Annotated in this window: 60 protein-coding genes, 1 tRNA gene and 1 pseudogene (1 of these 62 running past the window's edge); 36 read left to right on the top strand and 26 right to left on the bottom strand. The window is 41.4% G+C overall.

The window, feature by feature from the left end; all coding sequences use genetic code 11:
- Positions 1-484, top strand: a 484-nt coding sequence (locus ACWIUE_RS08360; RefSeq protein ID WP_454136273.1) for a hypothetical protein, incomplete at its 5' end; no start/stop codon positions are given.
- On the opposite strand, the gene ACWIUE_RS08365 is transcribed toward ACWIUE_RS08360, so the two are convergent.
- Positions 481-1,050, bottom strand: coding sequence for an anthranilate synthase component II (locus ACWIUE_RS08365; protein WP_454136274.1), 570 nt, complete (start codon positions 1,048-1,050; stop codon positions 481-483). The two genes, ACWIUE_RS08360 and ACWIUE_RS08365, sit on opposite strands and share 4 nt — an antisense overlap.
- Before the next feature lie 19 nt (positions 1,051-1,069).
- Between ACWIUE_RS08365 and ACWIUE_RS08370 the strand changes: the two genes are divergently transcribed.
- A complete protein-coding gene (locus ACWIUE_RS08370) occupies positions 1,070-1,261 on the top strand; it encodes a hypothetical protein (RefSeq protein WP_454136275.1) in 192 nt (63 codons plus the stop codon).
- Here ACWIUE_RS08370 and trpA read toward each other — a convergent pair.
- The 3 genes from trpA to ACWIUE_RS08385 are packed head-to-tail and all read right to left on the bottom strand — an operon-like array spanning position 1,221 to position 3,387.
- Positions 1,221-2,012: a tryptophan synthase subunit alpha gene (gene trpA / locus ACWIUE_RS08375; RefSeq protein ID WP_454136276.1), complete on the bottom strand. Its 792-nt coding sequence runs from the start codon at positions 2,010-2,012 to the stop codon at positions 1,221-1,223. The two genes, ACWIUE_RS08370 and trpA, sit on opposite strands and share 41 nt — an antisense overlap.
- Positions 2,005-3,198 carry a tryptophan synthase subunit beta gene (gene trpB, locus ACWIUE_RS08380; RefSeq protein ID WP_454136277.1) on the bottom strand — a complete coding sequence of 398 codons (1,194 nt, stop codon included), beginning with the start codon at positions 3,196-3,198 and terminating at the stop codon, positions 2,005-2,007. The genes trpA and trpB overlap by 8 nt, the downstream gene beginning before the upstream one ends.
- Before the next feature lie 48 nt (positions 3,199-3,246).
- Complete coding sequence (locus tag ACWIUE_RS08385; protein ID WP_454136278.1) at positions 3,247-3,387, bottom strand: hypothetical protein; 141 nt, start codon at positions 3,385-3,387, stop codon at positions 3,247-3,249.
- A gap of 180 nt (positions 3,388-3,567) precedes the next feature.
- Here ACWIUE_RS08385 and ACWIUE_RS08390 point away from each other — a divergent pair, with 180 nt between their 5' ends.
- Positions 3,568-4,767, top strand: coding sequence for a DUF2157 domain-containing protein (locus ACWIUE_RS08390; RefSeq protein ID WP_454136279.1), 1,200 nt, complete (start codon positions 3,568-3,570; stop codon positions 4,765-4,767).
- Positions 4,764-5,309: a GDYXXLXY domain-containing protein gene (locus tag ACWIUE_RS08395; protein WP_454136280.1), complete on the top strand. Its 546-nt coding sequence runs from the start codon at positions 4,764-4,766 to the stop codon at positions 5,307-5,309. Before ACWIUE_RS08390 ends, ACWIUE_RS08395 begins: the two co-directional genes overlap by 4 nt.
- Positions 5,310-5,356: 47 nt before the next feature.
- Here ACWIUE_RS08395 and ACWIUE_RS08400 read toward each other — a convergent pair.
- The 3 genes from ACWIUE_RS08400 to ACWIUE_RS08410 all read right to left on the bottom strand — a co-directional run bounded on the left by ACWIUE_RS08400 (position 5,357) and on the right by ACWIUE_RS08410 (position 6,809).
- Positions 5,357-5,433: transfer RNA gene (locus tag ACWIUE_RS08400), tRNA-Ile, on the bottom strand.
- A 101-nt stretch (positions 5,434-5,534) separates the two neighbouring features.
- Entirely contained in the window at positions 5,535-5,669 is a 135-nt protein-coding gene (locus ACWIUE_RS08405) for a hypothetical protein (RefSeq protein ID WP_454136281.1), read from the bottom strand.
- 42 nt (positions 5,670-5,711) lie between these two features.
- The gene (locus ACWIUE_RS08410; RefSeq protein WP_454136282.1) at positions 5,712-6,809 is read right to left on the bottom strand and encodes an FtsW/RodA/SpoVE family cell cycle protein; all 1,098 of its coding nucleotides are present in this window, start codon (positions 6,807-6,809) and stop codon (positions 5,712-5,714) included.
- A 58-nt stretch (positions 6,810-6,867) separates the two neighbouring features.
- Here ACWIUE_RS08410 and ACWIUE_RS08415 point away from each other — a divergent pair, with 58 nt between their 5' ends.
- From ACWIUE_RS08415 to ACWIUE_RS08460, 10 genes are read left to right on the top strand one after another with little or no spacing between them, the layout of a single operon-like run.
- Complete coding sequence (locus ACWIUE_RS08415; RefSeq protein ID WP_454136283.1) at positions 6,868-8,751, top strand: pseudouridine synthase; 1,884 nt, start codon at positions 6,868-6,870, stop codon at positions 8,749-8,751.
- Positions 8,708-9,898 (top strand): fibronectin type III domain-containing protein, encoded by a 1,191-nt coding sequence (locus ACWIUE_RS08420; RefSeq protein WP_454136284.1) that lies wholly within the window; start codon positions 8,708-8,710, stop codon positions 9,896-9,898. Before ACWIUE_RS08415 ends, ACWIUE_RS08420 begins: the two co-directional genes overlap by 44 nt.
- Positions 9,899-9,907: 9 nt before the next feature.
- Positions 9,908-13,621: a tRNA (guanosine(46)-N7)-methyltransferase TrmB gene (trmB, locus tag ACWIUE_RS08425; protein ID WP_454136285.1), complete on the top strand. Its 3,714-nt coding sequence runs from the start codon at positions 9,908-9,910 to the stop codon at positions 13,619-13,621.
- The gene (locus ACWIUE_RS08430) at positions 13,614-14,282 is read left to right on the top strand and encodes a cell division ATP-binding protein FtsE (RefSeq protein WP_454136286.1); all 669 of its coding nucleotides are present in this window, start codon (positions 13,614-13,616) and stop codon (positions 14,280-14,282) included. Before trmB ends, ACWIUE_RS08430 begins: the two co-directional genes overlap by 8 nt.
- Entirely contained in the window at positions 14,269-15,081 is an 813-nt protein-coding gene (locus ACWIUE_RS08435) for a cell division protein FtsX (protein WP_454136287.1), read from the top strand. Before ACWIUE_RS08430 ends, ACWIUE_RS08435 begins: the two co-directional genes overlap by 14 nt.
- Position 15,082: 1 nt before the next feature.
- Positions 15,083-16,327 carry a murein hydrolase activator EnvC family protein gene (locus ACWIUE_RS08440; RefSeq protein ID WP_454136288.1) on the top strand — a complete coding sequence of 415 codons (1,245 nt, stop codon included), beginning with the start codon at positions 15,083-15,085 and terminating at the stop codon, positions 16,325-16,327.
- 54 nt (positions 16,328-16,381) lie between these two features.
- Positions 16,382-16,756 (top strand): flagellar protein FlaG, encoded by a 375-nt coding sequence (locus ACWIUE_RS08445; RefSeq protein WP_454136289.1) that lies wholly within the window; start codon positions 16,382-16,384, stop codon positions 16,754-16,756.
- 3 nt (positions 16,757-16,759) lie between these two features.
- Complete coding sequence (gene fliD / locus ACWIUE_RS08450; protein WP_454136290.1) at positions 16,760-18,742, top strand: flagellar filament capping protein FliD; 1,983 nt, start codon at positions 16,760-16,762, stop codon at positions 18,740-18,742.
- 21 nt (positions 18,743-18,763) lie between these two features.
- Complete coding sequence (fliS, locus tag ACWIUE_RS08455; RefSeq protein WP_454136291.1) at positions 18,764-19,144, top strand: flagellar export chaperone FliS; 381 nt, start codon at positions 18,764-18,766, stop codon at positions 19,142-19,144.
- Positions 19,107-19,493, top strand: a complete 387-nt coding sequence (locus tag ACWIUE_RS08460) for a hypothetical protein (protein WP_454136292.1) — start codon at positions 19,107-19,109, stop codon at positions 19,491-19,493. Before fliS ends, ACWIUE_RS08460 begins: the two co-directional genes overlap by 38 nt.
- A 32-nt stretch (positions 19,494-19,525) precedes the next feature.
- Here ACWIUE_RS08460 and ACWIUE_RS08465 read toward each other — a convergent pair whose 3' ends face one another.
- Positions 19,526-19,729 carry a hypothetical protein gene (locus ACWIUE_RS08465; protein ID WP_454136293.1) on the bottom strand — a complete coding sequence of 68 codons (204 nt, stop codon included), beginning with the start codon at positions 19,727-19,729 and terminating at the stop codon, positions 19,526-19,528.
- Between the two features lie 92 nt (positions 19,730-19,821).
- On the opposite strand from ACWIUE_RS08465, the gene ACWIUE_RS08470 reads away from it, so the two are divergent.
- The 10 genes and pseudogenes from ACWIUE_RS08470 to ACWIUE_RS08515 all read left to right on the top strand — a co-directional run bounded on the left by ACWIUE_RS08470 (position 19,822) and on the right by ACWIUE_RS08515 (position 31,861).
- Positions 19,822-21,495 carry a S1 RNA-binding domain-containing protein gene (locus tag ACWIUE_RS08470; protein ID WP_454136294.1) on the top strand — a complete coding sequence of 558 codons (1,674 nt, stop codon included), beginning with the start codon at positions 19,822-19,824 and terminating at the stop codon, positions 21,493-21,495.
- The gene (locus ACWIUE_RS08475; protein ID WP_454136295.1) at positions 21,492-21,992 is read left to right on the top strand and encodes a hypothetical protein; all 501 of its coding nucleotides are present in this window, start codon (positions 21,492-21,494) and stop codon (positions 21,990-21,992) included. Before ACWIUE_RS08470 ends, ACWIUE_RS08475 begins: the two co-directional genes overlap by 4 nt.
- Before the next feature lie 3 nt (positions 21,993-21,995).
- On the top strand, positions 21,996-23,585 hold the full coding sequence (gene serA, locus ACWIUE_RS08480; RefSeq protein WP_454136296.1) for a phosphoglycerate dehydrogenase: 1,590 nt from the start codon (positions 21,996-21,998) through the stop codon (positions 23,583-23,585).
- Positions 23,586-23,595: 10 nt separating this feature from the next.
- A complete protein-coding gene (locus ACWIUE_RS08485; protein WP_454136297.1) occupies positions 23,596-24,690 on the top strand; it encodes a bifunctional 5,10-methylenetetrahydrofolate dehydrogenase/5,10-methenyltetrahydrofolate cyclohydrolase in 1,095 nt (364 codons plus the stop codon).
- Positions 24,677-25,531: pseudogene (gene lepB, locus ACWIUE_RS08490) on the top strand (signal peptidase I); the annotation flags it as partial. The gene ACWIUE_RS08485 and the pseudogene lepB, both read left to right, overlap by 14 nt.
- A 531-nt stretch (positions 25,532-26,062) precedes the next feature.
- Positions 26,063-26,683 carry a site-2 protease family protein gene (locus ACWIUE_RS08495; protein WP_454136389.1) on the top strand — a complete coding sequence of 207 codons (621 nt, stop codon included), beginning with the start codon at positions 26,063-26,065 and terminating at the stop codon, positions 26,681-26,683.
- Between the two features lie 11 nt (positions 26,684-26,694).
- Entirely contained in the window at positions 26,695-27,123 is a 429-nt protein-coding gene (gene rpiB / locus ACWIUE_RS08500) for a ribose 5-phosphate isomerase B (protein ID WP_454136298.1), read from the top strand.
- A 549-nt stretch (positions 27,124-27,672) separates the two neighbouring features.
- On the top strand, positions 27,673-28,647 hold the full coding sequence (trpS, locus tag ACWIUE_RS08505) for a tryptophan--tRNA ligase (RefSeq protein ID WP_454136390.1): 975 nt from the start codon (positions 27,673-27,675) through the stop codon (positions 28,645-28,647).
- A 428-nt stretch (positions 28,648-29,075) separates the two neighbouring features.
- Positions 29,076-30,491 (top strand): aspartate ammonia-lyase, encoded by a 1,416-nt coding sequence (locus ACWIUE_RS08510; protein WP_454136299.1) that lies wholly within the window; start codon positions 29,076-29,078, stop codon positions 30,489-30,491.
- A gap of 17 nt (positions 30,492-30,508) precedes the next feature.
- The gene (locus ACWIUE_RS08515; protein ID WP_454136301.1) at positions 30,509-31,861 is read left to right on the top strand and encodes an anaerobic C4-dicarboxylate transporter; all 1,353 of its coding nucleotides are present in this window, start codon (positions 30,509-30,511) and stop codon (positions 31,859-31,861) included.
- A gap of 128 nt (positions 31,862-31,989) precedes the next feature.
- Here the strand turns inward: ACWIUE_RS08515 and ACWIUE_RS08520 are convergent, their stop codons facing one another.
- The 11 genes from ACWIUE_RS08520 to ACWIUE_RS08570 all read right to left on the bottom strand — a co-directional run bounded on the left by ACWIUE_RS08520 (position 31,990) and on the right by ACWIUE_RS08570 (position 42,458).
- Entirely contained in the window at positions 31,990-32,130 is a 141-nt protein-coding gene (locus ACWIUE_RS08520; protein WP_454136302.1) for a hypothetical protein, read from the bottom strand.
- Between the two features lie 255 nt (positions 32,131-32,385).
- Positions 32,386-34,263, bottom strand: a complete 1,878-nt coding sequence (gene rpoD / locus ACWIUE_RS08525) for an RNA polymerase sigma factor RpoD (RefSeq protein WP_454136391.1) — start codon at positions 34,261-34,263, stop codon at positions 32,386-32,388.
- Between the two features lie 580 nt (positions 34,264-34,843).
- Positions 34,844-35,746 carry a carbon-nitrogen hydrolase family protein gene (locus tag ACWIUE_RS08530; RefSeq protein ID WP_454136303.1) on the bottom strand — a complete coding sequence of 301 codons (903 nt, stop codon included), beginning with the start codon at positions 35,744-35,746 and terminating at the stop codon, positions 34,844-34,846.
- A complete protein-coding gene (gene xseB / locus ACWIUE_RS08535) occupies positions 35,743-35,949 on the bottom strand; it encodes an exodeoxyribonuclease VII small subunit (protein ID WP_454136304.1) in 207 nt (68 codons plus the stop codon). The genes ACWIUE_RS08530 and xseB overlap by 4 nt, the downstream gene beginning before the upstream one ends.
- 4 nt (positions 35,950-35,953) lie before the next feature.
- Positions 35,954-37,408, bottom strand: coding sequence for an IMP dehydrogenase (gene guaB, locus ACWIUE_RS08540; RefSeq protein WP_454136305.1), 1,455 nt, complete (start codon positions 37,406-37,408; stop codon positions 35,954-35,956).
- A 191-nt stretch (positions 37,409-37,599) separates the two neighbouring features.
- Positions 37,600-37,773 (bottom strand): hypothetical protein, encoded by a 174-nt coding sequence (locus tag ACWIUE_RS08545; protein ID WP_454136306.1) that lies wholly within the window; start codon positions 37,771-37,773, stop codon positions 37,600-37,602.
- A gap of 56 nt (positions 37,774-37,829) precedes the next feature.
- Complete coding sequence (locus tag ACWIUE_RS08550) at positions 37,830-38,396, bottom strand: hypothetical protein (RefSeq protein WP_454136307.1); 567 nt, start codon at positions 38,394-38,396, stop codon at positions 37,830-37,832.
- A gap of 63 nt (positions 38,397-38,459) precedes the next feature.
- Entirely contained in the window at positions 38,460-38,864 is a 405-nt protein-coding gene (locus ACWIUE_RS08555; RefSeq protein ID WP_454136308.1) for a hypothetical protein, read from the bottom strand.
- 104 nt (positions 38,865-38,968) lie between these two features.
- The gene (locus ACWIUE_RS08560) at positions 38,969-39,595 is read right to left on the bottom strand and encodes a hypothetical protein (protein ID WP_454136309.1); all 627 of its coding nucleotides are present in this window, start codon (positions 39,593-39,595) and stop codon (positions 38,969-38,971) included.
- A gap of 2 nt (positions 39,596-39,597) precedes the next feature.
- Positions 39,598-41,010, bottom strand: a complete 1,413-nt coding sequence (gene gatA / locus ACWIUE_RS08565; RefSeq protein WP_454136310.1) for an Asp-tRNA(Asn)/Glu-tRNA(Gln) amidotransferase subunit GatA — start codon at positions 41,008-41,010, stop codon at positions 39,598-39,600.
- Positions 41,011-41,144: 134 nt separating this feature from the next.
- Positions 41,145-42,458, bottom strand: a complete 1,314-nt coding sequence (locus ACWIUE_RS08570) for an MATE family efflux transporter (protein WP_454136311.1) — start codon at positions 42,456-42,458, stop codon at positions 41,145-41,147.
- A gap of 12 nt (positions 42,459-42,470) precedes the next feature.
- Between ACWIUE_RS08570 and ACWIUE_RS08575 the strand changes: the two genes are divergently transcribed.
- The 5 genes from ACWIUE_RS08575 (at position 42,471) to ACWIUE_RS08595 (ending at position 45,769) form a co-directional block, all read left to right on the top strand.
- A complete protein-coding gene (locus ACWIUE_RS08575) occupies positions 42,471-42,626 on the top strand; it encodes a hypothetical protein (protein WP_454136312.1) in 156 nt (51 codons plus the stop codon).
- Between the two features lie 68 nt (positions 42,627-42,694).
- The gene (modA, locus tag ACWIUE_RS08580) at positions 42,695-43,423 is read left to right on the top strand and encodes a molybdate ABC transporter substrate-binding protein (protein ID WP_454136313.1); all 729 of its coding nucleotides are present in this window, start codon (positions 42,695-42,697) and stop codon (positions 43,421-43,423) included.
- Between the two features lie 152 nt (positions 43,424-43,575).
- Positions 43,576-43,971: a TOBE domain-containing protein gene (locus ACWIUE_RS08585; protein ID WP_454136314.1), complete on the top strand. Its 396-nt coding sequence runs from the start codon at positions 43,576-43,578 to the stop codon at positions 43,969-43,971.
- A gap of 62 nt (positions 43,972-44,033) precedes the next feature.
- Positions 44,034-45,362: an ATPase/DNA packaging protein gene (locus tag ACWIUE_RS08590; protein ID WP_454136315.1), complete on the top strand. Its 1,329-nt coding sequence runs from the start codon at positions 44,034-44,036 to the stop codon at positions 45,360-45,362.
- Complete coding sequence (locus tag ACWIUE_RS08595) at positions 45,359-45,769, top strand: hypothetical protein (protein ID WP_454136316.1); 411 nt, start codon at positions 45,359-45,361, stop codon at positions 45,767-45,769. The genes ACWIUE_RS08590 and ACWIUE_RS08595 overlap by 4 nt, the downstream gene beginning before the upstream one ends.
- A gap of 22 nt (positions 45,770-45,791) precedes the next feature.
- On the opposite strand, the gene ACWIUE_RS08600 is transcribed toward ACWIUE_RS08595, so the two are convergent.
- Positions 45,792-46,346, bottom strand: a complete 555-nt coding sequence (locus ACWIUE_RS08600) for a tetratricopeptide repeat protein (protein WP_454136317.1) — start codon at positions 46,344-46,346, stop codon at positions 45,792-45,794.
- Entirely contained in the window at positions 46,318-46,716 is a 399-nt protein-coding gene (locus ACWIUE_RS08605) for a hypothetical protein (RefSeq protein ID WP_454136318.1), read from the bottom strand. The genes ACWIUE_RS08600 and ACWIUE_RS08605 overlap by 29 nt, the downstream gene beginning before the upstream one ends.
- Positions 46,717-46,816: 100 nt before the next feature.
- Between ACWIUE_RS08605 and modB the strand changes: the two genes are divergently transcribed.
- From modB to bioB, 6 genes are all read left to right on the top strand, one after another.
- Entirely contained in the window at positions 46,817-47,485 is a 669-nt protein-coding gene (gene modB / locus ACWIUE_RS08610) for a molybdate ABC transporter permease subunit (protein ID WP_454136319.1), read from the top strand.
- Positions 47,482-48,351: an ABC transporter ATP-binding protein gene (locus ACWIUE_RS08615; RefSeq protein WP_454136320.1), complete on the top strand. Its 870-nt coding sequence runs from the start codon at positions 47,482-47,484 to the stop codon at positions 48,349-48,351. Before modB ends, ACWIUE_RS08615 begins: the two co-directional genes overlap by 4 nt.
- Before the next feature lie 133 nt (positions 48,352-48,484).
- Complete coding sequence (gene topA, locus ACWIUE_RS08620; protein ID WP_454136321.1) at positions 48,485-50,857, top strand: type I DNA topoisomerase; 2,373 nt, start codon at positions 48,485-48,487, stop codon at positions 50,855-50,857.
- Between the two features lie 59 nt (positions 50,858-50,916).
- Complete coding sequence (locus ACWIUE_RS08625; RefSeq protein WP_454136322.1) at positions 50,917-51,594, top strand: hypothetical protein; 678 nt, start codon at positions 50,917-50,919, stop codon at positions 51,592-51,594.
- A 56-nt stretch (positions 51,595-51,650) separates the two neighbouring features.
- Positions 51,651-53,300: a hypothetical protein gene (locus ACWIUE_RS08630; RefSeq protein ID WP_454136323.1), complete on the top strand. Its 1,650-nt coding sequence runs from the start codon at positions 51,651-51,653 to the stop codon at positions 53,298-53,300.
- 78 nt (positions 53,301-53,378) lie between these two features.
- Positions 53,379-54,242: a biotin synthase BioB gene (bioB, locus tag ACWIUE_RS08635; RefSeq protein ID WP_454136324.1), complete on the top strand. Its 864-nt coding sequence runs from the start codon at positions 53,379-53,381 to the stop codon at positions 54,240-54,242.
- 260 nt (positions 54,243-54,502) lie between these two features.
- Here bioB and ACWIUE_RS08640 read toward each other — a convergent pair whose 3' ends face one another.
- Entirely contained in the window at positions 54,503-54,892 is a 390-nt protein-coding gene (locus ACWIUE_RS08640; protein ID WP_454136325.1) for an ankyrin repeat domain-containing protein, read from the bottom strand.
- Between the two features lie 15 nt (positions 54,893-54,907).
- Complete coding sequence (locus tag ACWIUE_RS08645; RefSeq protein ID WP_454136326.1) at positions 54,908-55,096, bottom strand: hypothetical protein; 189 nt, start codon at positions 55,094-55,096, stop codon at positions 54,908-54,910.
- Between the two features lie 100 nt (positions 55,097-55,196).
- Here ACWIUE_RS08645 and ACWIUE_RS08650 point away from each other — a divergent pair, with 100 nt between their 5' ends.
- Entirely contained in the window at positions 55,197-55,334 is a 138-nt protein-coding gene (locus ACWIUE_RS08650; protein WP_454136327.1) for a hypothetical protein, read from the top strand.
- A gap of 213 nt (positions 55,335-55,547) precedes the next feature.
- On the opposite strand, the gene ACWIUE_RS08655 is transcribed toward ACWIUE_RS08650, so the two are convergent.
- The 3 genes in view from ACWIUE_RS08655 to ACWIUE_RS08665 are tightly spaced (at most 14 nt apart) and all read right to left on the bottom strand, a layout consistent with a single transcriptional unit that may run on beyond the window.
- Positions 55,548-55,982 (bottom strand): hypothetical protein, encoded by a 435-nt coding sequence (locus ACWIUE_RS08655; RefSeq protein ID WP_454136328.1) that lies wholly within the window; start codon positions 55,980-55,982, stop codon positions 55,548-55,550.
- Positions 55,979-57,028 carry a type IV pilus twitching motility protein PilT gene (locus tag ACWIUE_RS08660; protein ID WP_454136329.1) on the bottom strand — a complete coding sequence of 350 codons (1,050 nt, stop codon included), beginning with the start codon at positions 57,026-57,028 and terminating at the stop codon, positions 55,979-55,981. The genes ACWIUE_RS08655 and ACWIUE_RS08660 overlap by 4 nt, the downstream gene beginning before the upstream one ends.
- 14 nt (positions 57,029-57,042) lie before the next feature.
- Positions 57,043-57,671: the 3' portion of a hypothetical protein gene (locus ACWIUE_RS08665; RefSeq protein ID WP_454136330.1), read on the bottom strand. Its footprint extends 493 nt past the window's final position; only the last 629 of its 1,122 coding nucleotides appear in the window; its start codon lies beyond the right edge, outside the window; it ends in the stop codon at positions 57,043-57,045.

Here is a 57,671-nt window from a genome sequence, read left to right on the forward strand (position 1 = left end):
CGCTTCGCATTTGCGGGATAATCCGCAAGGCGCGGATATTTATTTTGATGGGATAGGGAGCGATATTAGGATTTATGGCGCGGATGCGGTGTTTTACGCATTTGGATTTCAAACGCATTTAGAGATTTTGCATAATGTGACTGCAAATTTACGCACAAATGCGCCAAGTAGCGCAAATATCTTATATCTCATCAATGAAGGCACACCAAAGGCGGGGGATTTGGTAATTTTAAGCAATAAAAGCGCGGTAGATTCTGCGATTATTTCGGTAGATTCTGCGATGGTTTCGGTAGATTCTGCGAAATTTGGGGTAGATTCTGCGCCAAAGGGCGAGTTGATTTTTAAAAGCGGATTTCCCACAATCCCACACATCACGCTAATTTCGCTGATGAAATATGTAAGCGCGAAATATTTTGGCGCAAATGCCACAAATGCGAATTTTTTTAGACTGCCACGCGAAACTTATATCTTTAAAATGCGCTAAATTGCTCTCAAAATATTTTCCACCATCGCCTTGCCCTGCGGTGTTAGAATAGATTCAGGGTGGAATTGCACGCCAAAAAGGGCGAATTTTTTATGCTCGATTGCCATAATCTCGCCGTCCGCAGTTTTTGCGATGATTTTTAGCTCGTGTGGCAGTGATTCTGCGATGGCAAGGGAGTGATACCGCGCCACGCTGATTTTTGGCGCAAATCCTGCGAAAAGTCGCGAGTTTGTATCCACCGCAACTTGCGAGGTTTTGCCGTGCATTATGCTTTTGGCGTAGCTGACTTTTGCCCCAAATGCAAGGGCGATTGCCTGATGCCCCAAGCACACGCCAAAAATGGGGATTTTCCCTGCAAACTCTCGCACCACATCCACGCAAATCCCCGCATTCTCCGGCTTTCCCGGACCGGGCGATAGAACGATAAGATTTGGATTTAGTGCTTCAATCTCGCCTAAATTCAGCTCATCATTTCGCACCACACGGATTTTTTGTTGCAAAATCCCACCCAAAAGTTGATAGAGATTATACGCGAAGCTGTCGTAATTATCGATTAGCAAAGTCATTTTACGCCCTTTTAAATTTTTGGAAATTATAGCATATCGTGTAAAATTCGCAGAATCTGCGGGATTTTTGGGGGAGATTCTGCGATTTTATTGCATTTCGCAGAATCTTTTTAGCATTTCGCAGAATCTTTGCGTAAATTTTAGCGATTTTACAGAATCTTTGCGTAAATTTAGCACTTCGCAGAATCTAGCGCGCCACGCACTTCTTTGACAAACGCGCCGACTTTTTGCACGCAATCTTTTTCACTCTCGCATAGCTTCACAATCGCGCTACCGATGATTATCGCATCGGCAAACTCCGCTATTTCACGCGCTTTTTGCGCATTTGATATGCCAAATCCCACCGCCACAGGAATATCGCTACGAATCTGCTTTATTTGCGCCACCATTTCGCGCACACCTCCGCCCACATTCGCGCGAATCCCTGTAACCCCAAGCGAACTCACACAATAGATAAAGCCCCTTGCCTCGCGCACGATTCGCGCCATCCTATCCGCAGAATCCACGCTCGTAGGCGCGATAAAAGAAATCAAATCCACGCCATTTGCCCTGCATTCGCCCTCAAACTCGCCCCTTTCCTCAAAAGGCACATCAGGCAAAATCAGCGCACACATTCCCAAATCCCGCATTTGCGCGATAAATCGCTCTTTGCCATAAGAAAACACGACATTTGCATAAGTCATAAAGGACAGATTCGCGCTCACACGCTCCCGCACGCGCCTTAAAGATTCAAAGATTGTATCTGTGTTTATGCCATTTTTTAGCGCGATTTCATTTGCATTTGCGATGACTGCGCCCTCCGCTGTGGGGTCAGAGAATGGAATCCCAATTTCAATCAAATCCACGCCATTTCGCGCCATAACTTCGATGAGCTTTTCACTCGCTTCAATGCTAGGATAACCATACGCGATAAACGCCACAAAGCCCTTGCGCCTCGCAAAAATCTCACTAATATTACTCATATACTTCCTCCCCCAAGTTTTCATTTTGGTATCGTGCAATCGCCGCGCAGTCCTTATCTCCGCGCCCTGAAAGCGTAACTATCACTAGCGAATCTTTTGGCAAAGTTGGTGCGACTTTTCGCAGATAGGCAATCGCGTGGGCAGATTCAATCGCGGGGATTATCCCCTCCACGCGCGATAGATACTCAAACGCACTCACCGCTTCATCATCGGTAACCGCCTCGTATTTGGCGCGATTGGTGCTGTGTAAAAATGCGTGCTCTGGTCCCACGCCCGGATAATCCAACCCCGCGCTTATGCTATATACAGGCGCGATTTGTCCAAACTCATCTTGGCAAAAGAGCGATTTCATTCCGTGAAAGATTCCCGCTCTGCCCGTGCTAATGGTGGCTGCTGTTTGCTTTGTCTCAATGCCACGCCCTGCGGCTTCCACACCCACTAACGCGACTTCTTTGTCCCCCAAAAAGTGATAAAAGCTCCCTATCGCATTGCTTCCACCGCCCACACACGCAATCACCATACTTGGCAGTCGCGATTGTAACGCTAAAATCTGCTCTTTACTCTCGCGTGAAATCACCGATTGAAAGTCGCGCACAATCGTGGGAAACGGGTGTGGTCCCATAACGCTCCCTAGCACATAGTGCGTATCATCGATTCGCGTAGTCCATTCTTTAAGCGTTTCATTTACGGCGTCTTTAAGCGTGGCAGTCCCGCTTTTCACAGGATTGACTTTCGCGCCCAAAAGGCGCATACGATAGACATTTAACGCTTGACGGATACAATCCTCCGCACCCATAAAAATCTCGCATTCCAACCCCAAAAGTGCCGCTGCCGTAGCCGTAGCCACGCCGTGCTGTCCCGCGCCTGTCTCAGCGATTATGCGCGTCTTGCCCATTTTTTGCGCGAGTAGGGCTTGTCCAAGCACATTGTTAATCTTGTGTGAGCCTGTGTGGTTTAAATCCTCGCGTTTGAGATAGATTTTCACACCCAAATCCGCGCTGAGTTTTTTAGCGTGATAGAGCGGAGATGGGCGATTCGCATAGCCATTAAAAAGTTCGGTTAGCTCGGCATTAAAGCCCTTATCGCTTTTATAAAAATTATACGCCCTCTCTAACTCTATAACGCAATTCATCAGCGTTTCAGGGATAAACTGCCCACCAAACGCTCCAAAATATGCTTTGTTCATTTAAGTTCCTTTTTGTCGCAGAATCTGTGTTGATTTTACAATGCGATTTTATCGAAAATGTGCTTTTAGATTCTGCGAATTTGTGTGTTTTTTTGAGAAATTCGCAGAATCTGCAAAATTTTGCCTTTTGCCCGTGTGAGTCGCAGAATCTACGCTATTTTTTGTGATTTTTGGATTTCCTGGCTCCAATCACTCTAAAACGCCATCCACAGGCTACAAAAACTCATCATTGCCAAAAATTACCATTTATAAACTCCGCATTTTTTGAGTGCGGATTGTAGTGTAAAATTTACAAATAGCAAGTTTGTGATAAATTTTAGATACCATTTCATTTTCACATTTTTTACACACAATTTTTAAAGGCAAAAAATGATTTCATACAAACAAAAATTCTTAAAAGATGAGTTAGAAAACCTCACAAATGACGGCTTTTTAAGCGAATCGCAAAAAGAGAAAATTTTCGCACATTATGGATTTGCAAAATCGCCACAAAAGGCGACTTCATCGCTTCTTTTTGTGCTATCTGCCGTGCTTTTTGCGCTATCATTACTCACACTTATTGGCTATAATTGGGAGCAAATACCCGCATTTATCCGCACGGCGTTGCTTTTAGGCGCACTTTTAGCCACGCAAATCGCGCTATATTTTGCGCAAAACAAAATTTATAGCATTTCGCTAGGCATTTTTAGCAATTTTGTGCTACTAGCAAATCTGGCACTTTTATCGCAAATCTACCATTTGGGCGATGATTCGGCTATGGCGTTTTTGGGCGTGGCGTTTGTGAGTTTGCTAATGAGTTTCGCGCTAAAAAGCGGTGCGATTTTTTATCAAAGCTATATTTTTGCGGCTATTGCCTTTGGAATCAACGCTACTGATGATATTTTAACGCATTCTTTTGGGATTTTTATCATCTTTGGATTCGCACTTCAAATCTTTAATGGCTCAAAAATATTGGCGTTTTTTAACTTTTTCACGCTGTTGTTTTATCTAGATTTTGGGCTTTTTGGCTTTGATTTGCCACTAAATCTTTTTATTCTCTTTTGCGTTTCTTTTAGTCTTGTATTTTTGGCGTTTAATGCGATGGATTACAAAATTTACGCGCTTTTTGTTTTAGTGTGTGCGCTTTTGTGGCGCGTCAATGTTTTTGCAAGTGCGCAAGATTATATGGCGTTTCGCTTCGTATCTTTTTGGCAGATTTTAATTATGGTGGCGTTTTTGCTCCCTACATTGCTAAATTTCGCCTTTAAACGATATTTTTTAGGCATTTTAGGGACGCTATTTTGGCTTGAATCATTTCGTATTGTAACCATATTTGTTACCGATTCTGTGGATTTTGCTTCGTATATATTTTTCGCGCAGGTTTTTTACTCATTTTTGTCGCTAATTTTTGGCATTTATTTGATAAAAAATGATTACAAAATTTTGGGGATTCTCACAATTTTTGCGCTAATCATTATCCGCTACATTAACCTACTTGGCGATTATATCGGGGCAAGTATTATTTTTGCGATTTTTGGAGCGGTGGTGCTTTTTGTCGCGCGAAAAAAGCAAAAGGCGGTGCAAAAATGAAAAATAAACTTTTGATTTTTGCCTTTGTCGCGCAGTTTTTGCTAATCGGCGGTGTGTTTGTGAATGCGTATTTGCCCGTGCTTTTGGGCGTGGAAGTCAAAGTCCGTGCGTTTGGATATGACCCGCGCGATATTTTGGCGGGAAATTTCGTGCGATTAGATTATGGTTTGCGATTAAGCAATGATGAATCTATCGCAATGCCAAGAAAAGGTATCAAAGAAATCTATGTCTCGCTTAGCGATAGCAACAATGATGGCATTTTTGAGTTTGGCAAAAAATCACTACAAAAGCCAAAAGACGGGCTTTTCATCAAAACAAAGCAAGCTTACAAATATAGCAGTGAGCTAAAAATCGGCGCGGAAAAATATTTCGCCCCCAAAGATAGAGCATTAGAAATCGAGCGCAAATTGCGCGAAATACCACGAAATAGCGATGAACTAAGCCAATCAAGTGGCAGTTTTATCGCAATCGCCACACTAAAAATCTACAATGGCAAAGTGCGAATAGTTGATTTGGAAATCATAAGTGGCAAAATAAAATGATTTTTGCGCGAGATTTTGCGGATTTGAGGTGAGTTTTTAAAAGATTTTGGTGGACCTTGCAGGACTTGAACCTGCGACCTATCGGTTATGAGCCGATAGCTCTAACCAACTGAGCTAAAGGTCCTAAAATAAATTTTGCGCTAGATTCTGCGAACTTCGCCGAAATTTGCAAAAATACAGAATTCCACAAAATCGCAGAATCTAAATTCCGCAAAATCGCAGAATCTAAACTCCACAAATCCGCAGAATCTGCCACATTTTCGCAGAATCTAAACTCTGCAAAATCGTAGAATCTGCATTTTCGCAAGAATTCAAACTCCGCAACTCCGCAAACTCCACAAATTCCGCAGAATCTCGCAATAAAAAATCTAAAAGAGTCCAAAAAAACGCAAAATTATATCGCTAAATCTTAAAATTATACTTAAATGCGATTAGATTCTGCAAAATCGCAAATAAAATCCCAAATGTCAAAAAACTACTCCCCCCATAGCTAAAAAACGGCAGGGGAATCCCCACCACAGGGGCGAGTTTCATCACCATTAGCATATTTACGCTAATGTGAATAAATATCAAAAATCCCACCCCCGCGCACAAAACCTGCAAAATTTTATCTTTTCGATATTGATGACTTAATGAAAATAGTTGCAAAATCAGCAGTGAGTAGCAAAAAAGCAGTGCCATCCCGCCCACAAATCCGTATCTTTCGCAAAAATACGCGAAGATAAAGTCACTCTCCGGCACGGGCAAAAATCGCAGTTGATATTGCGTGGCATTCTCACTATCCTTGCCAAGCAGTCCGCCACTGCCGATTGCGATTATGCTTTGATTGACTTGATGTGTGTTTGCACTCTGTGCGGTGGGATTTATGAGCGATTCAATTCGTTGCAGTTGATAATCTTTTAGCGTGACATAGATTATCGGCGAGGATAGGATGAGAATGCAAATGCCCGCAAGCAGGATTTTTTTATGCACTCCCACCAAAAAAAGAATGCTATATCCGCAAATGAAAATCAAAATCGAAGTGCCTAAATCCGGCTGAATTTTCACCAAAATCACAGGCAGTAAAATAAAAAATGAGTGCTTCAAAAAGTCTCTTAGTCCGTATCCGTCCTCTGGCGGGGGATTGTTGTGGATATTGTATGCGAGCATTAAGAAAAGTCCCACTTTCACCATTTCGCTTGGTTGCAAACTCATCCCGATAAATGGGATTTCTAACCACCTTTTTGCCCCGCCTTTGTCGATGCCGATGATTTCCACTGATAAAACTAGCGCGATACTCGCCCAATAAAACGCAGGGATTACCCAAAGCATCCTCCGCAAGGGCAAAAGAAAGATTATTGCGCTAACAATCAGCGTAAATGCGATATAAAGCAACTGCTTTGTGGTGGAGACGCGCTCGATTTCGTAAATGAGAATGATTGACATTAGCACGATTGGCGCGCTTGTGAGTAAAATCATATAATCAAAATGCGAAAATGCCTTTTTGTTGAGATTTAACATAAAATTTGCCCTTTTTGTAAATAAAATGGCAAAATTATATAAAAATTTTTGGAGAAAAATGCGACTTGATATATTTTTAAGTAAAAATTTGGGGGTTTCTCGCTCGCAAGTGGCGCAACTGATTGCAAAAAAGCTAGTCACCATAAATGGCAAAATCGCCAAAAAAAGCGGGATTTTGGTAGAGCAGAGCGATAAAATTGAGATTTTGCAAATCGCAGAATCTGCGAATTTTATGCAAAATTCTCCCACTCTCGCCCCAAAAAGCGACATTTTTATCGAGCGAATTTATGAGGATGATGATATTTTGGTGCTAAATAAACCGCCGTTTTTGGCGACACACGGCGCGCCAAGTTTGCGTGAGGAAAGCTTGGTAGAGTGGCTACAAGCACGGCAAATTCAGCTTTCAACTTTGAGCGGAGAGAAGCGCGAGGGCATCGTCCATCGCTTGGATAAGCAAACAAGTGGCGCGATGGTTGTGGCGAAAAATAACAGCGCGCACGCATTTTTAAGCGAGCAGTTAGCGCAAAAGTCGATGGGGAGGCTTTATTTGGCGCTCATCGATTTGCCTTTGAAGGAAAGCGTGGAGGTGGAGTGCTATTTGGGGCGAAATCCAAAAAATCGCTTGAAGTTTTCAAAAGTCGCAAATTTGCCTTGTGGCGCGAAAAGTTTGGATTTTGCGCTAGATTCTGCGATTTGTGCGAAAATCGTAGAATCTAAAAATTCCCCCTCCCTTGCGGAGGGGCAAATCTATTCGTCATTGCGAGATTTGCCAAAGGCAAATCGTGGCAATCCATTAGATTCTGCGAATTTAGATTCTGCGACTCGCACGGGAATTTTTGCGAATACTTCGTCATTGCGAGGCGAATCGCAAGATTCGCCGAAGCAATTCGCAGAATTTGCGAGCGAAGCGAAGCAACCATCCAAACAAATTTGTCATACTGAGCGAAGCGAAAAATCTCTTTTGAGATTCTGCGATTCTGCGATTTTGTCGCCTAATTTCATTTCAAAATCTCTTATTTTTTCGCAAAAGGGCTGCACCCCCCGCCCCGCTCCCCCTACGCGCCAAAAGCTGCCGCTTTTCGCTTTTAGGGGGAGTGCCTCGCATTCTCCGCTTCTAGCAAAAAATCGGCACTCGCACTACTGCTCGTTTGAATCCGATTTTTTGCACCACGAAGCGGGCGAGATTAAGGGTGCTTCGCACGATGATTTTACAGATTCTGCATTCGCAGAATCTACCCACCCCCTAACCCCCTCCGCAAGGGAGGGGGAAGTTTTGGATTGCCACGATTTTGCTTCGCAAAATCTCGCAATGACGGAAAAAAATACGCTAGATTCTGCGAATCGCATAAATATCGCAGAATCTAATTCACAAAATACCCACCCCCTAACCCCCTCCGCAAGGGAGGGGGGACAAATTGCAGATTCTGCGAATCGCACAAAAATCGCAGAATCGCAATCAAACAATCGAAGTAATGGCGGTGTTGCTTCGCTTCGTTTTCACGCGAAATGCGCGAAAACAGGGCATAAAAGTCATTCGCGCGAAGTTTCGTATCAAAACAACGCAAATGAATACCCAAAGGCGAATTTTCCCAAAAAATCCGCGCGTTACGCAAAATCGCATTTTTACAAACTCGCCACTTCGCTTGATGGCAAAAAGGAACTCATTTTGGCGCGACTTTTCACAGGCAGGACGCACCAAATCCGCGCACATTTGGAGTGCCTAAACCGCCACATTTTAGGCGATGAACTCTACGGATATAAGGGCAAAATCTCGCGAGTTATGCTGCATTCATATTTGCTGTATCTAACGCATCCAAAAAATGGTAAAATGCGTTTTCAAGCAAATATTTTTGATGATATGTGCGAGATTTTGGCAAAAAATTTTGATATGGAGAAGATTGATGAGATATTACGCAAGTTGCCTGTGTGCTTTGATTTGTAGCGTTTTTTTTAGTGCGTGTGGGGGGATAATCGCCACGCTTGAAGGCGAAGATTCTGCACTGCCTACGATAAAAAACATAAAAACCATAAGCGATGTCGGCGCAATCGCCTTTGAGTGGGAGATTATAAGCGATGAGAGGGTTAGCGGAATTGTGATTTATAAAGAAAAAAATGGCGAGTTTAGCGAAATCGCACATTTGGAAAACCCGCAAACCACGCATTTCGTGGATGAAAATCTAACGCCAGAGACGCTTTATCGCTATAAATTTAAGAGCATTAGTAGGACGCATTTTTCCGCGCCTAGCGAGATTGTAGAGGTTAAGACTTCGTATATTGACGCTGTGGAGCGCGTTTTCGCTTCAAATGACTATCCACGGCAAATCAAACTCATCTTTTCGCCTCATTCAAATCCATCGATTGCCTATTATCTCATCCAGCGCGAGGTTGAGGGGAAGTTTAAGACTATTGCGCTTGTAAATCATCGCTTGTTGCCGGAGTATTTTGATAAAAATTTAGAGAGTGGGGCGAGTTATAAATACCGCATTATCGCCGTAAATCACGCGAAAAATCCATCTCGCCCAAGTCAAATAATAACCGCAAAAACAAAATCTCCCCCGCCACCACCGCAAAATCTCAATGCCACGCAGAATCTTTTGCAAAAAATCACCCTTTCGTGGGAAGCGCAAAGCGGGGCAAAATCCTATAACATATATCGTGCAAACAAGGAAAGCGGGAGATTTTCACGAATCGCCACTACGAAAAGCACCTCACACACGGATAATATCAGCGAAAATGGCGCGAGTTATTTTTATAAGATTGAGAGCGTAGATAATGATGATTTGAAAAGCACGAAAAGTCCCGCAGTCGCAGGGAAAACAAAATCACCGCCACCTGCACCGCAAATCTCGCAGGGGTTTGTGGATAATAATGTAGCGAAAATCGCGTGGAATGCGGTGGATGGAGCGAAGCACTATGTGGTTTATCGTATCGATTCTAGCAGTGGTAAGCAAGAGCGATTTAAGGCGACGCAGAATAATTTTGATGATAGAGACGCGAGTAGTGGGGAGTTTAGCTATTTTGTGGTGGCGGTGGATGGCGATAATTTGGAGAGTGCGCCATCAAATAAAATCATTTTGTCGATAAAGTAGGGCGCGAAAATGCCGCATTTTTTCGCAACGCATTTAGATTCTGCGAATTTGCCTGTGAAATCGGGGATTTTTAATTTTATCTTTGAAGCGCAGAATCTAAAAGATGGAAGCGTGATAATTTTGGTGGAAGTGGTGGATTCTACCACTCACACGCAAATCGCAGAATCTGCCCCTGCTTTGTCATTGCGAGGCGAATCGGAAGATTCGCCGAAGCAATCCAAAAAAAATAATCCGTGCGAAGCACCAAAATCTCGCCCGCTTCGTGGTGCAAAAAATCGGGAGCAAGGTTGCAGTAGTGCAACCGCCGATTTTTTGCTAGAAGCGGAGAAAGCGAGAGCCCTCCCCCTAAAAGCGAAAAAGCGGAGCTTTTTGGCGAGTAGGGGGAGCGGGGAGGGGGGTGCAGCCCTTTTTGCGAAAGAAACAAACGAATCTAATGAAAAAAACGGCGAAAATATCGCAGAATCTAATGAAAATATCGCAGATTCTGCGTTTCAAAACAACTTCGCCACGCAAAAAATTTTGCTAACAAAACTGCAAAAAATTGGCAAAATTCTTGTGAAGTTTAATAAGCATTTTAGCGTCCCATCAAAAGAGTTGATAAAGTGCGTGCTGTGGGAGTATGCGAGGGTAACGAACGCAAAAATTTTAACCCACAATTTGGGGAGCAATTCGTCTTTGGGTGCATCTTTCGCACTTTTAAAATTTTTTGGGCGTTCGCAGACCGCTAGTCTAGTCTCACACCCAAAAAATTTTAAAAATACAAAACTTCCACCGCAAAATACTAGAATTGTTTTAAATACAAACAATTCAAAGGATTTGTCATTGCGAGTGAGCGAAGCGAGCGTGGCAATCCATAATTTTTGCGATAGCAAAAATGATAAAAATAATTTGTGCGAAGCACCCGAATCTCGCCCGCTTCGTGGTGCAAAAAATCGGGAGCAAGGTTGCAGTAGTGCAACCGCCGATTTTTTGCTAGAAGCGGAAAAGCGAGGCACTCCCCCTAAAAGCGAAAAAGCGGCTGCTTTTTGGGAACACAATTTAAATGAAGTCGGGGGGAGCGGGAGCGGGGTGCAGCCCTTTTTGCGAAAAGAAATAAGTGAATCAAATGCTGAAAATAGCGAAAATATCGCAGATTCTGCGAATCAAACAAAAATCACAGAATCTAACACAATTTTGCAGAATCTTAACGCAGAATCTACCCACCCCCTAACCCCCTCCGCAAGGGAGGGGGAACAAAATGCAGATTCTGCGTTTTTGCTCTCGTGGCGGGAGATTTGCGCACTTTTATCACAAGGCAAAGAGCAGAGCAAAAGTGCAATGCTTGAAATCGGATTTGGCAGTGGGCGAAATATCCTAAATCTCGCGCGAACAAACCCGCACAGCGCGATTATCGGACTTGAAATCTACCGCCCCGCAATCGCCCAAGTGCTTCGCCAAATACAACTTTTGGGATTGCAAAATCTATTTGTCGCAAACCTCGATGCGCGCGTGCTTTGCGAGATTATCCCGCGAAAATCGCTCGATAGAATTTTCCTACATTTCCCCGTGCCGTGGGATAAAAATCCGCAAAGGCGCGTTTTGAGTGCGCAATTCTTGCAAAATGCGCTCGGTGCGCTAAAAAATGGCGGATTTTTTGAGTTGCTTACCGATAGCGCGGAGTATTTTGACTTTGCAAAGGATTTGGCGAAAGACTATCACTTTGAGGCGCAGGAAAATGCGGGAAATGCGGTAGTTAGCAAGTATGAGGCGAGGTGGAGAAGGCAGGGGAAGGTGATTTATAAACTTAAAATTTTTAGCGATGGCAATTCGTCTTTGGGTAATCATTCCGCAGATTTGGCAAATCGCCTTAAAGCGCACAGGACGCAAAGTCCGCTATCCTTGTGTCGATTCACCAAAAACTACGAAAGCACTACCGCAATTCGCAGAATTTGCGAGCGAAGCGAAGCAACCAATACTAGAATTGTTTTAAATGTAGAATCTAGTGCAAAAAATACAAAAAACGCAGAATCTAAAAATTCCCCCTCCCTTGCGGAGGGGGTTGGTGGGTGGTTAGATTCTGCAAATGCAGAATCTGATAAAAAAAATAGCGAAAATCTCTCAGAATCTGCCAGCATTTCGTCATTGCGAGATTCTGCGAATGCAGAATCGTGGCAATCCAAATCAATTTGTCATACTGAGCGAAGCGAAGTATCTCATTTTAGATTCTGCGATTCTGCGATTTTGTCGCCTAATTTTATTTTAAAATCCCTTTCTTTTTCGCAAAAGGGCTGCACCCCCCGCCCCGCTCCCCCTACGCGCCAAAAGCTGCCGCTTTTCGCTTTTAGGGGGAGGGCTCTCGCTTTATCCGCTTCTAGCAAAAAATCGGCGGGTGGCACTACTGCACCCTTTGAATCCGATTTTTTGCACCACGAAGCGGGCGAGATTAAGGGTGCTTCGCACGGATTAGATTTAATTGTGGATGGTTGCTTCACTGCGTTCGCAAATTCTGCGAATTGCCACGATTTGCCTTTGGCAAATCTCGCAATGACGGAAAAAACACAGAATCTAGATTCTGCGAATCGTGCAAAAATCACAGAATCTTGCACGAAAATCGCAGAATTTAATGCAATTTCGCAGAATCTAATCGCAGAATCTAATGCGAAAATTACCCACCCCCTAACCCCCTCCGCAAGGGAGGGGGAATTTTTGTGCGAATCCACGCGCATTTTGGAGGGGGAACAAAACGCAGATTCTGCGAATGAAACGAAAATTGCAGAATCTACTTCACTTCGTTATTGCGAGGCACGAAGTGCCGAAGCAATCCAAAAAAATAATAATATAGATTGCCACGATTCTGCTACGCAGAATCTTGCAATGACGGACAACAGCGCAGATTCTGCGAATGCAGAATCTAATAATAATCTGTGCGAAGCACCCAAAACTCGCCCGCTTCGTGGTGCAAAAAATCGGGAGCAAGGTTGCAGTAGTGCAACCGCCGATTTTTTGCTAGAAGCGGATAAGCGAGGCACTCCCCCTAAAAGCGAAAAAGCGGCTGCTTTTTGGCGCGTAGGGGGAGCGGGGCGGGGGGTGCAGCCCTTTTTACGAGAAAAAACTAGCGAATTTAATCCAAAAAACGGCGTAGATTCTGCGAATCAAGCAAAAATCGCAGAATCTACACTAAAAACGCAGAATCTAAATAGAGATTCTTCGCTCACTTTGTTCGCTCAGAATGACAGAACAATGGATTGCCACGATTTGACTTCGTCAAATCTCGCAATGACGGATAACAGCGCAGATTCTGCGAATCACACTTCAAATTGTCATACTGAGCGTAGCGAAGTATCTCAAAAAAACAAAAGAGATTCTTCGCTCATTTCATTCGCTCAGAATGACAAAACAATAGATTGCCACGATTCTGCTACGCAGAATCTCGCAATGACAGGAAAAACACAGAAAATCGCACATTCTGCGAATCAAAGCACAATCACGCACCCCCACAAAATCCACGCGCTTTTGGGGAAAAAGTTTCGCACGGAGGAATATTTTTTGCATATAAAAAGTGCATATAAAATCGATAGGCAAAGTGGCGGAATGGTGCTTTTTGTGGTGTTTGGAGCGTATTATGCGCCAAGTAATGCGTATTTTTTGATTAGCGAAAATCATATCGAGGCACTAAGCGATATCATCCCGACACGCGCAAATATCGAGGCGATAAATCTACTTATGGAGCATTTGGGTGATTAGTGCGAAAAATCTGCATTTGGGTTATGGTAAGGATTTAATCATCAAAAATGCCACATTTGAGGTTAAAAAAGAGGATTTTGTATTTATCACAGGCGTTAGTGGAAGCGGGAAAAGCACGCTTTTGCGCTCAATGTATGGGAATTTGCCTGTTAGAAGCGGTGCTTTAAGTGTGTGTGGATTTAATTTGCATAATGCAAAAAAGCGCGATATTGCGAGTTTGCGCCGAAAAATCGGCATTATTTTTCAGGATTACAAACTCATCAAAGAATGGAGCGTGGCAAAAAATATTATGCTTTCAATGGAGATTGCAAATCATCCGCCCACGCGCGCAAAGCGCATCGAGCAAATGGAGCATTTATTAGCGCACGTGAAATTAGAGCATAAAATCAAAAAATACCCCCTTGAATTAAGCGGAGGCGAACAGCAAAGAGTGGCGTTAGCACGGGCGATGGCGACTACGCCAAAGATTATTTTTGCTGATGAACCAACCGGAAATTTGGATGATTATAGTAGCAATATTATTTGGCGACTTTTAGAGGGCGCAAATGAGCAACTTCACGCCACAATAGTCGTTGTCACGCATAGAATGCCTGATGAGATAAATGCGCAAAAATTTCGGCGATTGCATATTGAAAATGGAGCGGTTTATGAGAATATTTAGGCAATATCTATCGCTTCTAATTCCGCTCATTGCGCTTTTAATTGGGATTGAAAGCATTATTTTGGCGTCCCGTGCGCTAAATTATTATGAGCATTTGGTGGGGAAAAACTATGCCATTGTGATTGTGAGTAATAAAGAGTTGAAATTAAGCGATATAAAATCGCGCATAAATGAAGCGCACTCGCTTTTCGCGCTAGAATCGCAAAGCATTTTAGAAGATATCACAAAAAATTTCAAAGACAAAACAAAGGAAAATCTCCAAAATTCACTGCCATTTTTTTACTCGCTGAAACTATCAACCTTCCCAAATCAAAGCAAAATCACGCAAATTGAAAATGCGCTAAAAAACATAAATGGCATTTATCGCGTAGAATCTTTTAGCAAAACGCACAATCAAACCTACCGCCTGCTCGTGCTTTTAAAGGGCAGTGCGTTTGTTTTAAGCGTGATAGTTATGCTTTTAAGTCTGCTTTTGATGATAAAGCAAGTGGAGGTTTGGCGATTTGAGCATAGTGAGCGAATGGAGATAATGACATATTTTGGCGCGAGTGCAAAGATGAAAAATGCCCCGCTTTACAAACTCGCGCTGATTTCATCGCTTCTTGCGACAAGTGCGGTGATTGCCGGGATTATTTTTGCGTCTAAAAATGCCAAAATTAGCGCGATTATGGCGATGCTTGGCATTGATATTTTTAGTGCGCAGAATCTTGCGGTGGATTCTGCGATTTTGGCATTTAGTGCTTATACAATCTCGATGATTGCGGTGTTTGTGGTGATTTTATTTCAAAAAGAACCCTAAAATGCGACTTTTGCTAATCTTTTTCCTTGCCATCGCGCTTTTTGGCGATACAAATAAAAATATCAAAACAAATGAAAAAAAGTTAGAAAATATCGCTTCCAAGGCAGATTCCATAAATGCGAAGTTGAAAAGTTTAGGGGCAAATATCAATGATAAAAATGCAAAAATCAAAGAGTTAGAGCGACAAATAAATGCGCTAAATAAAAATATCAGCGAAAATCAAAAGAGTTTTGAGGCGCAAGAGAGGGTTTTCAAAGAAACTAATGAACGACAAAATGCGCTAAATTCCCGCCTAAATGCACTGCAACAAGAATTTATCGATAGAGTTTTGCGGGAAGTCGCCATCATTATGATGCTAAATCAAAAGGAAGCATTGAGCGAGGATGCAATCATTAGCGAGGAAGTTTTGAAGCATTTAAGCGCGAGTGCAAGGGCGGATATCGAGGTTATTTTAAAAGAGCAAGAGAGGGTAAAAGTGGATTTAGATTCTGCGAAAATGCGTATTTATAACGCAAAAAAAGTCATAAATTCGCAGTTGAAAAAACGCGAGATTCTGCAACTCGCCATAAATGAGCAAAAAAATCTCATCAAAAAAATGAATAGCGAGTTAGGGAATTATGATGATGAATTGAAGCGTTTGGATAAAGAGCGCGTGGGAATTCAAAAGATTTTGGTGGATTTAAATATTTTAAAAAAGAAAGAGTTGCAAGAGCAGGAAAAAAAGCGCAAGGCACTTTTGGCAAAAAAGGCAGATTCTGCGAAAAACGCAGAATCTAAGCAAAAATCCTCCGCCCTCCCCATCGCTCCGCTTGAAGTGCGGCAAATCGGCAGTTCCTATCGCAATGTAAGCACCGCAAAATACAACGGCGCAAAGACGATTGCACCACTGAAAAACTACAAAATTTTGACAAAATATGGACCATATTTTGACCCGGTTTATAAAATGCGTGTTTTTAATGAATTTGTCACATTTGGCGTGAATACACGCTCTGCCGTGCAATCTGTGATGGATGGCAAAGTCGTATTTGCCAAAAGCACGCCGGTGCTTAAAAAAGTCGTAATTGTGGAGCATAGAAATGGCATTCACACGATTTATTCATATTTAGATGAAATCCCGCGCAATATTTCTGTAAATACGCGCATAAAAAAGGGCGACACAATCGCATTTGTGAGCGAAAAACTGCACTTTGAAGTCACGCAAAAAGACAAGCATATCGACCCGCTTCAACTAATAAAAGTTAAATAAAAAACTTGCTTTTTTTACCGATAATAAAAAATATTTTTTGCAAACGGAGATTTTATGATGATAAATTCTGTTACAAATACGCAAATTTATAATGTTATGCAACAAAGCACTTATGATGACACTTCTAAAACAAATCTCGTAACCACGCAGTTCAAAGTCGGCAATGAGCGATTAGATGAACTCACAAAAGAGCAAAAGGCAGATTTAGAAAAGCAACTTTTGGAATTAGCGCAATATTTAAATAAAGAAATGCAATCAATCACAACAAGTCTTATGTTTGATTATGAAGACTCCATCTCATCGCTTGTGCTAACGATAAAGCAACGCGATAGCGGGGAGATTATCCGTAAAATTCCCACCGATGAAGCGATGGAGTTGATGAAAAAAATGCGCGATATTATTAGCGTGATTTTTGATGCAAAAGGGTAGGGCGTGAATCCTTTGAGTTCGCTTGGCGTGGGCAGTGGCGTTTTAAATTACGACATTATCGATAAACTAAAAAAAGCAGATGAAAACGCGCAGGTTGCGCCCATTGATAGAAAATTACAGCAGAATCTAACCAAACAAACCGAACTTGCCGCACTAAAAGGAATGCTTGGCGCCCTGCATAGCAACGCTAGGAAAATCTCAGATTACTCGACATATTTAGGGCGGAATGCCACTTCAAGCGATGAGAGTAAGTTAAAAGTTAGCGCAAACGCCGGCGTCCCACCGCAGAATCTAACTATAAAAATCGATGAAATCGCCAAAAACTCCGTAAATGAGATTGGCAAGAAATTTTCATCACGAGAAGATAACTTCGCGGGATTTGATACAAGTCTAAATTTTCGCGTGGGCGGGAAGGATTACAGCATTGCAATTAGCGCAAATGAGAGTTTGGAGATGGTAGCACAAAAAATCATTGATGAAACGGACGGCGCGGTGAATGCGAGCATTATGAAAACAGGCAGTGGCGCAGAATCTTACTCTTTGATGATAAATTCAAAAGGCAGTGGCGCAGAATCTAATATATTTTTTGGGACGAATTTGGAGTCAAAAGAAATAAATAGCATAGATTTCAAAAATGGCGATTTTAATCTCACTCTAATCACAAGCAGCGGGGCGCACAAGACGCTAAATATTAGCGCGGAGGGCAATTTAAGCGCGTTAAAATCGGCGATTTTAGATGCGCTAAGCAATGATTTGGAGTTCGCAGATTTGGTGAAAAATGGCAATATTAGCGTTTCAATCAGCGGTGATGGAAAAAAGATTTTGCTAAATGATAATAGAGGATTTGAAATTTCGGTAGGCGGCGAAAAAGCGGGAGAGATTTTTACAGATTTTATCGCAAATGAAAAAGACACGCTAATCGCTAAAAAAACCATCACAGGCGGGAAAATCAGCGGTGAAATCACAATCGGCGGAGAGAGCATCGACTTTGGCAAAATCACAGGCACTAGCGCAGAATCTAACAAAGAAGCGATTTTAGAGGCGATAAATAATATCGAAGGTTACAGCGCGAAAATCACAAAGGAAGGATTTTTAGCGATAAACTCCGCCACAGGCGAGGTTAGCATAAAAGCACCCAAAGATAGCGAAGCATTAAAGGCACTTGGCATAAATGTCGGGACTTACAAAGACTTTGGCGTGGCAAATATCGGCATAAAAAACATTCAAAAGGCAAGTGACGCGCGATTTTCATACAATGGCGTGCAGATGACTCGCCCAAGCAATGTGGTAGATGATATCGTAAGTGGCGTCACACTCGAACTTTTTGGCGAAAGTGAGAATAATATCAGCGTCAGCATTTCGCAAAATACGCAGATGATTTTGGATGAAATAAAGGCATTCGCAGAATCTTATAATATGCTAATTCCAAAGTTAGAGGAACTCACGCGCTATGATGAGGATACAAAAATCGCCGGGGTTTTCAATGGAAATAGCGATATTCGAAGCATTAAAAGCAACCTGCGCCGTGCGCTTGGGATGACATATTTTGAGAATGGCAAAAATGTGAGTTTGGCGAACTTTGGCATTAGTTTTAATGACGATGGGAGAATGCTTATCGATGAAAGCAAACTGCGAAGCGAACTAAGCACGGACGCAGAATCTGCGATGAGTTTTTTTAGAGAAAGCAAAGTGATGATTGCAGGAAAAGAGGAAAGTAGAAAAGGCGTTTTTACGCTTGTGGAGCGGGAGTTAGACGCGCTAGTGGGACTTGGCGATTCGCGATTAAAATTATTTGAGGAAAATCTCACAAATGACGATAAACGCCTAAAAGATGAGCGAAAACGCAATTTAGAGTTGCTAAACTCGCGCTATGAGACGATGGCAAATCGCTTTGCAGCGTATGACTCGCAAATCGCAAAGACAAATAACGCGTCAAATCATCTAAATATGCTAATTGAGCAATCCATCGCCGATAAGCGCAAATAAGGAAATATTTTGGAGGCAAGAATGACAAATCAAAATGCGTATATGTTATATCAGCAAACTCACACAAGCACGGAGTTGCCGCAAAAGTTGATAGAGATGCTTTATGAGGGGATTTTGCGATTTAGTAGTCTCGCAAAAAAGAGCATTGAGGCAGGCGATATCGAGAAAAAAATCTATTATATAAATCGCATTACAGATATTTTTACCGAACTTTTGAATGTGCTTGATTACGAGAATGGCGGGGAAGTGGCGCATTATCTAACGGGACTTTATATGCAGCAAATCAAATTTTTGACACAGGCGAACTTGGAAAATGACACGGCAAAGATTGATATTGTGATAAGAGTCGCGCGTGGGTTGCTTGATGCGTGGAGGGAAATCCACCAAAATAGCGGGATTTAGGGTGGATTCGCAGAATCTAAATGTGGAATCTAATGAAGATTCTGCGTCAAACGCAGAATCTCGCGTGAAATCCGTCATTGCGAGTGAGCGAAGCGAGCGTGGCAATCCAAAATCGCAGAATCTAAACGCAGAATCTTGGATAAATGCCCTAAAAATCGCACTTGTAAATAAAAATGAAGCACAGGCAATAAAATTAGTAGAAAATCTCCCATCGTTTGAAAAAGTGGATGAAATGACTTGCGCAAGGGAGTTAATCGCACAAGTTAGCGAGTGGTTTTTAGCGGAGAAAAAAACTTTGGGCGAAAAAATGGAAAAGGTAAAAACACAAAGGCAATTTTTGAGATTTTAGATTCTGCGATTTTGTCGCACGAACCGCAGAATCTAAACCGCAGATTCTGCGATTTTGCTGTTTTGTGGCAAGATTCTGCAAAACGCACAAAAATCGCAGAATCTAACCGCACAAAAAGCACAAAAAACGCAGAATCTCACTAAAATCGCAGAATCTAGCGCAGAATCTCGCCATTTTCGCATAATCTTACCGCACAAAAAGCACGATTTCGCAGAATCTCGCCGCACAAAAAGCACGATTTCGCAGAATCTTTGTGCGATTTATATATTTTTTAAAAAATTTTGTATAATACGCACTTTTAATTTAAGCAAAGCAAGGATTTTTAAAAATGGCAATTTCAGAGGCAGAGTTAGCAAAAATCGAGTTAAGCAAAGATGAGCAAAATCTCTTCACAAACTCAATCAGCAAGGGCGCGGACGGCGCGGATGGCGACATTCAGCAAGGGAAAATCGTTGAGATAAATAAAGATTTTGCGATGGTGGATATCGGCGAAAAAAGTGAGAAAAAGCTCGACATTAGCGAGATTACGGGCAAAGATGGCGAGTTGCTTTTCAAAAAGGGCGATTTGCTAGCGGTGTTTGTCAGCGGCGGTCGAATCTCGCATAAAAAGGCACAGCGACTACTAAAAGCAAAAGATGATTTAGAAGCGGTGTCTAAAAAATATGGCGAAAATCTCAAAAATAAAATCATCGAAGTAAGGTTATTAAGCAAAGCGAAAAACGGATTTATCGCGCAGTGGAGCGATGAAGGCAAAGAGATTGAGTGCTTTTTGCCTTTTAGAGAATCGGCAATCAGCAAAGAGGCGAAGTTTAGCGATAAGGTTATCAAAGTCTGCATTACTAAACTTGGCGAAAATAGCGTAATTATCTCGCGTAAGCGGTATTTTGACATCGCCGATAAGGTTAGAGGCGAAAAGATGAAAGAGCTAATGGAAGGCGATAAGATTCTGCGTGGCGAAGTCGTTAGCGTAACTGACTTTGGGATTTTTGTGAATATTGATGGCGTTGAGGGTATGATTCACGCAAGTGAGCTAAGCCATAAAAACTTCGCAACCCCTTCGCAACTCTACAAAGTAGGCGACATCGTGGAGGCAAAGGTGCTAAAATTTGACGAAGCAAAGTCCAAACTTTCGCTCTCCATCAAAGCACTCACAAAAGACCCGTGGGAGGACATCGCCACGCAGTTGCAAGTGGGATATACGATAAAGGCGGTGGTAAGTAGCATTAAAGATTATGGCGCGTTTGTCGATGCGGGCAATGATATCGAGGGATTTTTGCATATTACAGAAATGGCGTGGGAGAAAAATATCAAAAATCCGCACGATTATTTGCAAGTCGGGCAAGAAATCGATGTGGAGATTATCGAGCTAGACACGGCAAAAAAGCGACTTCGCGTTTCGCTTAAAAAACTCATCGATAAGCCATTTACGCAGTTTGTCAAAAAATACAAAGAGGGCGATTCAATAAGTGGCGAGGTGGCGACAATCACGGATTTTGGGGCGTTTGTGCGATTTGGCAAAGTCGATGGATTGCTTCACAATGAAGATTTATCGTGGGAGCGAAAGGACAAATGCAAGGATAAACTAAAAGTCGGCGAGACAATCGAAGTTAGAATCTTAAAAATCGATAGAGAAAAAGAAAAGATTTCGCTCTCGCGCAAGGCATTGCTACAATCTCCCGCTAGCATTTTTGGCAAAACGCACAAAATAGGCGAGATTGTCAAAGGCGAAGTAGTCTCAATAAAGGACTTTGGCGTGTTTGTGAAAATTGACTCAAATGTCGATGCGCTCATTCAAAACGAGGATTTATCGCCGTTAAAAAAAGATGAGATTAAATTAAAAGACAGCATTGAGGCGTGTATCGTGCATATTGATAATAGTAGGATTCGCCTATCTGTGCGAAAATTATCACGCCAAAAAGAGCAAAACGCCATCGAAAACTACAACAAAAAAGACGATGGCAAAATGACTTTGGGAGATATTTTAAAAGATAAAATGCAATGAATTCTTTGATAAATGCGCTATTATTTATCACCGCAACCGCCTTGCTTGTGCTATTTGCGGTGCTTGTAAATGTGTATATGAAGGGATTGGAGTTGAAGGATTTAAATATTTTAGGCGATTGGGCGAATCTATCTAGCGCAGAATCTAGCGCGAAAATCGCAGAATCTAGCGCAGAATCTAACAAAATCGCAGAATCTTGGCGTGGCATTTTCGCAAAAAAAGAAATCCCACACTTTCGCTATCCCGCGCCAGAGGCATTTATCACATTTGATTTAAGCGAAGCAAAAAGCACGGATATTTTGCAAATTAGCAATTTGGATAGTTACAAACTTTTTTGCCTAAAAGAGATTTTAAAAGCAAATAATGTAAAATTTACTTACAAAATTTTGCAACAAAAGGCGATGGTTGAAATCTCGCTAGATTCAGCGCAAAAGCGCAAAAATCTCTTAAATGACTTAAAGCGATATAACATCGCATATCACATTACAAAAGGATAGAAAATGAAGCATAAAATTATCGTTTGCGACCATATTCATAGGGCAGGGTTAGAGTTTTTGCAAAAAGAAAAAGACATTGAAATGGTGGATTACTCAAATCTCCCAAAAGATGAGCTTTTGACGAAGCTAAAAGACGCAGATGTAGCGATTACGCGAAGTTCTACGGAAGTGGGCGAGAAGTTTTTAAGCGCGGTTGGCAATCTAAAAGCAATCGTTCGCGCAGGTGTTGGCGTGGATAATGTCGATATTGAGGGTTGCTCCAAAAAGGGCATAATTGTGATGAATGTCCCCACCGCAAACACAATCGCGGCAGTCGAGCTAACTATGGCACATATCATAAACTCCGTGCGCAATTTTCCCGGCGCAAATCATCAGCTAAAAGTGGAGCGCAAATGGAAGCGCGAGGATTGGTATGGCACGGAGTTAAAGGACAAAAAATTAGGCGTAATTGGCTTTGGCAATATCGGCTCACGCGTGGCAAAACGCGCAAAGGCATTTGAGATGGATATAATCGCTTATGACCCATATATCAAAGAATCTGTGATGATTGACGCAGGTGTGAAATGCGCCAAAAGTTTAGATGAAATCCTAAAATGCGACATTATCACCATTCACACGCCAAAAAACAATGAGACAAAAAATATCATCACAAAAGCCCAAATTGACAAAATGAAAGATGGCGTGATTCTCATAAATGTCGCACGCGGTGGGCTTTATAATGAAGCTGATTTGATAGATTCGGCAAAGAGTGGGAAGATTCGCTGGCTTGGCGTAGATGTTTTTAGCAAAGAACCCGCGATTGACAATCCGCTTTTAGATTTGCCAAATATCTATGTAACGCCCCACATTGGCGCAAATACACTTGAATCACAAGAAAAAATCGCCCTTGAAGCCGCCACTACCGCCGTTGAATCAGCGCGTGGTAGTAGCTATCCAAACGCGCTAAATTTGCCTATAAAAGAGAGCGAATTGCCAAATTTTATGAATCCATATTTGGAGTTAGCGCAAAAACTTGGCTTTTTTGTCTCGCAAATCGCAAAGGACGCGATTCGTTCGTTAAAAATTACCACAAGTGGCACAATCGCGCCTTATGCCGAATCTTTGAGCGCGTTTGCTACGCTTGGGATTTTGAAACATTCGCTTGGCGATAGCGTGAATTATGTAAATATGGCGTTTGTGGCAAAAGAGCGTGGCATAAATGTCGAAGTCGCCACAAAAGAGAGCGATTCAAGCATTTATAAAAATCTGCTAACCATAAAAATCACCAGCGCAAAAGGCGAAGAAATTGCGGTTAGCGGGTGCGTATTTGATGAGGACAAATTGCGAATCGTAGAAATCAACGGCTTTGCGATGGACATCGAACCACAGGGCAAAATCGTGCTTTTCAAAAACACCGATGTGCCCGGCGTCATCGGCAACATAGGCAAAATTATGGAGCAAAACAATATCAATATCGCAGACTTTCGGCTAGGGCGCAACAACAAAGGCGAGGCGTTAGCGATGATAATCGTAGATAATGACATATTAGATGCCACGCTTGGCGAACTTCGCAAAATCAAAGCGGCGTTATCTGTCAGCTATGTGGTGATTTAGGGGCGAATTTATGGGCGCGATTTTAGATGGCAAGGGTTTGAGCGAAAAAATCATAGCGCAAGTCGCGCTTGAAGTTGCAAATCTAAAAGCACAAGGCATTCTCCCCAAACTCTGCGTGATTTTGGTAGGCGAAAATCCCGCGTCAGTGAGCTATGTCAATATGAAAAAAAAGGCTTGTGAGCGCACGGGGATTGAATCGCAAATCATAAAGTTTGATGAATTTATCGCGCAAAAATCGTTGCTTGATGAAATTGCGCGTTTGAATACTGATAAAAGCGTGAGCGGGATTTTGGTGCAGTTGCCTTTGCCAAAGCATATTGATACGGGTGCGATTTTGGAGGCGATTGAAGCGAAAAAAGATGTCGATGGATTTCACCCGTATAATATAGGGCGATTAGTAGCACAAACGCAAAGCAATTCGTCTCTTACGCGACCTTCGCGGGAGCTTGAAAAATTCTCATTCGATAGGCGACTAGCCTTATCTCAATCGAATTTTTCGGCGCAACCCACGAATCTCACGCAAGATACTAGAATTGCGAATGATTCAAATGATTCGTCATTGCGAGGCAGTGGCGAAGCCACAACGAAGCAATCCATACAAAACAACACAAAAAATCCCATTCTTGCTCCCGCTACGCCACTTGGCATTATGTGGCTACTCAAAGCCTACGACATCGCAGTCAGTGGCAAAAATGTCGCCATCATTGGTGCTAGCAATATCGTAGGCAAACCACTCTCCGCGCTTATGCTAAACGTAGGGGCGACAATTAGCGTGTGCCACATTTTGACAAAGGACATTAGCGTTTTTACCAAAAGCGCGGACATCGTGTGCGTGGGCGTTGGCAAGGTAAATCTAATCACGGCAAATATGATAAAAGATGGCGCGATTGTGATAGATATTGGGATAAACAAGGTGGATGGCAAAATCAAAGGTGATGTGGATTTTAAATCTGTCGCAAAAAAGGCGAGTTTTATCACGCCTGTGCCCGGTGGCGTGGGACCGATGACGATTGCGATGTTGCTTAAAAATACGATTTTATGTGCGCAAATCCTACACGAATCTAGCGCAAATCCCACCGCAAAGGACAAAAATGAACTTCCTTAAAAAACTCTACGCATTTTCGACCACTTGGACAGGGACGATTATCATCGTGCTATTTCTTATCTTTTTTGTCGCACAAGCCTTTATAATCCCCTCGCGCTCAATGGTAAATACGCTCTATGAGGGCGATTTGCTCTTTGTGAAAAAATTTTCCTACGGCATTCCAATCCCGCGAATCCCGTGGATTGAAGTCCCCGTTTTGCCAGATTTTCGTGGCAACGGACACATAATAGAGGGCAAACGCCCCACGCGCGGGGAGATTGTGATTTTTATCCCGCCACATTTAGAAAAGACTTATTTTGTGAAGCGCACATTTGCAACGCAGGGCGATGAAGTGGTGATGGCAAAGGATGGGCTATATTTGCGCCCCGTTGAAGGCGATTCGCTGATAAGCGAAAAATACGCCGACTTTGAAAAGCGCGAATTTATGGGCAAGATTTTTGTGAAAAATCCACTTATGCGCGAGTTTAAGGGGATTCATTACAACAAAAAAGAGAGCATTTCTTACAATGCGCTTTTGATTCGCGCAAATACTTTAAATAAAAGTGCGATGAAGCCCTTTGAAGCGCGTAATGGCGAGATTTATTTTTATCACAAAGTCGAAGAAGACCACTTTTTTATGATAGGCGACAATCGCGATGGGAGCGAGGATTCGCGCTTTTGGGGTAGTGTGCCATACCGCGACATTATCGGCACGCCGTGGTTTATCTATTTTAGCCTAAATTTGGCAAACAGCGATGAATCCAAAATCGATTCAAAGCACACTTACAAAATCCGCTGGAATAGAATGTTTAAAGGCGTAGATGGATTAGAAAAATTAGCAACACAAAAGGCAGATTCTGCGAACGCAGAATCTGCCCCCACTTCGTCATTGCGAGGCAGTTTGAGCGAAGCGAAAACAACGAAGCAATCCAAAAAAAATAATCCGTGCGAAGCACCCAAAACTCGCCCGCTTCGTGGTGCAAAAAATCGGATTCAAGGTTGCAGTAGTGCAACCGCCGATTTTTTGCTAGAAGCGGAAAAGCGAGGCACTCCCCCTAAAAGCGAAAAAGCGGCTGCTTTTTGGGGACACAATTTAATAGTCGGGGGGAGCGGGAGCGGGGTGCAGCCCTTTTTGCGAAAAGAAACAAGCGAATCTAATTTAAAAAACAGCGATTTTATCGCAGAATCACAGAATCTAAATAAAGATTCTTCGCTCGTTTCACTCGCTCAGAATGACAAAATGGATTGCCACGAAGGCGCCACAAGTGCGACTTCTTGCAATGACGAAATAAAAAGCGAAAATTCGCAGAATCTCGCAATGGTAAGAAAAAACGCACTAGATTCTGCGATTTTAAGGTAGCAAATGCCCGACTTCAATCCACTTGATTTAGCCATAAAAATCGCCGTTTTGCTTATCGCAATCATCGGGCACGAGATTATGCACGGGTTTGTCGCGCTAAAATACGGCGATACCACCGCAAAAATCGCAGGGCGATTAAGCATAAATCCCATTCGCCACATTGATATTTTTGGCTCTATTTTGTTGCCTTTGGGGCTATTTTTGCTAAATGCGCCATTTTTGTTTGGCTGGGCAAAGCCCGTGCCTGTGGATATTCGCAAGGTTATCGAAAATGGCGATTTTAACGGCGCGATTGCCGTCTCTTTGGCTGGAATCGCATATAATCTTTTCATCGCGCTTGTTGCAGCGATAATCTTACGCGCATTTTTTACGGGCGAGTTGCAGGGGGGATTGAGCGCGATTGTGGCGTATTTTTTGGCACTTTGCGTGATTTATAATGTAATCCTTGCCGTTTTTAATCTACTGCCCATCCCACCGCTAGATGGCGCACAAGCAGTGGGATATTTGAGCCTAAAATTTGGAAGCGATACAATCCCGCTATTTTTCAACAAAATCGAGCGATTTGGTATTGTAATTGTGATGGCGGTGCTATTTTTTGGCGCGAAATTTTTGGCAATCCCCATAAACGCGCTAATAAATCTATTTTTAGCTTAATGGAGGGCAAAATGACTTGTATTATCGGTTGCGACCACGCGGGGTTAGATTTGGCAAATGAGATTTTGGCGCACTTGCAAAATAGGGCTTCAAAAATTATCCACATTTTTCCGCAAAGTGGGCAAAAAGTGGATTACCCAGACTATGCGAATCTCACTTGCAAAGAAGTTTTGAGCGAAAATGCGTTTGGCATTTTGGTGTGTGGCAGTGGCATTGGTATGAGTATCGCCGCAAACAAAATTAAGGGCATTCGCGCCGCGCTTTGCACAAATGAATATATGGCGCATTTTGCAAGGGCGCATAATAACGCAAATGTGCTGTGTTTGGGAGCGCGTGTGGTGGGGAGCGGTGTCGCGCTTGAAATCGTGGATAAATTTTTAAGCGCGGAGTTTGAGGGCGGACGGCATAAGATTCGCGTGGATAAAGTGAATCTAATGTAGGGGTGAAAAATGAATACAAATTCTACCAAATCGCAGAATCTAGCAGATTTCGCGACACACACACCAAACACTACTTTAAAGTCTCTTATTTTTTCGCAAAAAGGGCTGCACCCCCCGCCCCGCTCCCCCTACGCGCCAAAAAGCAGCCGCTTTTTCGCTTTTAGGGGGAGGGCTCTCGCTTTCTCCGCTTCTAGCAAAAAATCGGCGGGTGGCACTACTGCACCCTTTGAATCCGATTTTTTGCACCACGAAGCGGGCGAGATTAAGGGTGCTTCGCACGAATCTTTTTTAGATTCTGCGTTAAACGCAGAATCTCTCGTAACTTCTACCAAATCGCAGAATCTAGCAGATTCTACGAATCGCACTTTAAATTGTCATTTTGAGCGAAGCGAAAAATCTCAAAATCTCAAAAATAGAGATTCTTCGATTGCTTCGCAATCTCAGAATGACAAAATAATCGCAGAATCGCAGAATCTAAAAAGAGATTCTTCGCCTACGGCTCAAAATGACAAAACAAAAAACGCAAATTCTACAAATCACCCCAAAAAAATCGTATTTTCGGGCATTCAGCCCACAGGGAGCATTCACATTGGCAACTATTTTGGCGCGATTAAGACTTGGGTGGCAAATCAGGAGATTTATGAAAATATCTTTTGCGTGGTAAATTCTCACGCAATCACAATTCGCCAAAATCCCGCCACCTTGCGCGAAGAGACGCTAAATCTCGCCACAATGCTACTTGCCTGTGGCATCAGCCCCAAAAAATCAAATCTCTTTATCCAAAGCGAAATCGACTATCACCCCGCGCTTGCGTGGATTTTGGATTGCAATATTTTTATGGGCGATATGAGCCGTATGACGCAGTTTAAGGACAAAAGCGCGAAAAATGCCAAAAATATCAATGTCGGGCTTTTCAACTATCCCGCGCTTATGGCATCCGATATTTTGCTCTATGACGCGGATTTAGTGCCTGTGGGGAGCGACCAAAAACAGCATATCGAGCTAACGCGTAATGTGGCGGAGAAATTTAACAAAGACTTTGGCGAGTGCTTTAAAATCCCAGAGCCTCTCATCGTGCGCGAGAGAGCTAGGATTATGGGATTAGACAATCCAAGCATAAAAATGAGCAAAAGCGTAAAATCGCCCAATCACGCAATCTTTTTGCTAGATTCGCCTGATGATATTTCGCGCAAAATCAAACGCGCGGTAACGGATTCGAAAAGCACAATCGCCTTTGATGAATCCCGCGCAGGGCTTTATAATCTGCTTTGTATGGTGGAGATTTTAAGTGGCAAAAATCGCGTTGAGATTGAGAGTGAATTTAGCGGAAAAGGCTATGGTGCGCTAAAAAGTGCGCTTACCGAACTTTTAATCGCAGAGCTAACGCCGATTCGCAAGAATTATAACGACTTGCAAAAAAATAGGGATTTTGTGATGGACATTTTAAAACAAGGGCGCGAAAATGTCGCCCCCATCGCAAAAGCGACTTATGAACGCGCAAAAAAAATGGTAGGGTTGTTTTAGATTCTGCGAATTTGGTGTAAGATTCTGCGACTCGCACGAAAATTTTATAAAATCGCAGAATCTAAATTAAAAAATAGATTGCCACGACTTGTAAGCAAGTCTCGCAATGACGGAATAAATAACACAGATTCTGCGAATCAAACAAAAAATCGCAGAATCTAGCGTGAAAATATATTAGATTCTGCGAATCGCCTTTAATATGCTAATTTTGATAAAATCGCTGTCAATATTTACGCCAAACATTAGACTTTTATCGTTTGTGAGATTCGCAAGGTAATTTTCCATTTTTTACTTTAATCCATACTAAAAATTATTCCTAAAAATCGACTATAAAGCATTTATTTGATTTAAGTCAATATTGAAATTGGCATTTTGCGGTATTATTACTAGCGTGTTTTACACAAATCTAAAATTTAAGGAGTTGCAATATGGCTACACGAAAAGAGCGCGATTTTATCGGCGAGTTAGAAATCCCCGATAATGTATATTACGGAGTGCAAACATTCCGTGCTGTGGATAATTTTAAGATGACGGGAAGGACATTTAAGGACTATCCATTCTTTGTCAAAGCATTTGCGCAAGTCAAAAAAGCAGCCACTTTGGCAAACAAAGAAGTGGGCGTTTTGGACGCAGATAAGGCTGATGCTTTGGTAAAAGCGGCAGATAAAGTCATAGCTGGTGAGTATGCAGAACAATTTGTCGTAGATATGATTCAAGGTGGCGCAGGGACAAGCACAAATATGAATATGAACGAAGTTTTGACAAATATCGCGCTTGAATCTATGAAGCATAAAAAGGGCGAATATCAATATTTGCACCCAAATGACCATACGAATTTGGGACAATCTACAAACGACACTTATCCTAGCTCAATCAAAGTCGCAACTTGGGCGAAATTAGGCGATTTGCTAAAAGCTATGGAAGGGCTTAAAAAAGAGTTAGAAAAAAAAGGCAAAGAATACAAAGACTATATCAAAATGGGGCGCACAGAGTTAGAAGACGCCGTCCCTACGACTTTGGGCAATACTTTTAATGCCTTTGCAAGCTATATCAAAGCCGATATGGAGCGACTAAGCTATGCGCGTGATATTATGCAAGTGCTAAATATGGGCGCAACTGCGATTGGCACGGGCATTAACTGCCATCCAGACTACAAAAACGCCGTAGAAAAACACCTATGCAAAATCACAGGCGGCAAATTCAAACCAGCCGATGATTTAATCGCTGCTACGCAAGATACTGCGGATTTTGTTTTTGTAAGCGGTGCTTTGAAAACTGCTGCCGTTCGCCTAAATAAAATCGCAAATGATTTAAGGCTAATGAATTCAGGTCCTCGTTGCGGACTTGGCGAAATCAACTTGCCAAAAATGCAACCCGGAAGCTCCATAATGCCCGGCAAAGTCAATCCTGTGATTTGCGAAGTGGTGCAAGAGGCTTGCTATGAAGTAATCGGCAATGATGTAACCATAATGCTTTGCAGTGAGCGAGGCGAATTTGAGCTAAATGCCGTTGAGCCCGGAATCGCTTACGCGCTATTTAATTCGCTTGTGATTTTGGAAAATGCGATGAATACTTTGGCAAACAAAGCCATCAAAAATCTCACAGCTAACGCAGAGGCTTGCAAACAAGCGGTGCTAAACTCCATTGGAATAGTAACTGCTTTTAACCCTGTGCTAGGCTACGAAAAATCTGCTTCAATCGCAAAAGAAGCATTGGAGAGTGGCAAATCTGTGGGCGAAATCTGCCTAAATAGAGGATATTTGCCAAAAGATGAGATTGATAAAATCTTAAACCCAAAAAATATGCTAAATCCTCAAATGAAGCAAAAACGCAAAGATTCATAACCTAAAAGGAGGGTATTATGGAAGTTTTACTAGTAATCTTACAAGTTGTCGTGCTTTTGGGCGCGATATTTTTAGGGATTCGACTTGGTGGCATAGCTATCGGCTATGCTGGTGGTATTGGCGTTATCATTCTTGGACTTGCGCTTGGTATGAAACCGGGTGCTATTCCTTGGGATGTGATTTTAATCATTATGGCGGTGATTGCGGCGATTGCAGCGATGCAGATTGCGGGAGGATTGGATTATTTGGTGCAGATTGCAGAGCGAATCTTGCGCTCAAATCCCAAATATATCAACTATCTTGCGCCAACGGTAACATACTTGCTGACAATTTTGGCAGGAACAGGACACACGGCGTTTTCGATGATTCCTGTAATCGTTGAGGTGGCAAAAGAGCAAAATATCAAGCCTTCTGTCCCGCTTTCAATCGCAGTGGTTTCATCGCAAATCGCAATCACAGCAAGTCCTGTGAGCGCGGCTGTGGTGTATATGAGCGGTGTGTTAGAGCCACTTGGGTGGAGCTATCCATTGCTACTTGGCATTTGGATTCCTACGACATTTATCGGTTGTATGGTAACGGCGTTTTTGCTAACCAAATTTGCAAATTTGGATTTAAGCAAAGACCCTGTGTATCAAGATAGACTTGCAAAAGGGCTTGTCAAAAAGAGCGTAGGCGCACAAAACATTCAGCTTAAAAAAGGCGCGAAACTATCAGTGCTTTTGTTTTTGCTAGGTGTGCTTTTTGTGGTGCTTTATGCAACGGCGATTTCAAAAATCGGTGGCGAACCCGTGCTTATTGCAAATGTCATTGTGCCACGCGATGCGGCGATTATGAGCGCAATGCTAACCATTGCGACGCTAATAGTGATATTTTGCAAAGTTGATGTTAGCAAAATCCCTGAGACTTCAAGCGTCTTTAAAAGCGGTATGGTAGCGTGTGTGTGCGTATTTGGTGTGGCGTGGCTTGGCAATACCTTTGTCGAAGGGCACACAGATAGCATTAAAGAACTCGCTTCAAACCTTGTGAAAAACTATCCCGCGCTTTTGGCGGTGGCGTTTTTCTTTGCTAGCACTTTGCTTTACTCACAAGCAGCAACTGCAAAGGCGATTACGCCTGTGGTGATTGCAGCACTTGGCATAAGCGCGGCAAATCCGGGCGATTCGTATATGCTTGTGGCTTCATTTGCAGCGGTTAGCGCACTTTTCGTGCTACCGACTTACCCCACACTTTTGGGTGCGGTGCAAATGGACGACACAGGCTCAACGCGAATCGGCAAATATATCTTTAACCACGCGTTTTTCTTACCCGGCGTCCTAGCGATTGCATTTAGCGTAGCATTTGGCTTTTTGGCTGTGGCGTTTGTAGGATAAATGCGCTTACATAGATTTTTGCGCTTTGCGTATATATGGCGCATTTTGAAAGTTGCGTAGATAAAGTAAATCTAATGTAGTGGTGAAAAATTAAGGTAAATTCTAAAAATCGCAGAATCTCTCGTAAATCAAAATTTTCCCTCCCTTGCGGGAGGGGTTTGGGGTGGGACAGATTCTGCGTTTTTCGTCAGATTCTGCGATATTTTTCCGTCATTGCGAGGCAGTTTGAGCGTAGCGAAAACAACGAAGCAATCCATTAAATTTTTCACAATTCGCAGAATCTAATAGATTGCCACGAAAATCCTACGGATTTTCTCGCAATGACGAAATTTTCACACTCTGATTCGCGTTAGCGCAATCACAATCCGCAGGATTTACGAGCGAAGCGAAGTAACCATCGAAGTAATGGCGGTGGAGGTTTTGTAATTTTAAAAATTTTTAGGATTGAGACTAGACTAGCGGTCTGCGAAATCCTAAAAATTTTTAAAAGTGCGAAAGATGCACCAAAGACACAAATTGCCCCTCTAATCCTCCATATATTTTTTTAAGTTTCTCCCCACTCTCGGGTGTTTTAGTTTTTTTATCGCACTTGATTCGATTTGGCGCACTCGCTCACGCGTAACATTTAATTCCTTGCCGATTTCCTCCAAAGTCCTATCGCTCTCATCATCAAGTAGCCCAAAGCGCATTTTGATTACCGCCCGTTCGCGCTCATTTAACTGCGACAAAACATCTTCGATTTGGTTTCGCAAATCATCTTTTAGCACCTGCTCCATCGGTCCTATGATATTTTTATCCTCCACAAAGTCCCCATATTTGCCGTCATCATCGTTGCCGATTGGCGCATCCAAACTAATTGGCTCTTTTGTCATTTTTATCACATTTTTGATTTTGTCAATGGGGATTGCCACCTCTTTTGCGATATTGTCAATGTCGGATTCCTTGCCGTGCTTTTGCATATAGTCGCGCTGTGCTTTATTGATTTTATTCACGGTGTCAATCATATGGATAGGGATTCGAATCGTTCGCGCTTGGTCGGCTATGGCGCGTGAAATGGCTTGTTTAATCCACCAAGTCGCATAAGTGGAGAATTTCAAATCTCTTTTGTATTCAAACTTATCCACCGCCTTCATTAGCCCGATATTGCCCTCTTGAATCAAATCCAAAAACGGCAATCCGCGATTGGTATATTTTTTGGCGTTTGACACCACAAGGCGCAAGTTGCTTTTTGCCATTTTGTTTTTTGCCTCATCGACTATGACTTTGCCCCGCTTGATTTGTTCCAAAATCTCTTTTAGCTTCTCTGGCTCTAAATTAAAGCTATCCTTACTCGCCTCTTTGGTTAAAATCAGCTTTTTTATCTCCACATAAGTGCTTACCATAGTCGTCTCTGGCACAGCTTGGGCGATGTCGCTTTTGCTCATATTTGTGATATTTGAGAGAATATTGCGGTGATTTTCGCGCAAGGTTTCATTAAAAAGTGGGAGTTTGTATTCTAACTTTTTCATCTCGCGCTCAAAGGATTCATCGCCTTTTAGGACATTTTCCATAATCTTTACGATTTCTGTGATTAGCTTGCTAGTGGGTCCCAAAGCAAGTAATTTTTCTTTCAGCACTTCTTTTTTATGCGCCAAAAGCAAAATATCGCTTAATTTTGTCAAATCCTGCGGGAGCGAATCGCGCGTCTTTAACATATCTTTTCTAGCCTTATCCAAATCCTTAAATGCCGATAGCACGGCTTTTACGCGCTCATTGTCTTTGGCAGTCTTTTTGGGTGGCTTTGCTTTAAATTCGCCATCATCAAATTCATCAAAATCCTCGTCCTCGTCGTCCTTTTTGTCATCATTTAGCATTAAATCATCGCTGTCATCATCAAATCCCTCTTTGCCGTCCTTATCCTCAAAGTTTTTAAACAGCTCTTTTACGCGCCGCTCACGATTTATCAGTGCATCGCGATAGTTGTAAATAAACTCCGTGAGATATGGCACAGAGCAAATCGCATCAATTATGATATTCTCCCCTCGCTCCATATTGCGCCCAAGCTCGGTTTCCTCATCCTTTGTAAGCAACTGAATCTGCCCCATTTCGCGCAAATACATTCGCACAGGGCTATCGCTTCTGCTCCATTCAAGCGATTCGCGCTTTTTTAGCAAGTCAAATTCATCATCGGCATCATCATCTAGCTGCTTTTTCTTTTGCTCTTTGGCGAGCTGCTTTTCCTCGTAATTTAGCTTTTTGGCAAGCTCTGATGAGCTGACAAAGGACTTTTTATATTTTTTGGCAAAAATCTCAATCTTTTGAATTTGGCTCTCCGTAGGTGGCTTTTTAAGCGCGGCTGCGATTTCCTCATACGCGACAAAATCGCCATCTTTTTTTCTAAAAAACTGCTCCAAGCGTCCCATCGGCGTTTTTGCCTCTTTTATCTCTTTTTGTTTTTTTTCAACTTTTTGTTTGCTTTCGATTTTTGGCGCAGAATCTGCTTTTTTTGTAGATTCTGCGATTTTTGGCTTTTGGGCGATTTTTTTTGCTGAATTTGCTTTTTTTGCAGAATCTGCGCTAGATTCTGCGATTTTTGTGGATTTTGTGATTTTTGGTGCTGAATCTTTTTTTGCAACTTTTACTTTTGGTGCAATGTGTTTTTTAGCGACTTTTGGCGTAGAAACTATCTTTTTTGTAGATTCTGCGATTTTTGGCTTTGTGGCGATTTTTTTTGCAGAATCTTTTGCAGATTTCGCAGAATCTTTTACAGATTTCACTGAAACTACCTTGCTTGGCTTTTTAGCGGGTTTTTTGGCAAATTTGATTGTTTTATATTTGCTTAAATTTAGTTTTTTTGCCTTTTTCGCAGAATCTGCCTTTGGTGCGACTTTTTTCGCTGAATCTGTTGCGGTTTTTGTGGTGGATTTTTTAGTGCTCATATTTCTCCCCTTTGGATTTTCAAATATCGAAAAATTTTTGCTTTTACTATAATTTTGCTTAAAATTATCTTAATTTCCAAATTTCTTTTGTTTCATTTAGTAACTTTAAATCAATCTCACTTACCAAAATGCCATCTTTTTCGCCCAGCATATCGCCCAAACTTCCGTCAGGCAAGGCGATAAAGCTCTCTCCGTAAAAATCCCACGCAATACTGCTCTCCATAAATCTGCCCGTGCGATTCACGCGCACCACAAAGCAAGAATTTAAAAACGCACGAGTTTGCAAAAGTCGCTGCCACCGCGCATTTGAGCCAAATGAACTACTTGTCGGCACACACAAAATATCCACGCCCTTTTTGCTTAAATCTATCATAATCTCATCAAAGTGCGCCTCCCAGCCAAAAATCGCACTTACCTTCAATCCACCCACTTCAAAAATCAGCGCAGAATCTGCGGTGGATTCTGCGATTTTGCGTTTTTTGGCGGTAGATTCTGCGGATTTCGTGCGATTCGCAGAATCTGTGAGATTTTTAGATTCTGCGGATTTGCGAGATTCTGCGATTTTCGTGCGAGATTCTGCGATTTTAATAGATTCTGCGTTATCAAAAAATGATTTTTCATCCCAATGCGAATAGCTCATCAATCGCGTGGCGCGATAATATTTCACATTCGCAGAATCTACCACCAAAATGCTTTTATAAACACTCCCATCCACCCACTCAATCAACGGCGCAACGATGGTGGTTTGATACTTTTTTGCTAACCCCGCCAAATATTTCTCGCCCACCGCAAACTCCCTTTTTAGCGCACTTTTCGTGTGATATTCTTTGAAAAATTTATTTAGCACAAAATCGCCAAGCACCATTAAATCAATCTCTTTTTTACGCAATTTTAACGCACTCAAATGCTTATCCAAAATCTTATTTTGTGGCGAAATATGCGCAAACTGCGCGATTAAAATCTTCATTTACTGCCCTCTTTTTTGTTGATTTCATCATATAAATTTTTGGCGGATTCAAGCATTTTTTGCGCTTCGTTTATCTCATCTACGCCGTCTTTGTAGAGTTGCATTCCGTCTTTTAGCGTGATTTCGGTGCTGTTTAGCTTGTCGATGATTTGCTTTATCTTTGCGATTCTATCCTCAAAATGAATATTGTCTTTTTCACCCATAAGCCTATCCTATGTGATAATTTGGCGATTCTTTGGTGATATCCACATCGTGGACATGGGATTCGCGCAAACCTGCGCTTGTGATTTCCACAAAGTCGGCGTTTTTCCAAAATGTAGGAATGTCCTTGCTCCCCAAATATCCCATAGAGCTTCGCAAACCGCCCTCTAATTGAAAAATAATATCGCGAATCTTACCCCGATATGGCACTCGCCCTTCAATGCCCTCTGGCACAAGCTTATCTTGCGCTACGCCCTCTTGAAAATATCTATCACTGCTACCACTTGCCATCGCCCCGATACTGCCCATACCGCGATAGTTTTTGTATTGTCGTCCTTGATAGATGATTAAATCGCCCGGCGTTTCTTCGCACCCTGCAAACATACTGCCTATCATCACGCAGCTTGCGCCCAAAGCGATTGCCTTTGCGACATCGCCTGAATATTTTATCCCGCCATCGGCGATTATTGGAATCTTGTGCTTTTTTGCTTCGCTCACGCAGTCCATAATCGCTGAAATCTGTGGCATTCCCACACCTGCTACGATTCGCGTGGTGCAAATACTGCCCGGTCCTATGCCGACTTTGACAGAGTCTGCCCCCGCGCTAATCAAATCGCGCGTGGCTTCTTTGGTAACGACATTACCTACGATTAAATCTATCGTTAGCTCTTTTTTTATCGCTTCAATGGTTTTTAGCACATTTATCGAATGCCCGTGTGCGCAATCTAGCACGATTACATCAACTCCCGCTTCTGCCAACGCCCTTGCTCTGTCAATCTGCATAACGCCTATCGCTGCGCCTACGCGAAGTCGCCCCAGCGCGTCTTTGTTTGAGTTTGGATATTCGATGCGCTTTTGAATGTCTTTGATTGTAATTAGCCCTTTTAGGACATTTTGGGCGTTTATTATGGGGAGTTTTTCGATTTTGTGCTTGTGCATAATCTTTTTTGCTTCATCAAGCGTTGTGTTTTCTTTTGCCGTGATTAGCGGGGCTTTTGTCATCACATCGCCCACTAATTTTCGCAAATCGCGCTCAAACCTCGTGTCGCGATTCGTAAGAATGCCGATGAGTTTGCCATCATTATCCACCACAGGGACGCCTGAAATCTTGTAATTATCGGTGATTAGCTTTGCGTCCGCTAGGGTTCTGTCGGCTTGAATGTAAATAGGGTCGGTTATGACGCCAGATTCGCTTTTCTTTACCTTTTTTACTTGTTGAATCTGTGCGTTTATGTCCATATTTTTGTGGATTATGCCAATCCCGCCCATTCTAGCCATCGAAATCGCCGTATTGTATTCAGTAACGGTATCCATCGCCGCGCTTACAAAGGGCGAATTTAACGAAATATTTTTGCTTAATTTGGACTTCACGCTAACTTCTTTTGGCAAAACTTCGGAGTATCGCGGGACAAGCAAAATATCCTCGAAAGTTAGGGCTTTTTTGATGATTTTCTCTGCCATTTTTTCAACCTTTCATTTTTTAGATTTGTCATTTTTAGATTCACGGGGCGAAATCTCTAAAATTAAAAAATTTTGGCATTGTATCGTTTTGGTGCTTAAAGTTGAATTTTTGTGTTAGATTCTGCGATTTTAATTTGATTCGCAGAATCTAATTTTTGTCATTCTTAAGGGAGCGAAGCGACCGAAGAATCTCAAAAAATTATGAAAAGAGATATTTCGCTTCGCTCAATATGACAAACTTCATTAGATTCTGCGATTTTCGTGCGAGATTCTGCGATTCGCAGAATCTCGCAATGACAAAACAGCTTGTCATAATGAACCTTATTCTTGTCATGCTCACGCCACATTTTACCATACCAAACCACTTTCTTGGATAAGCCTTCCCTTTGTCATACTGAGCGAAGCAAAGTATCCAAATACACTATCTATTACACGCTGGTTTATAGCCTAATTTACACGCTTTTTTAAAAAATTGCTTTGATTTATTTTTTGCTATCTTTTTCTCGCTACCTTCGGTATCGTTGGACTTCATAGAATATATAAGCCCTAGCGAGTGGCAAGAAAGCGCATATTTATAGTCGCAACCTTTAGTGTAATATTCTTCTTGTTTGGCTTCATCTGGCTCAAAATAGCGAGGAAGCCAACTAATGTAGTAATAGTGATTTGCTACGGTATGACAAGATGCACCATCTCGCAATGCGCAACCTTTTAGCGCATATTCCGCTGAAAGCTTTATTGCTTCTTTGTCATTGCGAAATTCCCTTTTGTCATAGAAATATGAAACTTCCCTACAGGCAATTTTATCCTGCGCATTGCATTTTTTAATGGCTTCATCTAAATTTGCCTCATTTACCTCGCCAAATAACGCACTTATTGCGATAAAAAATAAAAATACAAGTTTTTTTATAAGACAATCCTTAAAGACTAAAAATATATCTTTGATTTTGCAAACCAAAGATTCTGCGATTATAGCGCAATAAAATATCAATCTATCATCGCAAGGTAATTTTAAAAATTATCAAGTTACGATTTTATGCAAACGCAATTTTAATCATTTGTTTGACAAATCCCACTTCTCATCACACGCCCTGCTATGCCCTAAATCACAGGCTTTTTTAAGCAATTTCTTTGATTTTAACTTCGCTTCATTTTGCTTAATCCCTTGTGATTTATAAAAATTATCATAGTTTATAAGCGCAAGTATGTAGCACGATTGCGCGAATCCATAATCGCAACCTTTGGCAAGATATGCTTCTTTTTTGGCATTATCCGACTTAAAAAAGCGCGGTGAATCGCCATCTGCGTAATGATAGGCTATTTTATAGCACGACTCGCCATCCTTTGCTTCGCATTTTTTAAGCAAAATATCCATATCAGCTTTGCTTATTTCTACTTCGCTTATTTCCGCGCCAAATAGCACATTTATTGCGATAAAAAATATCAAAAATCTTTTCATAAATCCTAAACCTCGCATTTTTTAATTATCGCTTTTAAGCATTCTTTAAGTTTCGCTATGCAATAATTCGCTCGTTTTCTAGGCGGCTTCTTTGTCCGCCACTTTTATTTTTCTGCATAGCAAATCAAATCCTTATCAAAACTAGCGATTAAATCGTTTAGAAAATCCACTATTTTGCTTGGCTCTATGGCAATATATAGATTTGATTTGTATTTGTTTTGAATCTTTACATTTAATCTAGGATAACCTTTATTAGTGATTTTATAGAGATTTTCAAAGTGAAATGCACGATTGCGAATAAGGCGAAATAGCTGTAAAATTGCTTTTGCTTTATGATAATTTTTTAGGCATACATTTGGGTTAAAGCGATTTTTATTTTTCGCACAATACTTTTTCAAATCCAAATCATTCAAAAAATCCATAGCAAAAATTTGATTATGAATCTTATAATGCTCCACCACACGCACCCAAAACCCCAAACTTTGCGATGAGATAATCTTATTGCGATTTGATTCGCTTGGATTTTTTAACTCCAAATCATTTGGTAGCGATTCAAGCCACAGCGGGTTTTGGCGTTGCATAATATTATCAATTCTATTTCGCAAAATGATTTCTAAAATGCCTATTTTATGTGAGATTCTGCGAATAAGGGCTAAATTTGCCTCGTGCTCTGCATAATTTTTATAGCCATTTAGCCTAGCTTGCGAAAACAGAGCGCAAATATTATACATAATTACTCACAAAATCTGCCACATTTTGATTCGATAAATAGTGCCAAATCAAGCAAATTCTGCTCGGCAAAGTGATTGCCAAGTATTTGAATGCCGATGGGGAGATTTTGACTATTTTTTGCGATAGGCACACAAATCGCGGGGATTCCTGCCAAATTCGCGCCGATTGTGTAAATATCACTTAAATACATTTCAAGCGGACTTAATTTTTCGCCTAATTTGGGCGCGACATTTGGCGCAATGGGGCTTAAAATCACATCGACATTTTTAAAAATCTCACTATATTGAAATGCGATTAAATCCCGCACCCGTTGGGCTTTCAAGTAATATGCATCATAATATCCGCTTGATAGCACGAAATTGCCGATTAAGATTCGCCGTTTGACTTCATCGCCAAAGCCTTGTGTGCGCGTTTTTTCGTATAATTCTTTGAGATTTGCGCTATCTTGCGCTCGATTGCCATATCTCACGCCATCAAACCGCGCCAAATTCGCACTTGCTTCTGCCATCGAAGTGATATAATAGCTTGAAATGTGGTAGTTTAAGTCAATCATCGCTACTTCTTTGATTTCGTGTCCTTGCGAATCTAACAAGCGCACCAAATCATCATAAGCCTTGCAAATCTCGCTGTTTGCGTCTTTTAGCTTTAATATGCCTATTTTAAATTTGCGATTTTCATTTAGCGATTCAAAGGTTGCGCTTTGCGAATCGATTTCGGCGCGACTTGTCGAATCCAGCTTGTCGCTCCCTTTGATAAAATCAAACAGCAACGCACAATCGCGCACATCTTGCGTGATAGGACCGATAATATCAAGGCTAGAACTATACGCCACAAGCCCATATCGGCTTACCGCACCATAAGTGGGCTTTAATCCCACGCACCCGCAATATCCCGCAGGCTGGCGAATCGAACCTCCCGTATCGCTCCCAAGTGCCGCCACCGCAATGCCACCAGCCACCGCAGCCGCGCTTCCACCACTGCTTCCGCCCGGTGTGCGCGACAAATCACGGGGATTTTTTGTCGCGCCATAAACGCTTGATTCAGTCGTGCTTCCCATTGCAAATTCGTCCATATTTGCCCTGCCAAAGGGGACGCAATGATTTTTAAGCAGATTTTCAATCGCAGTGGCGTTATATGGCGACTTGTAACCTTTCAAAATCGCGCTTCCACAGGTGATTTCCCAGCCTTTGACATTGATATTGTCTTTGATAAGAATGGGGATGGCATTTGCGCTTGATTTGCTTGAATCGCTTGAATCTAAATCGCTTGATTCGCCAAAATCGCCCAAATCTAGCGATGATTCATCAATGATATAAGCATTTAGTGGCGAATCTTTGGCATTTTTGGCGATAGTGGATTTTAGCTCTTTTAGCGCGTCTTTGGGGAGTTTTAGGGCTTCTCGTAGTTTTATCATTTTTTACGCTCCAAAAATCATTAAAAAATTATTAAAAAATTTTGGCATTATAGCGAAAATATATTAGATTCTGCGAAATCGCAGAATCTTGCGGTAGATTCTGCAAAAATATTTAGATTCTGCGATTCGCAGAATCACACCACCGCTTTGTTTTGCCATTTGCGACTTTTCCAGCGATATGCGTTGCAAAGTCCGCGTAGCCACTCATCAGCGCAAAATCCTATCCAAATCCCCACGATTCCAAGCCCAAAGTGAAAGCATAGCGCATATCCCACAGGGAGCGAGACGCCAAGCATAAAGACTATTCCAGCGAAAAATGGGAATTTTGCGTCTCCACTTGCGCGAAGCGAATTTACCATTACGATATTGAATGTCCGCCCGATTTCAAGGACGATTGAGAGTGTGAAAAGTGGCAACATTATCGCGCGGAGTGCCGAATCTAACCCCAATCTATCCATTATAAAATGTTTGCCTACAAAAAATGTGATGACTACGATGAAAGTCGCCATTATGCTTAAATATAGCACCCGCCAAGTGTGCTTGTAGGCGATTTCTAAATAATGTGCGCCGACTAATTTGCCGATGATGATTTCATTTGCGATTGAAAATGCCTGTCCTGTGAGCATTATCAGCATTGAGATTTGAAAATAAATCGTCTGCACACTCGCATTTTCCGCACCTAGCGAATATACAAAGCTTAGCGCAATAGTGTATTGCACAATCCATATTAGATTTTCCCCCGCGCTAAATGAGCCGATTCGCAGGACTTTTGACAAAACTTCACGCTCGAATCTAAAAAGTTGCTTAAAATAAATTTTTATTTTTAGCTTAAAGATTATCACACATAGCAAGATTAGCATCGCTACCACGCGCCCGATGATTGTAGCAAGTCCTACGCCCCAAAGCTCCCAATCTGTGTGATTTAGCGTGTAATAATTGCAACAAACCGAAATGATATTCATCACAAGGCTAGTTAGCGTAACAAAACTCGCCATATTATACACACGCACGATTGAGGCAAATACAATGCCAAGCGCGTCAAAAAAGAGGCAGATTCCTAGCATTTTTAGGTAAATGTGCGCTTGTTCAAACTGCGTTTGCGGGACATTTAGGCGGGTAAGCAAAAAATCGCCCTGCGTTAGGATTATAATGCCACATATTAGCCCCAAAAGTGCGTTTAAAAAAAGGCTTTGGTGCATTGCCTTTGAAGCTAAATTCGCGTCCTTTGCGCCGATAGCTTGTGCGATAACCACGCTACAACCCACGCTTAAAAAGCTAAAAATGGTGATAAATAAATCCAGCACTTGATTTCCCGCGCCCATCGAGCCGACAAGGTAGCTTGAATGCTTTGAAACCATATAAGTGTTTAGCATTAGGCTTAAATAGCGCAAAAACATTTCAAAAAATATGGGGATAGCAAGTGCGCGAATCGATAATCGTTTTGACAAAAAAATCCTTTTTTGGCGAAATTTTGTGAAAATAAAAGTGGGATTTTAGCAGATTCTGCGATTAGATTCTGCGAAAATCGCAGAATCTCGCGAAAATTTATATTAGATTCTGCGAAAAATTATATTAGATTCTGCGGAAATCGCAGAATCTTGCATTTTTATGGATAATTTTGCTATATTTTTAAATATATTTCGCTTTAAGTGAAATATCGAAATTTAAATCAAAAGGACGGGCGATGAAAAAGCTACTTTTAATCGCATTTTTGGCAGTTTTTGCAAATGCGGAGGACATAATGGTTTTGGCGGCGGCAAGTTTGAAATTCGTGCTTGAAGACATAAAAGCCGAATTTTTAAAGGATAGAGTAGGCGATAAAATAGAAGTCAGCTACATCGCCTCAGGCAAGGCATATAATCAAATCATAAACGGCTCTCCCGCGCAGTTTTTTATCGCGGCAGACACGGGCTATACGCAAAAACTCTACGATGAAAAGCGCACTAGCGACAAACCTACGAATTATGTCAAAGGCAAACTTGTGCTTGTGAGCTATGATAAGAGTTTGAAAATCGATTCGCTAGATATTTTAAAAGATAGCAAAATCAAAAAAATCGCGCTCCCAAATCCCAAACTTGCCCCTTACGGCGTGGCTGGTGAGCAATCACTGCAAAAATCAAAGCTGTATGATGCAGTGAAAGGCAAACTTGTTTTGGGCGAATCTATCGGGCAGGCGTATCAGTATATAAAAACGGGTGCAAGTGAAGTGGGCTTTAACGCGCTGTCTATGGTTATCAAAGATAAGGACGCGAATTATTTTGTGGTAGATTCGGCACTTTATGAGCCTATCGCTCAGGCTATGGTTATCACGGATGCGGGGAAAAACTCTAAACTTGCAAAAGATTTTAAGGCGTATATTTTAGGCAAAAAGGCGCAAGAGATTTTCTCATCTTATGGATATGATAAACCTTAAAGCAATTCGTCTCTCACGCAACCTTCGCGGGAGCTTGAAAAATTCTCATTCGATAGGCAATCAGCCTTATCTCAATCGAATTTTTCTGCGCAACCCACGAATCTTGCGCAAGATACTAGAATTGCAGTTTTTAGATTTTGCGGAGGTTTTAAATGAATCGCATTCGCGCTAAAATCGTCAAAATCACCAAAAGTGGCGCAGTCGCGCTAGTAAAATTGCAAAGCATTAAAGGCGATGCGAAATTTACCGCTCTAATGCTTGATTTTCGTGGCAATCTAACACTTGGCAACGAATGCAATGTCATTTTCAAAGAAAGCGAAGTGATGATTGCAACGCTAGATTCGCGTGTGAGTGCGCGGAATTGCTTTCTTTCGCGCATTGTCAAAATCGAATGCGATGAGATTTTTGCGCGAATCTTTTTGGATTTTGAGGGCACTCAAATCACCGCGCTTATCACCAAAGAAGCGAGTTTGGAGCTGAATCTAAAAGTGGGCAAAATCGTGCTGTGGTTTGTAAAATCAAATGAAGTTATGGTAGAGTTTGGGTAAAGATTGATAGTGGTTGAATTGCTTAAAAAAGCCACAAATCTATAAAATACGGCAAATTAAGATTGTGTTTATTTTTTTCTAGTATAATCCCGCCTATGAAAACAAAAGAGCGACTAATCATCAAAAATTTTGGACCCATTGTTAAGGCAACAATCGACATAAAGCCATTTATGGTGTTTATCGGCGAGAGTGGAAGCGGTAAAAGCGTGATTTTAAAGCTATTGTCGCTTTTTCGGTGGATATATAAACAACAGCAATTTTTCTATCTAATGGAAATTTTTACTAAAAGTAAATTAGATTTTGAAACACACATAAACAAGATTCTAAGTGTTGAGATAGAAAATGCTGGTTTGTTAGATTATTTTCAAAAAGGTTGTTTGGCAAACTATGAAATAAATGACATTATTTTTGTTATAGGATATGATGCACAACCGAATTTTGCGTTATCAAGTAAAAGAACTTCCAAAACTATTTCGCTTGAAAAAATAGCCTTTATAACAGATGAGCGACTTATAATACCTACTCTGTTAAACAATAAATCAAGAAATATTATATTTCCATATCATTTAACGAGCACTTATGAGGATTTTAGATTTGCTTTTGATAAACTTAAAAATGGCAACAAACAAATTGCCATACAAACTATGGGCGTGAATCTAAATAGCGAAAAATCTGCTTATGAGGAAAAGATTTTTGTATCACAAGATAATGCTTCATATAAAATTAGTTTGCAAGATTCGTCATCGGGCATTAAATCAGTTGCGGTAGTAGAGGTTATATCAAATTTTTATTCATTTTATTTTGGCGAAAAAGACATAATTGCAAATTTTTTCCTTAAAGTAGTGCCTAATAATTTTGCAAATCTTGTAGATTTAAGTTTTGATAACATAAAACCATCTGCAACGCCAGAAGAATTTATGGGAAGTTTTGTGCAAAACATAACTTCATCGTTTGCTGAAATTAAAAGTTTAAGCACTCGCATTAGTATTTTTATCGAAGAACCTGAATTAAATTTATTTCCAAACGCACAAAAGGCATTAGTAGAGCATTTGGTGCATTCGTGCTTTGAGCCACCAAAGCAGGATAAAAGCAAATCTATTCACATAGCCTTCTCTACCCACAGCCCTTATATGCTTAGTTCGCTAAATTGCCTTTTGTTAGCGCACGAAATTGTCGCCAAAAATCCAAACCTAAAAGATAAAGTCGAATCCATAATCCCAAGCAAATTTTGGATAGATATTAGCAAGTTTGACGCATTCAAAGTCGAAAATGGCGAAGTTTTTAGCATTGTGGATAAAGAGACAAATTTGATTTTAGCTGAAAATATAGATGAAGTTTCGGAGGAAATAGGCGAATCGTTTGACAAACTTTTGGAGTTAGATTCCAAATGAATCCACACAAAGAATTAGTCTGCAAAGAAAATGGTAGAATTTTTAGGCTTTATACGAATGGCATTGCATTTGACAAAATTCAACTTGATGATGGACAAAACGATGAGCGCAAAAAGTGCGATTATTTAATCACAAAACACACAAAAGACATTCAAATTTTTATAGAGTTAAAAGGCAACAAAATCGCAAAAGCCTATCAGCAAATACTTACAAGCTACGAAAATAGAGAAAATATGCAAAGCAAATGCTATGCCGCAATAGTTTGCTCGAAATATCCACAAATTGATTCAACCATTCAAATTCTGCAACGAAAAACGAATCAATTATTTGAAAAGGTTTTTGTAAAAATCAACAAACTTGAAACACAATACAACCTAAGCAACGACACCATAGAAAAAATAAACTAATCATAAAGGTTGCAAATATTATTTACAATCCCATTTCATCTCTAAGGTTTCTATAATTTTCACAGCCTAACTCATCGCCCATATCGCAAGATTGTTTATATAATTGCAATGCTTTATTTTTATCTACCGCTACACCAAATCCATTTGCATACATATACCCTAAATTGCAATAAGCACTAGCAACGCCTAAATCACAAGCCTTTTGATATAACTCTACGGCTTTTTGATAATTTTGATTCACACCAAAACCTTCGTTATACATATATCCTAAATTGCAATAAGCATTAGCATCGCCTAAATCCGCACCTTTTTGATATAACTCTACGGCTTTTTTGTAATCTTGATTCACACCAAATCCTTTGTGATACATATACCCTAAATTATTATAAGCACCACTATCGCCTAAATCACAAGCCTTTTGATATAATTCTACGGCTTTTTCGTAGTTTTGATTTACACCTTGTCCGTTGCGATACATATTACCTAAATTGCAATAAGCCACAGCAACGCCTAAATCACAAGCCTTTTGATAATACTCTACGGCTTTGCTATAATCTTGCGCTATTATGCTGCCCATAATTATACATTACACCAATTATACGATATGCCACACCTTTAAGGGTTTTTATCGCATTTGAATCTAGCTGCAACTCACTACCATCGATATATCTAAAAGTAGATTGCGAATCGCTTTTAGCGCAAAGTGTCTCATAAAATTTTTTGGCATTATGAAAATCTTTGTCCAAATGATAGCAAAGTCCAGCGATATAATACGCCAAAATATCCCCGCTATCCGCACGATAAGCATAATATCCCAAAGCCCTAGATTTATCTGCCCAAGCGCAAATATATTCATAAAATCGCTCTATATATTCTCTATCTTTGTCGATTAGCACATTTTTAAAAAGTGGCAAATTGTCCGTAATATCTAGCAAACTCTTTATCATAAGCAAATCTCCATAAAAGTAAAATTAAGGGCGCAATGTTAGCAAAAATTTGATTAAGATTGTTGTATAATTTGATTTTCAAACCACAAAAGGCACACAAATGCAAAGTGAATTTTTAGAGACGATGGCACTGACATTTAAAATCGCCACCATTACCACGCTGATTTTATTGCCCATAGGCATTATGCTAGGCTACTTTTTGGCATTTTGCAAACGCACTTACGCGCTAGTCATCGAAGTTTTGGTGTGGATGCCACTTGTTTTACCCCCGTCCGTGCTTGGATTTTACCTACTTATCACATTTTCACCACAAAATTTCATCGGCAAATGGCTATTAGAAACATTTGGCATAAAGCTTGTTTTTAGCTTTGAGGGGCTAATTTTGGCGAGTGTGATTTTTTCGATACCATTTATGACAAACCCTATCAAAGATGGCTTTGCAAATCTACCAAAATCTTTAAGCGAGGCGAGTTACACGCTTGGCGCGGGAAAAATGCGGACGCTATTTTGCATTTTGCTCCCAAATATCAAGTCAAACCTAATGCTAGGCGCAATCACAAGTTTCGTGCATACAATCGGAGAATTTGGCGTGGTAATGATGATAGGCGGAAATATCGCAGGTGAGACAAAAGTCGCAAGTATCGCCATTTATGAGGAAGTCGATACGATAAATATGGGACTAGCGCACAAGTATTCATTCACGCTATTTGCGGTGTCATTCGCCCTTTTGCTAGTGATTTTTTTTATAAATAAAAGGTTTGCAAAGTGATTGAGCTTAATATAAAAAAGTCGCTAAATGGCGCAAATGGGGCGATTTTGCTAGATATTGCTACGCAGATTCAGCGCGGGGATTTTATCAGCTTTTTTGGTAAATCAGGCGCGGGGAAAACTACGCTTTTGCGCCTAATCGCAGGGCTTGAAGTGGCGGACTCTGGGCGAATCGTGGTAGATAATGAAGTGTGGTTTGATAGCGAATCTAAAATCAATCTCCCGCCACAACGGCGCAAAATCGGATTCGTATTTCAGGACTACGCGCTGTTTCCGCATTTTAGCGTGTGGAAAAATTTGGCTTTTGCGCTCCCAAACAAGCGCGAATCGCACAAAATCGATGAGATTTTAAGCCTAATGCAGTTAGAAAATCTGCGCGATAAACTCCCACACGAATTAAGCGGTGGGCAAAAACAGCGCGTGGCACTTGCCCGTGTGCTTGTATCAAATGCGCGAATCTTGCTACTTGATGAGCCACTCTCCGCGCTTGATAATGAAATGCGCGTCCTTTTGCAAGATGAGATTATCCGCGCCCATCGGCACTTTGGGCTAACTACGATTTTGGTTAGCCACGATATTAGCGAGATTTTTAAGCTATCAAATCGAATCTTGCGCCTTCAAGAGGGCAAAATCATCAGCGATGGCGATATGAATAGCGTTTTGGGCGCGGATTTTGTGAGTGCGAAGTTTAATTTTAGCGCGAAAATCATCGACATACGGCAAAATGGGCTGATTTTTATTGTGAAAATTTTGGTAAATAATCAAATCGCAACCATTACAATGGGGCGCGAAGCGGGGGATTTCAAAATCGGCGATGAGATTTTTGTCGCAAGTAAGGCGTTTAATCCAATCGTGTTTAAGGTGTGAAAAATACTTCGATTATTCGTAAAAGTGCGCTAGATTCTGCGAATCGCAGAATCTAGCACGAAATTCGCAGAATCTACCACAAAAAATACAAAATTCGCAGAATCTACCGCTAGATTCTGCGAATCAAACAATAATGCGCCAGATTCTGCGAAATTTAAAAAAATTCGCTACAATTCGCATTTTATTTAAAAATTTTAAGGACAGCTTTTTGAAACTAATCATAGTCGAATCCCCCGCAAAAGCGCGGACAATAAAGAATTTTTTGAGTGGCGATTACAAAGTAGTGGCAAGCAAAGGGCACATACGCGACTTGCCAAAAAAGCGATTTGGCATAAAGATTGAGGATAGCTCATTTACCCCAGAATACGAGATTCCCGCCGACCACAAGGACATAGTAAGCGAAATAAAAAAACTTGCCAAAGACGCAAACGCCGTATATATCGCAACAGACGAGGATAGAGAGGGCGAGGCAATCGGCTATCACATCGCCCAAATCATCGACAAAAAGCAATCATTCCCGCGAATCGTATTCCACGAAATTACCAAAAACGCCATTGTCGAATCGCTAAAAAATCCCCGCGAAATCAATTTAGATATGGTAAATGCGCAACAAGCAAGGCGTTTGCTTGATAGAATCGTAGGCTTCAAACTTAGCCCACTTTTAAACCAAAAAATCCAAAAAGGCTTATCCGCAGGGCGAGTTCAAAGCGCGGCACTCAAACTCATAGTCGATAAAGAGCGTGAAATAGCCGACTTTAAGCCTGTGAAATATTTTAGCATTGATGCGATTTTTGGCAAAGATTTAGGCGAATCAAAAGGTAAAAAAAGCGCGGATTCAAGCGACATTGAAGCAATTTTATGCGCATACAGGGGCAAAAAAATCGCAAAGCTAGACTTACAAGATGAAAAATTAGCAAAAGAGATTCAAACCCTTGCGCTAAAATCAACATTTAACATTCAAAATATCGAAAACAAAAGCAAAAAAATCTCCCCGCCACCGCCATTTATGACTTCGACAATGCAGCAAAGCGCATCTAGCAATTTGGGCTTTTCGCCCTCCCGCACGATGCAAATCGCACAAAAGCTCTACGAGGGCGTCCCCACCGACAAAGGCACGATGGGCGTTATCACTTATATGCGAACAGATAGCCTAAATATCGCTAAAATCGCGCAAGATTCGGCACTCAAACTCATTGAGCGCGAATTTGGCAAAGAATATCTCCCGCCAAAACCGCGAATCTACGCAAACAAACAAAAAAACGCCCAAGAGGCGCACGAAGCGATTCGCCCGACAAATTTGGATTTTAGTCCAAGCGTTGCAAAGTCCTACCTTGCGAGTGATGAGCTAAAACTCTACACGCTGATTTACAATCAATTTTTGGCATCTCAAAGCGCGGATGCGAAATTTGATAGCCAAAATATCATTTTTAGCGATAAAAGTGGGGCGATGGATTTTAAGGCAAGTGGCTCAAAGCTTGTGTTTGAGGGATTTTACAAAATTTCTGGTGCGAAAAATAAAGATAAGATTTTGCCGCCTTTATCTGTGGGAGATGGCGCGAATCTCAAACAATGCGACATAAACGCGCACGAAACCGAGCCTCCGCCACGATTTAACGAAGCGTCCTTAATCAAAACGCTAGAAGGGCTTGGTATCGGGCGTCCTAGCACTTATGCGCCCACAATCACTCTGCTAAAAAACCGCGAATATATTAAGGTAGAAAAAAAGCAGATTTTTGCCACAGAGATTAGCTTTGTGGTGGTGGATATGCTAAAAGAGCATTTTTTGGAGATTGTTGATTCGAGCTTTACAGCACGGCTTGAAGAGAAGTTAGACTTAATCGCAGAATCTAAATTGCAATGGGAGCGTGTGCTGTGGGAGTTTTATGAAAATTTTGAAGCACAAATCGCAAAAGGCAAAAGCAATATCGCTTCATTAAAGCAAAACACACCCACAGGCGAATCTTGCCCAGAGTGTGGCAAAGAGCTAGTAAAGCGCAAAAGCAAATTTGGCGAATTTGTCGGGTGTAGCGGCTATCCCAAATGCAAATACATTAAGAGAGATGAATCAAGTGGCGATTCAAATGGCAAATCAGATGATTCAAGCGAATCTAGCGATGAATTTGGCGTTTGTGAAAAATGTGGCAAAGCGATGATTAAAAAAATCGGGCGAAACGGCGCGTTTTTGGCGTGTAGTGGCTATCCAAACTGCAAAAATACCAAATCACTTGGCGCGAAAAAAGAGCGCAAAGTAATCGAAGGCGTGAAATGCCCCAAATGCGGAGGCGACATTGTAGAGCGCATTTCAAGGCGTGGAAAATTCTATGGTTGCGGGAATTACCCCAAATGCAAATTTGTAAGCAATGGCGAACCTACCGCCAAAAAGTGCGAATCCTGCGACAACAAGGGCGAAAACAAAGGAATGTTAGCCTTAAAAGAAACCAAAACCAAAAAATATTTGGAATGTTTGGATTGCAAAAAGAAAGTGAGTTTGCAAAAAGAAAGCTGATTTGGGAAAAGATTGAGTGCAAGATTAAAGGCAAATTAGGATTTTAAAGCGGGGCGTAAATGCGGGATTCTAAACATATTAGCAAAGATAGGCTTTGTGCGCTATTTTCACAAGCTAGATTGCGTGGCTATGTGGATTGCGCCGAACACGAAGCAAATCTCGCGCTTATTGGCAAAATCTCACATAAAATAGGGATTTTAGAGATTATCTTGCGAAATAGCATTGATGGCATTATAAAAGCGCAAAATCCGCTATGGCTTGAATCTTTGCCTTTGGAGCTAAAAATGCCAAAAGAGATAAATTCTACGCGCGATAAAATCGTATCACTTCAAAGTTTGGGATTTTGGGTGCGCGTAGTGGAGCATTATAGGATTCATAATCGCATATTTGGCGTGGAATTTTTGGATAATTTGGATTTGAGAAAATATTATGAGAAAAATAAAGATTCGTTTAAATCAAAGCATAATCGCATAATGCGTCATCATAAAGTTAGTGCGATTTTGCAACTTTTGCGGTTGATACGAAATCGTGCATTTCATTTTGAAAATCTCTATAAATTCACTGAAAACGGCTATCCTAGACTAAATGTCAAAATTACAAACAAATACAAAGAAAGCGTGTATATCGCCATTTGTCCAAATAAAATCATAACATTTCTTAATGACTTAATCGCTAACTTTGATAAGGATTTGATTTATTATGCAGAAAATACGGAGTTGGTGGCAAGTGCCACCTAGAAAACGAGCGAATGATAATATAATAAACCTTAAATAATTCTTAAAAGGAAATCGCTGTGAAAAAAGTCTTTTGTATTATTTTAGTGTTTGTGAATCTATCGAATCTGTGTGCCGAATCTAGCGCAAATTTGGGCGAATCTTTTTTAGATGAATCTTCGCCATTTTTTCTAACCACTGATGATTTGCTATCCATTGCCGAGCTTACAAATGCCGATTTGCAAAACTCCGCGTTTATCCGCACCTTGCGCAAAGAAAATAGCACAGATGAGATAGACAAAGCAATAATCGCAATTTCTGATTTTACTAGCACAAGTAGCTATCCTATCAATATCGAGTTTTTAGCCCGTGCCACGCTAAAAGACATACTCAAATCAAAAACGCTAAATCTAACCACTACCATTTCTGGCAATGCGATGAGCGCGGATAAAATGTTAGATTCTATCCGCTCTATGCGTAATGAAAGCGAGTTTGGCGATATTATCCCAAAAGGTTTGCTTTTGTCGCCAAAGTATTCTTTGAGTGCGACAATTTCAAGCGAGACAAAGGCACTTGGCGCGATAAATAGCGTGGAGTATAGCTTTATTTTTAGCATTACAAATTTGCATAGCGGTTTGGTTGAGTGGGATTATATTGAGCGCGTGAAAAAATCCGCCAAAACCCCACTGCCAACGCTAAAAAGCGCAGAATCTAAATATGGCAAACTATGCCTACAAAAGCCCACAGAGATTATTTTGCAAATGGATAGAAAAAAGGCTTGTGAAGTGGCGATAGTGGATATTTGGCAAGGTAGCTTTCAGGCAATCCCCGCAAACAAAGCTACACTAATGCAGCAATACGCAAATGTCGCTTGTGAGCTAGATTCTGCGTTTGGTTGTAGGGCTTTGGGCGTGGTGTATAAATATGGCATAAAAGAAAATCTAAATATAGTAGCCGAATTTAGTGGCAAAGATACAGGCATTGCGCTAAATGAAAAAGAAAACATTTTGCTAAAAGCAGATATGAAAAAAGCAAAAAATGCCTACGCAAAATCCTGTGATTTGCGCGATGGCGGTGGCTGCTACAATCTATCGCTTTTAGAATACCACAGCCAAAATGCAAATTTGCAAGTGGCGGGAGATTACGCAAACAAAGCGTGTGAATATGGATTTGCCGATGGGTGCGAGCTAGCAAAAGAGATAGAGTTAAGCAAAGGCGAAATGCTCTCACAAGACGCGCTAGATAAAATATCGCAATGCGAAAATGGTATCCCGCAGGGGTGCTTGGGAGCTGGATTTAACTATCATCACGGCACAAATGGCGCGGTAAAAAATCAAACAAAAGCATCGCAATTCTACAAAAAAGGCTGTGATTTGGGGCTTTCGCACTCGTGCTATTTGCTTGGAATGTATCAAGTGCAAGGCTACGGAGTTGGCGCAAAAGATATGAGAGAAGCAGCAAAAAACACGCTAAAAGCCTGTGAAGCCGACCCACTAAAAGAGTGCCAAACCATCGGCAAATTTGATAAAAACGCAACGCAAGAAATTTGCATTAGAAATACAAAGCTTACCACAGGGAGCGCGTGTTTAAGTGCTGGGAGCTTTTTTGAATCAGGTGTGGGCGTGAAAATCGATACAAACAAAGCATTGCAAATTTACAAAAGGGGTTGCGATTTTGGCGTAGAAAACTCGTGCGAAGCGTATAAAAATCTAAAAGAGAGAGTTCGGTGAAAATGATATTTTGGCGTGAATCTAAAATTTTGGCGTGAATTTTGCGTAAGATTCGCATAAAAATAAAGGAAAATCGCAATGAAAAAAGTCTTTTTATGTTCTATTAGCAATGTTTTTAACGGCGCGTGTGCGGAGGATTGCGCATATTGCAATCAAAGCATAAAGTATGGCAAAAACGCACAGATTTATAAGCCAAAAGAGCAGGTTTTAAGCGAAGCGCAAAATTTGGCAAAATTCGGCGCAAGTGGCTTTTGCTTGGTAACTTCGGGGCGTGGTTTGGATAGCAAAAAATGCGAATATGTCGCGGATTTGGCGCACACGATAAAGGCAAAGTTGCCAAAAATGCTACTAATTGCGTGTTGCGGGATTGCGGATAGGGATTCGCTATTGCATTTAAAGCAAAACGGCGTGGATAGCTACAATCACAACTTAGAGATCGCGCAGAGCAATTTTTCGCGCATTTGCACCACGCACAGCTTTGAATCGCGCTTTGAGACTTGTGAAAATGCGTTAAGCGCGGGGCTAAAACTATGCAGTGGCGGGATTTATGGATTAGGCGAGAGCGTGGCGCAGCGAATCGAGCTTCTATCCGCCCTAAAAAGCCTAAATCCGCATTCAAGCCCGATAAATTTTTATATACCCATTAAATCATCTTTGCCAAATCCCGCCTTGCCAAACGCCGTTATGTCGCGCGATGAGGCGATTGAGACGATTATAATGGCGCGAGAAATGTTGCGCGATTCGATTTTAATGCTTGCAGGCGGGAGAGAAGTCGTCTTTGGGGCAAATCAGCGCGAGATTTTCAAATACGGCATTGACGCTATCGTGCTTGGCGATTATCTAACCACGAGCGGCGAAGCTCCGCGCAAAGATTTGGCGATGATTGAGCGCTACAATCTAAAAATCGGGCATTTGATAAATGACAGAAAATGCGTGAGTTAGATTCTGCGAAATCGCGCTAGATTCGCGTGAATCGTGCGAAATCGCAGAATCTAGTGTGAAAAAACTAAAAAGCGCAGAATCTAGTGCGCCAATTTGTCATTTGATTGCTTCGCTTCGCTCGGAATGACAAAATAAAAGCAGATTTCGATTCGAATATAAAAAATCGTAGAATCTAACTTTAAATGTGGATTGTTTCTAATCAAACAAAATTTTACACAAATCTTGCCTTTTGATTTTTGTATCTCAATCTAAATTTTAAGTTAAATAAAATGCCAAAAATCAGGTCTCCCCATTTTGTTTAAAATTGCCATTGCCTCTTTATCGCCTTCATGAATTGCTGCTTTTACTATTCTTTCTGTCTGTTCTACTATTACGTCAATCATCGATTTGCGGATACATTGTTTTATTTCATTAGTTTTTGAGAAATCAATAGCCATTTTGCCGTCATTATTTTTAATAGAAATTTTAGCAGTGGGGATTTCTAATAAAAATTTTACCACTTCCAAATGCCCATTCATAGAGGCATACATTATAGCTGTATTGTTTTGCTCATCTGCAAAGTTAATATTCGCTCCATTTGCTAGGCATTGTTTGACACCACTTAAATTGCCACTTTTGGCAAATTCTAATAATTCATTATTTAAATACATACTCTATCCTTTCACTCAATATATCCCATTAGAATTTTCTAATGCTTCTCTCATAAATCCGCCATCTTTAATATCCACTTCATAAAACGCAACTCTATGCTTAGATTCACGGCATTTTTGCTCGATATTTTTAATTTCACTGCGTTTATTTTGCGGTGTATTATGGTTATTTAACAGACGCAATAAATAAAGTGAAGTTGCCATATTTTCTCCCTTAAATTTTAATTAAAAACAGCGATTATAACTGCCCCCCCCCTTAAAGTTTTCTTAAAAAATAATTATTTTTTTGATTTTTATGTAGATTTTGCAAAAAATAAGTAGAATTGTAACGATTTTAACGCAGATTCTGCGATTTATGGCGATTAGATTCTGCGAATCGTGTGAAAGCGCAGAATCTAGTGCGCCAATTTGTCATTTGATTACTTCGCTACGCTCGGAATGACAAAATAAAAGCAGATTTCGATTCGAATACACAAAATCGCAGAATCTAACACAAAATCGCAGAATCTACCCTCACGCCGTCATTGCGAGGCGAATTGTTGCCGAAGCAATCCAAATCACGCACATTTAATCAAAAATAAAAATCAATATCCCAAAATCAACTCAATAAATTATTGCGTTTAGATTCACACAAAGTAAGCGATTCACGCAATATTCAAGATTCGCTAAAATAGATTGCTTTGTCAGTGCTTCGCACTTCCTCGCAATGATGGTGTAGTGGATTCGCATTTGATTCGTGGATTGCTTCGTTGCTTTCGCTTCGCTTACGCGCCTCGCAATGACGGGATTTAACCCACCCCCTTAATCCCCCTCCGCAAGGGATGGGGAGAATTCGAGATTTTTTTGGATTGCCACGAAGTCGCTCTAAAAGCGCGACTTCTCGCAATGACGAAAAAATAAACGCGCTAGATTCGCGTGAATCAAATAAATTTATCAAAATCTTTGAGATTCTTCGCTTCGTTACACTTCGCGCGAGAATGACAATATTAGCGTAGATTCTGCGTTTTTGTAGAATTTCACGCAAAAAGCGCAGAATCTCCCCGCAAAGCTCATAAAACTTATAAAATTCACAAAACCCGCAAAAACTCACAGCGTGGCGCTTGCGATGTCGTATTCCTCTTTTGAGATTATGCGGTTGCCATAAAGCTCATTTAGGCTTTGTGCCATTGTTTTCATCTCGGTTAGCGTTTGCCCTATCATCATTTGTGAGTTGATTTGGTGGATTTTGTTTTCGCGGATTAGGTTGCGAATCGCGGGCGTGCCGATTAGAATTTCATTTGCCGCTACGCGTCCGCCATCTACGCGTGGGAGCAAGATTTGTGATAAAATGCCCTCGATTGTGATTGCCACTTGGCTTCGCACTTGGTCTTGCTTTGAGCCTTCAAATGAGCTTACAAGGCGGTTTATCGTTTGCGCTGCGGAGTTTGTGTGAAGTGTGGCAATCACCAAATGCCCCGTTTCGGCGGCTTCAAGGGCGATTTCCATCGTTTCAATATTTCTCATCTCGCCGATGAATATGATGTCTGGGTCTTCGCGTAGTGCGGATTTTAGTGCGCGTTGAAATGACTTTGTATCCTCGCCTAAATTGCGGTATGAAAAAAGGCAGTTTATGCCTTTATGGACATATTCGATGGGGTCTTCGATACACAAAATGTGCTTTTTTTCATTTTGGTTGATTTCATTTATCATCGCGGCAACGGTGGTGGTTTTCCCGCTACCTGTGGGTCCTGTAACGAGTATCAATCCCTTTCGGCGGGTAACTAGCTGCTTTAAAATCTGCGGTGCGTTTATGCTATCAAGTGTCGGGATTTTGGTGACAATCGTTCTAAACGCCGCTGCCACGCTCCCCATCGTGTAATAGTAATTCACCCTAAATCGCCCCACATCCTCTAACTCGATTGAGAAGTCTAGCTCTCTCTCTTCTTCAAGCGTCTTTTTTTGCTTGTCGGTTAGAAGTGAATAGCAAAGTTTGTCGATGTCCTTTTTGTCTAGCACGGGGAGATTCAGCTTTACCAAAATGCCATCGATTCGGATTTGCGGTTCGCTCCGTGCGACTAAATGCAAGTCGCTTGCGTTGTGCTTTACGGTGGTTCTTAATAGCATACTGATGTCGTAATTTAAGTTCGTTTCTTCCATTTTCTACTCCATTTTTAAGGTTTAATGATTTGCCGTTTGGTAACGCGCAAAGTTTGATTTGTGATTGGATTTGTGACGCTACCTGAAATGTCAAGCAAAAAGGCGTTTTTGGTTTCCTCTTGTATTTCGTAGCATCGCTTATTTGCATTTTCTGGTTTTTGCACATCCGCCTTGCACGAAATAAGGTCTGCGCTTTGCATATACACTCTTGCGTCATACTCGTCATAATTATCAAATGGCGTCATTTTGAAGTTGAATTTATACTCGCCATTTGCGCCGTATTCGATATATTTTTCAATCGGGTCGGCGGGGTTTTGCCGTTTATTTCTGCCGGCGGTTTGCCCTGAAATATTATTTGGTCCTAAATCGCAATCTGCGCCCTCCACGCAAATAAATCCATTTCGTTGCGCATATAAAATCGCTAACTCCGCAGTGGAGTTTAGATATAAATCTAACTGAATGGCAATGTATTCATTTGTCGTGGTGTTTAGCGTTTTTGCGCTAAATTTAAGTCCCAAAATGCCAAGTCCGGCGACGATGATGGTTAAGATTATCGCAAAAATCATACCAAAGGCGGCGCGATTGCCTCTTGCGTGTATTTGCGAGATTCTGCGCGCATTTGATTCTGCGAAATTCGCAGAAT

The sequence above is a fragment of the Helicobacter sp. 23-1045 genome, assembly GCF_053654655.1.

Excerpts from the sequence above, each read along its gene's own strand:
- ACWIUE_RS08365 (WP_454136274.1), bottom strand. The coding sequence starts at position 1,050 with ATGACTTTGCTAATCGATAATTACGACAGCTTCGCGTATAATCTCTAT.
- trpA (WP_454136276.1), bottom strand. The coding sequence starts at position 2,012 with ATGAGTAATATTAGTGAGATTTTTGCGAGGCGCAAGGGCTTTGTGGCG.
- trpB (WP_454136277.1), bottom strand. The coding sequence starts at position 3,198 with ATGAACAAAGCATATTTTGGAGCGTTTGGTGGGCAGTTTATCCCTGAA.
- ACWIUE_RS08390 (WP_454136279.1), top strand. The coding sequence starts at position 3,568 with ATGATTTCATACAAACAAAAATTCTTAAAAGATGAGTTAGAAAACCTC.
- ACWIUE_RS08395 (WP_454136280.1), top strand. The coding sequence starts at position 4,764 with ATGAAAAATAAACTTTTGATTTTTGCCTTTGTCGCGCAGTTTTTGCTA.
- ACWIUE_RS08410 (WP_454136282.1), bottom strand. The coding sequence starts at position 6,809 with ATGTTAAATCTCAACAAAAAGGCATTTTCGCATTTTGATTATATGATT.
- ACWIUE_RS08415 (WP_454136283.1), top strand. The coding sequence starts at position 6,868 with ATGCGACTTGATATATTTTTAAGTAAAAATTTGGGGGTTTCTCGCTCG.
- trmB (WP_454136285.1), top strand. The coding sequence starts at position 9,908 with ATGCCGCATTTTTTCGCAACGCATTTAGATTCTGCGAATTTGCCTGTG.
- ACWIUE_RS08435 (WP_454136287.1), top strand. The coding sequence starts at position 14,269 with ATGAGAATATTTAGGCAATATCTATCGCTTCTAATTCCGCTCATTGCG.
- ACWIUE_RS08440 (WP_454136288.1), top strand. The coding sequence starts at position 15,083 with ATGCGACTTTTGCTAATCTTTTTCCTTGCCATCGCGCTTTTTGGCGAT.
- ACWIUE_RS08445 (WP_454136289.1), top strand. The coding sequence starts at position 16,382 with ATGATGATAAATTCTGTTACAAATACGCAAATTTATAATGTTATGCAA.
- fliS (WP_454136291.1), top strand. The coding sequence starts at position 18,764 with ATGACAAATCAAAATGCGTATATGTTATATCAGCAAACTCACACAAGC.
- ACWIUE_RS08460 (WP_454136292.1), top strand. The coding sequence starts at position 19,107 with ATGCGTGGAGGGAAATCCACCAAAATAGCGGGATTTAGGGTGGATTCG.
- ACWIUE_RS08470 (WP_454136294.1), top strand. The coding sequence starts at position 19,822 with ATGGCAATTTCAGAGGCAGAGTTAGCAAAAATCGAGTTAAGCAAAGAT.
- ACWIUE_RS08475 (WP_454136295.1), top strand. The coding sequence starts at position 21,492 with ATGAATTCTTTGATAAATGCGCTATTATTTATCACCGCAACCGCCTTG.
- serA (WP_454136296.1), top strand. The coding sequence starts at position 21,996 with ATGAAGCATAAAATTATCGTTTGCGACCATATTCATAGGGCAGGGTTA.
- ACWIUE_RS08485 (WP_454136297.1), top strand. The coding sequence starts at position 23,596 with ATGGGCGCGATTTTAGATGGCAAGGGTTTGAGCGAAAAAATCATAGCG.
- rpiB (WP_454136298.1), top strand. The coding sequence starts at position 26,695 with ATGACTTGTATTATCGGTTGCGACCACGCGGGGTTAGATTTGGCAAAT.
- ACWIUE_RS08510 (WP_454136299.1), top strand. The coding sequence starts at position 29,076 with ATGGCTACACGAAAAGAGCGCGATTTTATCGGCGAGTTAGAAATCCCC.
- ACWIUE_RS08515 (WP_454136301.1), top strand. The coding sequence starts at position 30,509 with ATGGAAGTTTTACTAGTAATCTTACAAGTTGTCGTGCTTTTGGGCGCG.
- rpoD (WP_454136391.1), bottom strand. The coding sequence starts at position 34,263 with ATGGGACGCTTGGAGCAGTTTTTTAGAAAAAAAGATGGCGATTTTGTC.
- ACWIUE_RS08530 (WP_454136303.1), bottom strand. The coding sequence starts at position 35,746 with ATGAAGATTTTAATCGCGCAGTTTGCGCATATTTCGCCACAAAATAAG.
- xseB (WP_454136304.1), bottom strand. The coding sequence starts at position 35,949 with ATGGGTGAAAAAGACAATATTCATTTTGAGGATAGAATCGCAAAGATA.
- guaB (WP_454136305.1), bottom strand. The coding sequence starts at position 37,408 with ATGGCAGAGAAAATCATCAAAAAAGCCCTAACTTTCGAGGATATTTTG.
- ACWIUE_RS08555 (WP_454136308.1), bottom strand. The coding sequence starts at position 38,864 with ATGAAAAGATTTTTGATATTTTTTATCGCAATAAATGTGCTATTTGGC.
- ACWIUE_RS08560 (WP_454136309.1), bottom strand. The coding sequence starts at position 39,595 with ATGTATAATATTTGCGCTCTGTTTTCGCAAGCTAGGCTAAATGGCTAT.
- gatA (WP_454136310.1), bottom strand. The coding sequence starts at position 41,010 with ATGATAAAACTACGAGAAGCCCTAAAACTCCCCAAAGACGCGCTAAAA.
- modA (WP_454136313.1), top strand. The coding sequence starts at position 42,695 with ATGAAAAAGCTACTTTTAATCGCATTTTTGGCAGTTTTTGCAAATGCG.
- ACWIUE_RS08585 (WP_454136314.1), top strand. The coding sequence starts at position 43,576 with ATGAATCGCATTCGCGCTAAAATCGTCAAAATCACCAAAAGTGGCGCA.
- ACWIUE_RS08595 (WP_454136316.1), top strand. The coding sequence starts at position 45,359 with ATGAATCCACACAAAGAATTAGTCTGCAAAGAAAATGGTAGAATTTTT.
- ACWIUE_RS08600 (WP_454136317.1), bottom strand. The coding sequence starts at position 46,346 with ATGGGCAGCATAATAGCGCAAGATTATAGCAAAGCCGTAGAGTATTAT.
- ACWIUE_RS08605 (WP_454136318.1), bottom strand. The coding sequence starts at position 46,716 with ATGATAAAGAGTTTGCTAGATATTACGGACAATTTGCCACTTTTTAAA.
- modB (WP_454136319.1), top strand. The coding sequence starts at position 46,817 with ATGCAAAGTGAATTTTTAGAGACGATGGCACTGACATTTAAAATCGCC.
- topA (WP_454136321.1), top strand. The coding sequence starts at position 48,485 with ATGCGCCAGATTCTGCGAAATTTAAAAAAATTCGCTACAATTCGCATT.
- ACWIUE_RS08625 (WP_454136322.1), top strand. The coding sequence starts at position 50,917 with ATGCGGGATTCTAAACATATTAGCAAAGATAGGCTTTGTGCGCTATTT.
- bioB (WP_454136324.1), top strand. The coding sequence starts at position 53,379 with ATGAAAAAAGTCTTTTTATGTTCTATTAGCAATGTTTTTAACGGCGCG.
- ACWIUE_RS08640 (WP_454136325.1), bottom strand. The coding sequence starts at position 54,892 with ATGTATTTAAATAATGAATTATTAGAATTTGCCAAAAGTGGCAATTTA.
- ACWIUE_RS08645 (WP_454136326.1), bottom strand. The coding sequence starts at position 55,096 with ATGGCAACTTCACTTTATTTATTGCGTCTGTTAAATAACCATAATACA.
- ACWIUE_RS08660 (WP_454136329.1), bottom strand. The coding sequence starts at position 57,028 with ATGGAAGAAACGAACTTAAATTACGACATCAGTATGCTATTAAGAACC.